The sequence below is a fragment of the Deinococcus sp. Marseille-Q6407 genome, assembly GCF_946848805.1.
Taxonomy (GTDB): Bacteria; Deinococcota; Deinococci; order Deinococcales; family Deinococcaceae; genus Deinococcus.
In genome coordinates this window covers 482501-538172 of record NZ_CAMPFU010000003.1, presented here as the reverse complement: position 1 = coordinate 538172, position 55672 = coordinate 482501, and the positions used below count along the sequence as shown (strand labels likewise).

The 55672-nt window shown below is 66.1% G+C and carries 51 protein-coding genes, 3 tRNA genes, 1 other RNA gene, 1 pseudogene and 1 riboswitch (2 of these 57 cut by a window edge); of the genes and pseudogenes, 27 read left to right on the top strand and 29 right to left on the bottom strand.

What is annotated here, in order from left to right; translation table 11 throughout:
- The 9 genes from OCI36_RS09785 to OCI36_RS09750 all read right to left on the bottom strand — a co-directional run.
- On the bottom strand, positions 1–634 hold the 5' portion of the coding sequence (locus OCI36_RS09785; protein WP_261664879.1) for an SDR family NAD(P)-dependent oxidoreductase. It extends 167 nt beyond the left edge of the window; 634 of the gene's 801 nt are visible here — the first part of the coding sequence; it begins with the start codon at positions 632–634; its stop codon lies beyond the left edge, outside the window.
- Positions 635–670: 36 nt separating this feature from the next.
- Positions 671–1354, bottom strand: a complete 684-nt coding sequence (locus tag OCI36_RS09780) for a DegV family protein (protein ID WP_315941276.1) — start codon at positions 1352–1354, stop codon at positions 671–673.
- 18 nt (positions 1355–1372) lie between these two features.
- Positions 1373–1537 (bottom strand): hypothetical protein, encoded by a 165-nt coding sequence (locus OCI36_RS13360; RefSeq protein WP_315941272.1) that lies wholly within the window; start codon positions 1535–1537, stop codon positions 1373–1375.
- Between the two features lie 284 nt (positions 1538–1821).
- A complete protein-coding gene (locus OCI36_RS09775) occupies positions 1822–4551 on the bottom strand; it encodes a DUF937 domain-containing protein (RefSeq protein ID WP_261664878.1) in 2730 nt (909 codons plus the stop codon).
- A gap of 84 nt (positions 4552–4635) precedes the next feature.
- Positions 4636–5445: a cytochrome c oxidase assembly protein gene (locus OCI36_RS09770; protein WP_261664877.1), complete on the bottom strand. Its 810-nt coding sequence runs from the start codon at positions 5443–5445 to the stop codon at positions 4636–4638.
- Complete coding sequence (locus OCI36_RS09765) at positions 5442–6200, bottom strand: SCO family protein (protein ID WP_261664876.1); 759 nt, start codon at positions 6198–6200, stop codon at positions 5442–5444. Before OCI36_RS09765 ends, OCI36_RS09770 begins: the two co-directional genes overlap by 4 nt.
- Complete coding sequence (locus OCI36_RS09760) at positions 6197–6907, bottom strand: copper chaperone PCu(A)C (RefSeq protein ID WP_261664875.1); 711 nt, start codon at positions 6905–6907, stop codon at positions 6197–6199. Before OCI36_RS09760 ends, OCI36_RS09765 begins: the two co-directional genes overlap by 4 nt.
- A gap of 95 nt (positions 6908–7002) precedes the next feature.
- The gene (locus OCI36_RS09755) at positions 7003–8070 is read right to left on the bottom strand and encodes a methyltransferase domain-containing protein (protein ID WP_261664874.1); all 1068 of its coding nucleotides are present in this window, start codon (positions 8068–8070) and stop codon (positions 7003–7005) included.
- 184 nt (positions 8071–8254) lie between these two features.
- On the bottom strand, positions 8255–8956 hold the full coding sequence (locus tag OCI36_RS09750) for a hypothetical protein (RefSeq protein ID WP_261664873.1): 702 nt from the start codon (positions 8954–8956) through the stop codon (positions 8255–8257).
- A gap of 159 nt (positions 8957–9115) precedes the next feature.
- Between OCI36_RS09750 and OCI36_RS09745 the strand changes: the two genes are divergently transcribed.
- From OCI36_RS09745 to OCI36_RS09735, 3 genes are all read left to right on the top strand, one after another.
- Positions 9116–10108 carry a polyprenyl synthetase family protein gene (locus tag OCI36_RS09745; protein ID WP_261664872.1) on the top strand — a complete coding sequence of 331 codons (993 nt, stop codon included), beginning with the start codon at positions 9116–9118 and terminating at the stop codon, positions 10106–10108.
- A 338-nt stretch (positions 10109–10446) separates the two neighbouring features.
- Positions 10447–11691: a Glu/Leu/Phe/Val family dehydrogenase gene (locus OCI36_RS09740; protein ID WP_261664871.1), complete on the top strand. Its 1245-nt coding sequence runs from the start codon at positions 10447–10449 to the stop codon at positions 11689–11691.
- Positions 11692–11725: 34 nt separating this feature from the next.
- Entirely contained in the window at positions 11726–13045 is a 1320-nt protein-coding gene (locus tag OCI36_RS09735; RefSeq protein ID WP_261664870.1) for a Glu/Leu/Phe/Val family dehydrogenase, read from the top strand.
- A gap of 144 nt (positions 13046–13189) precedes the next feature.
- Here OCI36_RS09735 and pstS read toward each other — a convergent pair whose 3' ends face one another.
- From pstS to OCI36_RS09710, 4 genes and pseudogenes are all read right to left on the bottom strand, one after another.
- Positions 13190–14473 carry a phosphate ABC transporter substrate-binding protein PstS gene (gene pstS / locus OCI36_RS09730; protein ID WP_261664869.1) on the bottom strand — a complete coding sequence of 428 codons (1284 nt, stop codon included), beginning with the start codon at positions 14471–14473 and terminating at the stop codon, positions 13190–13192.
- Positions 14474–14594: 121 nt separating this feature from the next.
- Positions 14595–16156 (bottom strand): annotated as a pseudogene (locus OCI36_RS09725) (acyl-CoA carboxylase subunit beta).
- A gap of 69 nt (positions 16157–16225) precedes the next feature.
- Positions 16226–17089 (bottom strand): tRNA 2-thiocytidine(32) synthetase TtcA, encoded by an 864-nt coding sequence (gene ttcA / locus OCI36_RS09715; protein ID WP_261664868.1) that lies wholly within the window; start codon positions 17087–17089, stop codon positions 16226–16228.
- A gap of 99 nt (positions 17090–17188) precedes the next feature.
- Positions 17189–18412: a vWA domain-containing protein gene (locus tag OCI36_RS09710; RefSeq protein ID WP_261664867.1), complete on the bottom strand. Its 1224-nt coding sequence runs from the start codon at positions 18410–18412 to the stop codon at positions 17189–17191.
- Between the two features lie 301 nt (positions 18413–18713).
- Here OCI36_RS09710 and OCI36_RS09705 point away from each other — a divergent pair, with 301 nt between their 5' ends.
- A complete protein-coding gene (locus OCI36_RS09705; protein ID WP_261664866.1) occupies positions 18714–19259 on the top strand; it encodes a hypothetical protein in 546 nt (181 codons plus the stop codon).
- A gap of 93 nt (positions 19260–19352) precedes the next feature.
- Here OCI36_RS09705 and folE read toward each other — a convergent pair whose 3' ends face one another.
- The 3 genes from folE to OCI36_RS09690 form a co-directional block, all read right to left on the bottom strand.
- A complete protein-coding gene (gene folE, locus OCI36_RS09700; RefSeq protein WP_409996735.1) occupies positions 19353–19919 on the bottom strand; it encodes a GTP cyclohydrolase I FolE in 567 nt (188 codons plus the stop codon).
- A 77-nt stretch (positions 19920–19996) separates the two neighbouring features.
- Entirely contained in the window at positions 19997–21214 is a 1218-nt protein-coding gene (locus OCI36_RS09695; RefSeq protein WP_261664865.1) for an adenylosuccinate synthase, read from the bottom strand.
- Between the two features lie 216 nt (positions 21215–21430).
- Entirely contained in the window at positions 21431–22942 is a 1512-nt protein-coding gene (locus tag OCI36_RS09690; RefSeq protein WP_261664864.1) for an E3 binding domain-containing protein, read from the bottom strand.
- Positions 22943–23237: 295 nt separating this feature from the next.
- On the opposite strand from OCI36_RS09690, the gene dusA reads away from it, so the two are divergent.
- Together dusA and OCI36_RS09680 are read left to right on the top strand one after the other, a co-directional pair.
- Complete coding sequence (gene dusA, locus OCI36_RS09685) at positions 23238–24275, top strand: tRNA dihydrouridine(20/20a) synthase DusA (RefSeq protein ID WP_261664863.1); 1038 nt, start codon at positions 23238–23240, stop codon at positions 24273–24275.
- Positions 24268–25023, top strand: coding sequence for a DUF817 domain-containing protein (locus tag OCI36_RS09680; RefSeq protein ID WP_261664862.1), 756 nt, complete (start codon positions 24268–24270; stop codon positions 25021–25023). The genes dusA and OCI36_RS09680 overlap by 8 nt, the downstream gene beginning before the upstream one ends.
- A gap of 42 nt (positions 25024–25065) precedes the next feature.
- On the opposite strand, the gene OCI36_RS09675 is transcribed toward OCI36_RS09680, so the two are convergent.
- Together OCI36_RS09675 and OCI36_RS09670 are read right to left on the bottom strand one after the other, a co-directional pair.
- A complete protein-coding gene (locus OCI36_RS09675) occupies positions 25066–25896 on the bottom strand; it encodes a DUF72 domain-containing protein (protein ID WP_261664908.1) in 831 nt (276 codons plus the stop codon).
- Positions 25897–26029: 133 nt separating this feature from the next.
- The gene (locus tag OCI36_RS09670) at positions 26030–26485 is read right to left on the bottom strand and encodes a response regulator (protein ID WP_261664861.1); all 456 of its coding nucleotides are present in this window, start codon (positions 26483–26485) and stop codon (positions 26030–26032) included.
- Between the two features lie 157 nt (positions 26486–26642).
- On the opposite strand from OCI36_RS09670, the gene OCI36_RS09665 reads away from it, so the two are divergent.
- The 7 genes from OCI36_RS09665 (at position 26643) to OCI36_RS09635 (ending at position 31813) form a co-directional block, all read left to right on the top strand.
- A complete protein-coding gene (locus OCI36_RS09665) occupies positions 26643–27200 on the top strand; it encodes a 5-formyltetrahydrofolate cyclo-ligase (protein ID WP_261664860.1) in 558 nt (185 codons plus the stop codon).
- A gap of 255 nt (positions 27201–27455) precedes the next feature.
- A complete protein-coding gene (gene rpmH / locus OCI36_RS09660; RefSeq protein ID WP_013613842.1) occupies positions 27456–27602 on the top strand; it encodes a 50S ribosomal protein L34 in 147 nt (48 codons plus the stop codon).
- Between the two features lie 17 nt (positions 27603–27619).
- Positions 27620–28102 (top strand): ribonuclease P protein component, encoded by a 483-nt coding sequence (gene rnpA, locus OCI36_RS09655; protein WP_261664859.1) that lies wholly within the window; start codon positions 27620–27622, stop codon positions 28100–28102.
- Complete coding sequence (gene yidD, locus OCI36_RS09650; protein WP_261664858.1) at positions 28099–28380, top strand: membrane protein insertion efficiency factor YidD; 282 nt, start codon at positions 28099–28101, stop codon at positions 28378–28380. The genes rnpA and yidD overlap by 4 nt, the downstream gene beginning before the upstream one ends.
- A 96-nt stretch (positions 28381–28476) precedes the next feature.
- Entirely contained in the window at positions 28477–29064 is a 588-nt protein-coding gene (locus OCI36_RS09645; protein WP_261664857.1) for a hypothetical protein, read from the top strand.
- A 56-nt stretch (positions 29065–29120) separates the two neighbouring features.
- A riboswitch (ZMP/ZTP riboswitch) is annotated at positions 29121–29210 on the top strand.
- Positions 29211–29319: 109 nt separating this feature from the next.
- The gene (gene purH / locus OCI36_RS09640; protein WP_261664856.1) at positions 29320–30855 is read left to right on the top strand and encodes a bifunctional phosphoribosylaminoimidazolecarboxamide formyltransferase/IMP cyclohydrolase; all 1536 of its coding nucleotides are present in this window, start codon (positions 29320–29322) and stop codon (positions 30853–30855) included.
- Positions 30856–30916: 61 nt separating this feature from the next.
- A complete protein-coding gene (locus tag OCI36_RS09635) occupies positions 30917–31813 on the top strand; it encodes a bifunctional 5,10-methylenetetrahydrofolate dehydrogenase/5,10-methenyltetrahydrofolate cyclohydrolase (RefSeq protein WP_261664855.1) in 897 nt (298 codons plus the stop codon).
- Between the two features lie 112 nt (positions 31814–31925).
- On the opposite strand, the gene OCI36_RS09630 is transcribed toward OCI36_RS09635, so the two are convergent.
- From OCI36_RS09630 to OCI36_RS09620, 3 genes are all read right to left on the bottom strand, one after another.
- Positions 31926–33377, bottom strand: a complete 1452-nt coding sequence (locus OCI36_RS09630; RefSeq protein ID WP_261664854.1) for an alanine/glycine:cation symporter family protein — start codon at positions 33375–33377, stop codon at positions 31926–31928.
- Positions 33378–33802: 425 nt separating this feature from the next.
- Positions 33803–34711 (bottom strand): hypothetical protein, encoded by a 909-nt coding sequence (locus OCI36_RS09625; protein ID WP_261664853.1) that lies wholly within the window; start codon positions 34709–34711, stop codon positions 33803–33805.
- Between the two features lie 143 nt (positions 34712–34854).
- Positions 34855–35058 (bottom strand): hypothetical protein, encoded by a 204-nt coding sequence (locus tag OCI36_RS09620; RefSeq protein WP_261664852.1) that lies wholly within the window; start codon positions 35056–35058, stop codon positions 34855–34857.
- A 194-nt stretch (positions 35059–35252) separates the two neighbouring features.
- Here OCI36_RS09620 and OCI36_RS09615 point away from each other — a divergent pair.
- The 4 genes from OCI36_RS09615 (at position 35253) to moaC (ending at position 37702) form a co-directional block, all read left to right on the top strand.
- Positions 35253–35327, top strand: a tRNA-Glu gene (locus OCI36_RS09615).
- Positions 35328–35428: 101 nt separating this feature from the next.
- The gene (locus OCI36_RS09610) at positions 35429–36487 is read left to right on the top strand and encodes a glucose-1-phosphate thymidylyltransferase (protein WP_261664851.1); all 1059 of its coding nucleotides are present in this window, start codon (positions 35429–35431) and stop codon (positions 36485–36487) included.
- Positions 36488–36617: 130 nt separating this feature from the next.
- On the top strand, positions 36618–37232 hold the full coding sequence (locus OCI36_RS09605) for a YceD family protein (RefSeq protein ID WP_261664907.1): 615 nt from the start codon (positions 36618–36620) through the stop codon (positions 37230–37232).
- Complete coding sequence (moaC, locus tag OCI36_RS09600) at positions 37229–37702, top strand: cyclic pyranopterin monophosphate synthase MoaC (RefSeq protein WP_261664850.1); 474 nt, start codon at positions 37229–37231, stop codon at positions 37700–37702. Before OCI36_RS09605 ends, moaC begins: the two co-directional genes overlap by 4 nt.
- 132 nt (positions 37703–37834) lie before the next feature.
- On the opposite strand, the gene ffs is transcribed toward moaC, so the two are convergent.
- Together ffs and OCI36_RS09590 are read right to left on the bottom strand one after the other, a co-directional pair.
- Positions 37835–37934: signal recognition particle sRNA small type (gene ffs, locus OCI36_RS09595), an RNA gene on the bottom strand.
- A 146-nt stretch (positions 37935–38080) separates the two neighbouring features.
- A tRNA-Leu gene (locus OCI36_RS09590) sits at positions 38081–38165 on the bottom strand.
- Positions 38166–38323: 158 nt separating this feature from the next.
- Between OCI36_RS09590 and rpsO the strand changes: the two genes are divergently transcribed.
- Complete coding sequence (gene rpsO, locus OCI36_RS09585) at positions 38324–38599, top strand: 30S ribosomal protein S15 (protein WP_261664849.1); 276 nt, start codon at positions 38324–38326, stop codon at positions 38597–38599.
- 251 nt (positions 38600–38850) lie between these two features.
- Positions 38851–38935: transfer RNA gene (locus OCI36_RS09580), tRNA-Leu, on the top strand.
- Between the two features lie 68 nt (positions 38936–39003).
- Here OCI36_RS09580 and OCI36_RS09575 read toward each other — a convergent pair.
- From OCI36_RS09575 to OCI36_RS09560, 4 genes are all read right to left on the bottom strand, one after another.
- Positions 39004–40194, bottom strand: coding sequence for a glycosyltransferase (locus tag OCI36_RS09575; protein ID WP_261664848.1), 1191 nt, complete (start codon positions 40192–40194; stop codon positions 39004–39006).
- An 85-nt stretch (positions 40195–40279) separates the two neighbouring features.
- Positions 40280–40960, bottom strand: coding sequence for a YqhA family protein (locus OCI36_RS09570; protein ID WP_261664847.1), 681 nt, complete (start codon positions 40958–40960; stop codon positions 40280–40282).
- 47 nt (positions 40961–41007) lie between these two features.
- Positions 41008–42267 (bottom strand): tetratricopeptide repeat protein, encoded by a 1260-nt coding sequence (locus OCI36_RS09565; protein ID WP_261664846.1) that lies wholly within the window; start codon positions 42265–42267, stop codon positions 41008–41010.
- Between the two features lie 131 nt (positions 42268–42398).
- Positions 42399–43967 carry a Ppx/GppA phosphatase family protein gene (locus tag OCI36_RS09560; protein WP_261664845.1) on the bottom strand — a complete coding sequence of 523 codons (1569 nt, stop codon included), beginning with the start codon at positions 43965–43967 and terminating at the stop codon, positions 42399–42401.
- A 117-nt stretch (positions 43968–44084) separates the two neighbouring features.
- Here OCI36_RS09560 and OCI36_RS09555 point away from each other — a divergent pair, with 117 nt between their 5' ends.
- The 7 genes from OCI36_RS09555 (at position 44085) to OCI36_RS09525 (ending at position 53278) form a co-directional block, all read left to right on the top strand.
- A complete protein-coding gene (locus OCI36_RS09555; protein ID WP_261664844.1) occupies positions 44085–44459 on the top strand; it encodes a hypothetical protein in 375 nt (124 codons plus the stop codon).
- 50 nt (positions 44460–44509) lie between these two features.
- Positions 44510–45649 carry a radical SAM family heme chaperone HemW gene (hemW, locus tag OCI36_RS09550; protein ID WP_261664906.1) on the top strand — a complete coding sequence of 380 codons (1140 nt, stop codon included), beginning with the start codon at positions 44510–44512 and terminating at the stop codon, positions 45647–45649.
- Between the two features lie 107 nt (positions 45650–45756).
- A complete protein-coding gene (locus OCI36_RS09545) occupies positions 45757–47076 on the top strand; it encodes a M16 family metallopeptidase (protein WP_261664843.1) in 1320 nt (439 codons plus the stop codon).
- A complete protein-coding gene (locus OCI36_RS09540; protein ID WP_261664842.1) occupies positions 47073–48374 on the top strand; it encodes a M16 family metallopeptidase in 1302 nt (433 codons plus the stop codon). The genes OCI36_RS09545 and OCI36_RS09540 overlap by 4 nt, the downstream gene beginning before the upstream one ends.
- A 227-nt stretch (positions 48375–48601) precedes the next feature.
- Complete coding sequence (locus OCI36_RS09535) at positions 48602–49105, top strand: PPC domain-containing protein (RefSeq protein ID WP_261664841.1); 504 nt, start codon at positions 48602–48604, stop codon at positions 49103–49105.
- A gap of 17 nt (positions 49106–49122) precedes the next feature.
- Positions 49123–51882 carry a S8 family serine peptidase gene (locus tag OCI36_RS09530; RefSeq protein WP_261664840.1) on the top strand — a complete coding sequence of 920 codons (2760 nt, stop codon included), beginning with the start codon at positions 49123–49125 and terminating at the stop codon, positions 51880–51882.
- A 157-nt stretch (positions 51883–52039) separates the two neighbouring features.
- On the top strand, positions 52040–53278 hold the full coding sequence (locus tag OCI36_RS09525; protein WP_261664839.1) for an MFS transporter: 1239 nt from the start codon (positions 52040–52042) through the stop codon (positions 53276–53278).
- Here the strand turns inward: OCI36_RS09525 and OCI36_RS09520 are convergent.
- Both OCI36_RS09520 and OCI36_RS09515 read right to left on the bottom strand, forming a co-directional pair.
- Positions 53254–54489, bottom strand: coding sequence for a M24 family metallopeptidase (locus tag OCI36_RS09520; RefSeq protein ID WP_261664838.1), 1236 nt, complete (start codon positions 54487–54489; stop codon positions 53254–53256). The genes OCI36_RS09525 and OCI36_RS09520 overlap by 25 nt on opposite strands.
- An 82-nt stretch (positions 54490–54571) precedes the next feature.
- The gene (locus OCI36_RS09515) at positions 54572–54979 is read right to left on the bottom strand and encodes a hypothetical protein (RefSeq protein ID WP_261664837.1); all 408 of its coding nucleotides are present in this window, start codon (positions 54977–54979) and stop codon (positions 54572–54574) included.
- 96 nt (positions 54980–55075) lie between these two features.
- On the opposite strand from OCI36_RS09515, the gene lpdA reads away from it, so the two are divergent.
- Positions 55076–55672, top strand: partial view of a dihydrolipoyl dehydrogenase gene (gene lpdA, locus OCI36_RS09510; RefSeq protein ID WP_261664905.1) — the beginning only. 795 nt of this gene lie beyond the right edge of the window; 597 of the gene's 1392 nt are visible here — the first part of the coding sequence; it begins with the start codon at positions 55076–55078; its stop codon lies beyond the right edge, outside the window.

Below are 55672 nucleotides of genomic sequence, written 5' to 3'. Positions count from 1 at the left end.
CTTTCAGGGCGTCCAGGGTACGGTCCACGAATTCGGCGCTGCTGATGGCGTTAGCCTGCAGCATCGGCGCATCCTTGATCATGGGCGTCTGCACACCTTCGGGGCACAGCACGGCCACGTCAATACCCCGGGGGCCGTAGGTCATCGCCAGCCATTCGGCAAAGCCCACCGCTGCATGTTTGCTGGCAGCGTAGGGCGCACTGTAAAACTCGGTGACCAGCCCGGCGGCCGAAGCCGTGTTGATCAGGGCCCCGCCGCCACGCTCCAGCATATGCGGCAGCACATGGCGGGCCGCCCAGACATGGCTCATCACATTCAGGGCAAAGGCTTTGTCCCAGACGCTCTGGGGCAGTTCGGGGCCACCAAATTCGCCCACGATGCCGGCATTGGAGCAGAAAATGTCGACGTGGCCTTCATGGGCCAGCACATCTGCAATGAGGCCGCGAATTCCCTCTTCGGATGAAGCATCGGTCAGGACAAAACGGGCGCCGAGGCTTTCTGCCAGCATCTGCCCGGCCGGATTGATGTCGGCCGTCACGACCGTTGCCCCTTCTTGCACGAAACGCTCTGCCAATGCAGCGCCAATACCCGAAGCGCTGCCGGTAATTACGAGGACCTTATCTTTAAATTCCATAGCGGCTCCAGAAGCTAGAGGAAGAGAACCAGGGCATCAGGCGAGGTGGCCTTCGATATACGGTTCGGTCACGTAACCGTAGATGCCGGGGCCCGAGTGGGCGCTGATGGTGGCGCCGATCGGTTTCTCGCTCAGATGCTTGACATTCAGGCGGCTGGCTTCCAGCGCCTGGCGCATCCGGCCAATCTGTTCGGGATCTTCACCGGCCAGGCCGATGGTCACGGCGATAGGCTGATCACCGAAGCGCTGTTCCAGATTGGTAATCAGAGAAGAGATGCCGTCGCGGCCACGCACCGTGCGGGCATTGGTCAGCTGACCTTCAGGGGTATAGACCATGACCGGGCATAGCCGCAGCAAAGTGGCGATAATGGCGCGGCTGGCCGAAACCCGCTTGCCCTTGCGGAAGTACTTGATAGAAGGCACGACCGCGTCGGCCACAATCACCTGACGCAGCTGTTCCATCTGCTCTACGGCGTCCCGGACAGTGCCGCCCTGATCTACTACCAGCTTGGCACGCATCAGCAGCCGCCCCAGGGCGATGGTGGTGATTCTTGAATCGTAGACAGTGACGCGGTCAGGCACATTCAGGCGGCGCACTGCTTCCTGGGCGTTTTCTATGTTCTGGCTGAGCAGACTGCTGACCAGGACACACAGCACTTCGTCATGGTCTTTGAGAAGGTCACTAAACACTTGCATGAATTCTTCGGGCGTGGTGGCCACAGTCTGCAACTCACCCCCCTAGCTCAGAAAAAACTCCGCGTCACGGGTGCTGAGGTCAATGCCGTCCTTACGCAGCTCGCCGTTGAGATAAACATTGTTGGGAATGATATGAACGCCCAAGCGGCGAGCTTCTTCCTGGGTGATTTCCGAAGAGGAATCCGAAACAAACGCGACTTTTTTCATGGGTGGCCTCCCTGCAGCAGGGCTGAAAAGGTAGAAAGAAGAGGGCAAAGTCCAGTCCCCGGCGAGGTATCTCTGCCAGGGACGCCCAGGGCCAGCCCCCGGGAAAAATGGATAGGAGTCAGCCGTCTGCCAAAACAGACCGCTCCCCTAAGACAGAAAACAAATTAAGAAAGGGCTTCTTAATCAAACCTTACTTTCCCGATCTCTGAACAGAGCTTCGGCGCCCCAGTAAAAGGGCCTCCCCGCAAAGGGAGGCCGTTCAGTAGCCGGTTGTTTAAGGGCCGTTACTTGAGTGTCAGAGGCAGGTTGGCGACCTCGCTGCCGCTTTCGGTCTGCACGCTGTAGGTGTGCTGGCCGGCGGTGGTGGCAGCCACATCCGCAGTCCAGGTGCCGTCCGGGCCGGAGGTGAAGGTGCCGACCTCGCTGCCGTCTTGCAACAGTCTGTAGTTGGTGCTCGGCTGGGCCGTGCCACTCAGGGCAAAACCGCTGGCCGGCATCTCGGCGCCGTTGGCCGGCTGCGACACCGTGAAAGCTGTGTCGCCGGCCGCCGGGGCCGTCTGAGTCTGAGCCGGCTGAGCCGGGGTCTGGGCGCCATTCTGATTCTGATAGAGGTACCAACCCAAGCCGGCCAGGATGACCAGCGCCAGCAACCACCAGGGAAAGCCACCCTGGCGTTCCGGCTGGGCCGGTGCCGGAGCGGCCGGGCGGGGCGGCTCCGGAGACATCGGCTGCACCGGAGGAGCAGGTTTGTCGTTCACAGCTGCCGTAGGCAAAGGCGCGGCCTTGGCCTGCTTGGTTTCCAGCAGAGTCGCTCGTTCTTTGGGCGCAGCGCCAAACAGCTGCATGCTGAGCAGCGCTTTGAGGGGGCCCATGCCCTGGGGCAGCAGCGTTTCCAGCTGCTGAGGGGTCACGTCGCTCAGGACACGGCTCAGGCCAGCGGCGTCCATGCCGGCGGCGCGGGCGCGGCGGCCCAGCAGACCTAGCACGAAGGGGGCCAGCAGGGCCAGCAGGCGGCCGGCCTGCTCGCCGGAAGTGCCCAGGGCCGTTCCCAGGCGGCCGCCCACCTGGCTGGGGTTGTCCATCAGGCGGTTCAGCACACTCAGGCCACGCACTTCCAGGGCACCCAGTTCGGCGCGGTTGCCCAGCAGGGCAGTGTTCAGGCGGGCATCTTCGGTGGAGACACGGCCGTAATCGCTGCTCATTTCCAGCAACTCGGCGGCGCCGGCCGGATCATGGCCTTTCTGGCTCAGGGCGCTGAGCAGCACAGCGGCCGTGCCTTGCACTGCCCGGGCTGCATCACGCCGGCCGAACCCGACTGCTTCGGCCAGGGCACCCACGCCCTCGCCAGAGAACTGCTCGGCAAACAGGGCCAGCAGGGTCCCAGCATTCAGAGGTCCAGCTGCGGTGGCCTGGGGCTGAGCCGCAGGTGCTGGGCTGGGTGCTGGGGCCGGTGCCGGCTCGGCGCGGGCAGGCGCCTGTGAAGGCTGGCCGCCCACCACCACGGGCGGAGTTGACTTCCAGGGGCTGCCAGCCGGAGCCGCTGGCGCAGACGGACGGACAGCTCCGCCACCGATGCCAGCGGCGGCGGCAGCGGCAGCCAACGCTTCAGGGGTAGGGCCGCTGCTGGGCTGGACCGCCTTCTCTGAATTCTCGGAGGTCGCAGCAGGTGCAGGCTGGACCGGCTCGGGAGCAGCCAGCGCTGGGCTGGGCTTGGTTTCGCTGGGTTTGGTGTCACTGGGCTGAGTTTTGCTGGCCTGTTGCGGCTGGCTCTGCTCCATTTTGGGCCGGGCCTGTTCAGCCTGGGCCGGTTGCGTGGCTTCTTTGGCCGGTTGTGCGGCCGGCTTGGGCTGGGCCGCTTTGGCCGCAGCGGCTGCCGGCGCCGCTTCGGTGCCCTGCAGCAACGCAGAAACCACGCTGTCCTTGGAATAATCCGTGTTCTCGGCCAGTTCCGGTTCCGGCTGGCTTGCCTCCGCCTGCTGAGGTTCCGGCTCACTGCGGTAAGGGTTGTCCTTGACCGGAGCTGCCGGTGCCTGAGGCTGCGGCTCGCTGCGGACGCTGCCCGGCTCCGGCACAGTGGCCCCTGTCAGCAGCGCCGACACCACGCTGTCCTTGGAATAGTCGGTGTCCTGGGCCAGCTCGGGCTGGTGCGGCTGAGTTTCTGGGGCGGGAACAGGCGTTGGGTGGCCGCCCGGTTGGGCCTGCGCCGCAGGCTGCGAAGGCGCCATGCCAGCCGCTGAAGCGCTGGTGGCCGCTGCCGGAGGCTGGGACTGGGGCTCTGAAGGCTGTGGTTTGGGAGCCTCTGGTGTGGAGGACTGGACCGCCGGAGCCTGAGCTATAGAAGGCTGAGCGACAGGGGGCTGAGCCACTTCAGCGCCGGCTGCCCCCACTTCAGCGCCAGCTTGGCGGTCCGCCGGCTCAGCAACAGCCGGCTCAACGGCTTTTTTTGTCTCACCGGCAGCGGCCTGCCCATCGTCCACGAAATGAGGTGCATTCTGAGAAGCGTTGGCTGCCGCACGCGCCACATAGGAGCCACCAGACGAACGCGGACGAACTCCGCTGCCACGGATGGTGGACATGATCTGGGTAATGGTGCCCTCGTTGACGCCGGCCTGACCGATAAAGCTCAGCAGCAGCGGCAGGGTCATGTTCATCAGGCGGAGGATGGCCTCCTGCGGTGCGCCTTCCACCCGCGACAGCTGCCCGGCCTGCTCGGTCTGGTCAGCGTCCAGCAGGTTGGGGGTCAGCAGCTCACCGGCCAGAACCAGTGAGGCCGCGCCGCCCTGCTCGGTCAGTGCCTGCTGCACGTCGCGGAAGCGCGGCAGGTTGGCAATGGCGTCCAGCACCTGCGTGCGGCCGTGGTCGGAACGGGCGTGCTGGGCCAGAGCTTCCAGCTGTGAGCGGGCTGCCCGGTCCAGAAGGCGGGCCGTCTGCTCGGGGTCCAGCCCCAGCTCCTGCGCCAGCTGCCGGGCGGACTCAGGGCCAAACCGACTGCGAAACAGTTCTTCGATATTCATAAGTGCTTCCATCATAGGGAATCCGCGCCGGGCCTGACCAGGCAAGCTAAGAATCCCTATGGAGAGCCTCTGCTCCTCTCAGCGTCAGCTGCGCGGCTGAGGCTGCTCGTTACCGCCGGAAATCTCAATCAGCCAGGCCATCATCTGCAGCACGGCCAGGCCCAGCGCCGGCATCCCGGCCAGCATCATGATCCAGCCGCTGATCTGCTGGTTTTGCAGCGGGGTCAGGTTCCACAGGCACACCGCGCCCACATACGGCTGATACAGCACGTCACGGGCATAGAGCCACCAGGTGGCGATGGACATCATCGGCAGCGCAGCCAGAAAGCCGAACCAGCCGCGCTTGCCGAAAGCCCCCGGCTGAATGCTGGGCAGTGGGCGCAGCATGGCTCCCCAGATCATGGTGCCGCTGATCAGGTACAGCGCCGGCAGCAAGATGGCGGCCGTGTTGGTCACGATGCTGGCGTTGAATCCGGCCGGAATATTCCAGTACAGAATCACGGCGGTCCAGACAGCAAAAGCCACCCAGGGGTCGAACAGCACGCTGAACAGCCGGCCCAGCGGCGACTGCGGCGAAAGCTGAATGCCGCGCGGCACACTCAGCAGCAGCAGCGGCGGCACCAGCTCGGCCAGCACCATCAGCCGCGCCATATACAGCGCCATGGAGTTCAAGGTATAGACCGCTGCGCTGGAATCCAGCGCCCACAGCGCACTGAGCAGCGACAGCACAAACAGCGCCGCTTTCCACACCGGCCAGTTCTGCCGGCCGCCGGGGCCACGGCGGAAACGGGCAAACTGCCAGAAGTAAAACGCGGCGACCAGGGCCAGACCAGCCCAGATCAGCAGATTGAAGTTCAGAGTCAGCAGATCAGCGAACGAGGGATTGAGGTTCATGGGGTCACCACCTGTGTCAGCGGGAGCCGGGCCGCTGCCAGGGCCTGGCCCGAGGGCAAGGGCACCGCCGCGCCCGCCTGCGGCTCACGCGGGTGGTTCATCACATAGCGCACGTCGCGCAGGATGCGGTCCACGTCTGGCAGCTGGGTGTAGTCCCACATCACGCGGGTATACCCGCTGGCATCGATCAGGTAGGTGGCGGTGGTGTGGTTGATCTGATACTTCAGCGGGCCGTCTACCGGCACCTTGCCGTAAGCCACGCCGTAGGCCTGCGCGACCCGGCTCAGCTCCGGCTCGGGAACCCGCACGCCGGTGCCTTCCCCGAAATACTCCACGTACTCGCGAATGCGCTGGGGGGTGTCGCGGTCCGGGTCCACCGACACGAACACCACCTGCACCTGCTGGCGCTCTTCGGGGGTCATGCGGTCACGTAGGGCGTCCAGATATTTCAGGGTCAGCGGGCAGATGTCGGGGCAGTAGGTAAACCCGAAAAACAGTAGGGTCTGCTTGCCCTGCGGCTGCAGGGTCCAGGGCCGACCATTGCCGTCAGTGCCGGAAAAGATATAGGCCGGTTCGCTGCTGTTCACCACAGAGCCATAAAAAGGATAGGGGCTCTGCGAGCGGGCCACCGCCCAGGCCACCCCCAGCACCAGCGCCACGGCCAGCAGCGCCAGCAGCGCCGACTGTTGCCAGGGGCGCGCCGCCGGGGCCTGGGACGAATTCTGGGGTGGGCGGGAGGCCGGAGCCGGGGTCATGGGCGCTGCACCTCCGCGCTGACCTCCAGGGTGCGGCCGTCCTGCGTCTGCAAGGTCAGGTTCAGCCGGCTGCCTTCCTTTAGCGGTTCTTTCAGGCCCATCAGCATCACGTGGTCGCCGCCGGGGCCCATCTTCAGCTCGCCGCCGGCCGGCACGGTCAGCTGGGGCGTTTCTACCATGCCGCTCATGCTGGTGCCGCTGGCATCGGAGGTCATGGTTTGCATCAGCATCACGTGTTCGGCCGCGTCGCTGGCTGCGCCGGTCAGCACGATGTCCTGATCGGTGGGGTTGTGCAGCGTCACGTAGGCGGCGGTGTCACCGATGCTGGGCGGCACAGCCCTCACCGTGGCGGCCTGCACTTCCAGCGGCAGGTCGCCGGTGCTGGCGCTGCTGGCAGTGGCGCTACTGGTACTGGCGCCGCTGGCCGCATGGCCCGCGTGGGCGCTGTGGTCCATCGCCATGCCACCCGAGGCCATGCTGCCCGAAGCCAGAGTGCCGGAAGCCGTATCGTCAGCGGCCGGCGCAGCCGTCTCTGCCGACGAAGTGGTGGTCGTAGCCGTCGTGGTTGTTGTGGCCGAGGCCGCCGTATTTTGCTGCTCCGGCGACTGGCAGGCCACCAGCAGAGCGGGCAGCAGCACCAGAGCCGCGCCCAGGCGGGAGGAGGCGCGGAAAAAGAGCGGTTGACCAGTGCGGGGCCGAGTCATCATGCCTCTCAGTCTAGGCGGCAGGGCAGGCCTGAATTGTCCCAATCCCAATTGTCCCAGGCAGCACGGGGCCGGGCGGCCTGGCGCAAGCAGAGAGGCTAGCGGGTCAGCAGATAAACCTTGGGGTGATGCCCGCCGCTGTAAATCTGCGTCAGCTCACGGCCCTGCCAGGGAGACCCGGCCAGCACCCGCTCGAACAGCCGGATTTCGTGAGTGATGACCAGCAGCCGGCCACCCTTGGAACACAGCCGGTGCATCTCGCGCAGAAAAGCAGGGTACAGCTCGGCGTTGCCGCCGTGGGTGCCGATATCGTCGCCCCAGGGCAGGTCGGCCACGATCAGGTCAAAAGAGCGCGGCGGCAGGCCAGTGTTCAGGGCGTCCACCTGCGCCACTTCTACCCGGCGGCCGGCGGCGCGCAGGTTGGCACGGGCGCAGGCTACTGCTTCCGGGTCAATGTCCACGCCCACCATTGCCTCGTAGGGGCCCATCAGGGCCCGCTCGACCAGCAGGGTGCCGCTGCCGCACATCGGGTTGAAGATCCGGTCGCTGGCCCGCAGCCCCGCCAGAGCCAACGCGCCGTACGCCGCCGCCGCGTTCAGGCCGCCCTCGCGGTTGCAGACCCGCCAGTCACGGGCCGATAGGGGCCGGGGCGTCAGCCGGGCCAGCACCTCCCAGCCGCTGCCGTCTGCCGCCGGGCGCAGCCGCAACCGCAGTTCGCCGTCTTCAGGCTGGTGCGGCAACCCCAGGCCCGCCGCGATTTCGGCGGTCAGGCGCTCCATCACTTCGGTGTCCCGGCCCGCTGCCGACAGGCGCAGCGAGGTATGCCCGCCCTGCGCCGCCACCTCACGCAGCCAGCCGGTCAGCTCGCCCAGCTGCTGATGCCCCAGCAGCCCACGTGGGCGCGGCACGTCCCAGCGGCGCACCGCGTACACCGCCGTGACGCTGCGCAGGCGGCTCAGCCGCGAGAGGTCGCCGGCGTAGCGAAACTGCACCGCCTCGTCGCCGACCGACAGAATGTCCAGCCCACGGACCGTGCCCAGCTCGGTGCGGGCGACCTCTTCCAGGCCGCGCAGCACCTCGGCTTCGTACAGCGGCCATTCGGCGGGGTTGCCGGCTGGCGGGTGGTGGGGACGGCGGGCAGAGCGGGAGGAAGTGCGGCGGGGCATATCCGCCCATCATACGGCACGGGCCTACGCACCCGGCAGCTGACCACATATGACCACACAGAGTCAGGGGCCATAGAGCCTGCCGCTCTCCACAGCAAAAAAGCCGCCTCCTTTGAGGAAGCGGCCCGGAAAGCGCCTGACCGGCCCAGGCGCGGCGGCCTGCTGCCGGCGAGAACGCCGGGAATTAGCGCCGAGTCTGTTCGGCTTCGGAGCTGACAGCTTCGTCGGGGGTAGAACCCACGGCGCCGATGCCTTCATTGGCCTGCCGCTCGGCGCGGGCGCCGCGGCCCTCGCTGCGCAGCGGCACCTCTTCGTTGACGGCCTGTCCGGCAGTGTCCATGCTGTCCAGCGAGCGAGCACCCAGCTGACGCAGCAGGTTGGACGCTTCGCTGGTGCGGCTCTGATCGGCGTCACGGGCAATCACCAAAACGTCACCCTCCTGCATGCGGCCATAGACGCGCTCGGCGTCCGGCATCGGCATTCCGAAGCCGCGCAGCAGACGCACGTAATCGCCGTTGTCCGAACCCGACAGCGCCCCGAACAGGCCACCCAGAGTCACGCCACCGATCAATCCGAACAGCGAGGCGTACATGCCGCCGTCCACATACACCTGGGCGGCGGGAATCAGGGCCAGCAGAATCCAGACCGGTACCGTCAGGGCGAGACCGCCCAGAGCGCCCAGAATTGCGCCCTTGATGACGCCGCCGGAGCCGGCCGGAGCGCCCTCTTCGGGGCTGACGCCGGTCGCGTCGGCCATCTCGCTCTGGGCCACCACGTCGGTGCAGGCAAAGCCCAGGCGGTCACGGTCAAAGCCGCGCGACTCGAGAACCTGCAGGGCCCGGGCGGCCTGCTGGGGAGTTTGAAACAGTGCGACGACGCTTTCCATATGCCTCCTTTTTAGCATGTCCGGGCGCCGCTGGCGCAGGGATCTTTTGCCCACCCGGCCAACTCCCAGCGGTTGTTCAAGGCCTGGAGGCCCCCGGGCCGGCCAAAAGGGGCCAGAATCCCGCTTTGCCGCGCTGCTCATTTCCTATACTGGCCGGGCATGAACCAGCCTTCCGTCTCCCCCCGGCCCGCTGCGTCCGCGGCCGCGTTTGCCGCTGGCCTGCCGCCTGCTTTCGAGCAGCGGCTGCGCGAAGTGCTGCGTTCCGAAGTGGAATTTATCGAACTGATCGGTGAAGACCTGGTCACCGCCGGGGGCAAGCGCCTGCGCCCGCTGGTCACGCTGCTCAGCGCCGAGGCCCTGGGCGGCCCGCACGAGAATCCGCAGAGCCTGGCGCTGGCCGTCTGCGTTGAGCTGCTGCACTCGGCTTCGCTGCTGCACGACGACCTGATCGACGACGCCGACACCCGCCGCGGCAAGGAAGCGGCTTTCCGGCGCTACGGCAACGTGGTCAGCGTGATGAGCGGCGACTTTATGCTGGCGCGGCTGCTGATGCTGCTGGCCGAACTGCCCGGCAGCCCGCGGCTGATTCGCGCCTTTGGCGAGGTCGCCAGCGTGATCTGTGAGGGCGAGGTGCTGCAGTTCCAGGTGGCCGCCTATGGCAACCCCTCCGACGAGCAATACGAGCGAATCATCTACGGCAAGACGGCCGCGCTGCTGGAGCTGGCCGCCGCTGCACCGGCCATGCTGCTGGACGCCCCCGCCGAGCAGGAAGCAGCGCTACGGCAGTACGGCCGCGAGCTGGGCATGGCGTTTCAGGTCCGCGACGACCTGCTGGACCTGCTGGGCCGCGAGGAAGACCTGGGCAAACCGGTCGGCAGCGACCTGCGCGAGGGTAAAGCCACCCTGCCGGTGCTGCGGCTGCTGGACACCCCCGCCGCCGAGGAGGTACGCGCGATTTTGCTGCGCCGCGCCGATCAGAGCGGCGACCTGCCGCGTGTGCAGGCGCTGTGCCGCGAGTACGGCACCGACTGCCAGGGCTGGCAGGAAGTGACCCGGCGGCTGGAACTGGCCCGCTCGGCCCTGCTGCAACTGCCGGCCACGCCCGCCCGACAGGAACTTGAAGCGCTGCTGGACCGCCTCGCGCCGGCCTGAGAGCGAGCCAGCGCGCGCCTGGCGGCTCCAGGAAATGCATAAAATCCTGTATAGATGCTCTAAGACGGTCTTATTTTCTGCCTTGCCGTACACATTTTCTCCGTACAGCTGAGGCAAGAAAATACAGGCGGCAGCGAGAAAATAAACTTGCGCAGGCAAGCACAGCTCACCGGCCCACAAGCGGCGGGTGAGCGTGTATGCTCTTAGCGTCACTATGAATTCGTTTCTCACTGCGCTGCCCTGCTGATGGCGGGGTCAGGGACCCTCCCTGCTGCCGGGGCCGGCCGGGAGACGGTCAGGCGGCATGCCATAACTTTACTTTTCTCAAGGAGGCCCAGATGCGGGTTTCAGGACTCAACTGGCAAGGGCTGATGGAACAGCTTCAAGAAGCCCTGCCTTACTGCGAGGTCACCGACCAGACCCTCGCTTACTTCAAATATCCCCGCCGCAGTGTCAAGGTCAACCTGCCGGTCAAGATGGACGACGGCCATGTGCGGGTCTTTCAGGGCTACCGCGCCGTGCACTCCAACGCCCGTGGCCCCAGCCTGGGCGGGGTGCGCTTCCGCGAGGGGCTCTCACGCCACGAGTGCGAGGTGCTAGCCGCCATCATGACCCTCAAGGCGGCAGTGGCCGACCTGCCGCTGGGCGGCGCCAAGGGCGGGGTGGACGTGGACCCCGAGACCCTCAGCCCGCACGAGCTCGAAGGCCTGACCCGGCGCTACACCTCCGAACTGATCGAGCTGATCGGGCCCAACGAGGACATCCTGTCGCCGGACATCGGCACCGACTCGCAGAACATGGCCTGGATTTTCGACGCTTTCAACGAAGGCCGGGGTACTTCTATCAACGGCATGGTGGTGGGCAAGCCCATCGCGCTGGGCGGATCGTACGGCAGCAAGGACGCCCGTGGCCAAAGCGCCGCGATGGTCACGGCCCGCACTCTGGAGAATGACGGCAGCGGCGTGAAGAATGCCCGCATCGCCGTGTTCGGCTACGGTGACGTGGGGTCCAAAGCGGCCCGGCTGCTGCGCGACCGTGGCGCCCTGATCGTGGCCGTCAGCGACCGCCAGGGCGCCACTTACAGCAGCGGCGGCCTGGACCTGGAGGCGCTGGGCCAATGGCGCGAGGAACAGGGCAGCGTGAGCGGCTTCGGGCTGAGCATCACCCCCGAGGAACTGATCGAGCTGGACGTGGACGCCCTGATTCTGGCCTTCGACTTCGGCACCGTGCATGCCGGTAACGCCCACTCGGTGCGGGCCCGCTACCTGGTGGAAGCCACCAACCGCGCCGTGCTGCCCGAAGCCGAGCGTTATCTGCGCGGCAAGGACATTCACGTGCTGCCCGATCTGGTCGCCTCGGTGGGCGGCGTGGTGGTGAACTACGCCGAGTGGGTGCAGTCACACACCAACTTCTTCTGGACCGAGGGCGAAATTGAAAAGGTCGTGGAGCAGCATATCGACCGCGCCCTGGACAACGTGCTGGCACTGATGGAGCAGCACGGCACCGAGATGCGCACCGCCGCCTACACGCTGGCCCTGAGCCGGATTGCCGGCGCCACCGAGATGCGCGGCGTTTACCCCTGAAGTCCTTTTTCCCTTTCATCCAAGGAGCTCTGCCATGACCACCGATACCCGCCCGGCCCAGCAGCCGGGCAAGACCACCCAGCACGACCTGCCCTCTTACCTGGACCCCAACAACATCGGCCCCTACGAGATTTTCCTGGAGCAGGTGGACCGCGTCACCCCTTACCTGGGCAGCCTGGCCTACTGGGTGGAGACCCTCAAGCGGCCCAAACGCATTCTGGTGGTGGACGTGCCGATTCACCTGGACGACGGCAGCGTGGCCCATTTCGAGGGCTACCGAGTGCAGCACAACACCTCGCGCGGCCCGGCCAAGGGCGGCATCCGTTACCACCAGGACGTGAACCTCAGCGAAGTGATGGCGCTCTCCGCCTGGATGACCATCAAAAACGCCGCTGTGAACGTACCCTACGGCGGCGGTAAAGGCGGCATCCGCATCGACCCGCGCCGCTACTCGCAGGGCGAACTGGAACGGGTCACCCGGCGCTTTACCACCGAAATCGGCCTGATCATCGGTCCGGAAAAGGACATCCCCGCGCCCGACGTGAACACCAACCCGCAGATCATGGCCTGGATGATGGACACCTACTCCATGAACGTGGGCCGCACCGCCACCGGCGTGGTGACGGGCAAACCCATCAGCCTGGGGGGGTCGCTGGGCCGCAGCGACGCCACCGGCCGCGGCGTGTTCGTGACCGGCGCCGAAGCCATGAAGAAACTGGGCATCTCGCTGGAAGGCGCCCGCATCGCTGTGCAGGGCTTCGGGAACGTGGGCAACGCCGCCGCCCGCATCTTCCATGACCACGGCGCCAAGATCGTGGCCATTCAGGACGTGACCGGCACCGTGTACAGCTCGGCCGGTATTGACCCCTACAAGGCGATGGAGCATCTGCACGGCACCGGCAAGATCACCGATCTGGACGGCACCGACGAGCTGAGCCGTGACGAGTTCTGGAGCGTGAACTGTGACGTTTTGATTCCCGCCGCCCTGGAAAAACAGATCACTGAGGCCAACGCCGGCAGCATCAAAGCGCGGCTGATCGTGGAAGGTGCCAACGGCCCCACCATCCCGGCCGCCGACGACATCCTGGCCGAACGCGGCATCACCCTGGTGCCGGACGTGCTGGCGAACGCCGGCGGCGTGACGGTCAGTTATTTCGAGTGGGTGCAGGATTTCAGCTCGTTCTTCTGGACCGAGGACGAGATCAACCAGCGCCTCGACCGCATCATGACCGACGCTTTCTTGAGCCTCTGGGACGTGAAAGAACGCCACGGCGTCACCCTGCGCACCGCTGCCTACATCGTGGCCTGCACCCGGGTGCTGGAAGCGCGCGCCCTGCGCGGCCTGTACCCCTGAGCCTGACTGCGCCTCACAAACTGACTGCCCTCCCCCAGCGGGAGGGTTTTTGCGGCCCCTGCGCACCCCCGCACCCTGCAAAACATAGGCAGGGGGAAGGGGCGCGGCTGGTGCCTCTTCCCCCTGCCCTGTTCCGGCTTCCGCTTACTTCACCGGGTTCATCGGCTGACCGCCGTAAGTCATGTCGTTGACGATCTTCATGGCACGCTCGCGCACGCTGTCCGGCAGGCCGGCGTAGCCGAGATCCTTGTGGTAGCTCTGGCCGGTCGTCAGCATCCACTGCAGCAGGTGCTGGAGCCGTTCGGCCTGGCCCTTTTCGCGGCTGCCGTACTTCTGCTCAGGGTAGATCAGTAGATAGGTGTAAGACGCCATCGGGTAGACGCCGGTGCCTTCCGCATTGGTCACGCTGCCGCGCAGGTCGTCGGGCAGGTCGGAGGCAGCAGCAGCGGCCGAGACACTTTCCAGGCTGGGCTTGACGAATTCGCCGGCCGCGTTCTGAATCGCCATCATGGGCAGGTTGTTCTGCCGGGCGTAGGCTTCTTCGATGTAGCCGATCGAGCCGGGGGTGTTCTGCACCAGGCCAGCCACGCCGTCGTTGCCCTTGGCGGCGCTGCCCACGGTCCAGTTGACCGAGTTGGCGCTGCCGATCTTCTCCTTGAATTCAGGGCTGACCTTGCTGAGGTAGTCGGTAAACACGGCGGTGGTGCCGGAGGAATCCGAGCGGCGCGCCACGGTGATGGGCAGAGAGGGCAGCTGCACGCCCCCGTTGATCTTGGTCAGGGCGGGGTCGTTCCAGGTCTTGATCTTGCCCAGGTAAATGTCGGCCAGCACCGGGCCGGTCATCTTCAGTTCGGTGCCGGCGGCCAGACCAGGGATGTTGTAGGTGGCAGTCACCGCGCCTAGGGCCATCGGGATATGGGCAATCTTGCCCGGCGCGCTGGCGAGCTTCTCGTCATCCATCGCGTTGTCGCTGGCGCCAAAATCCACCGTGCGGGCGATGATCTGCTTCTGGCCGGTGCCCGAGCCCACCGACTGGTAGTTCACGCTGACGCCGGTTGCCTTGGCGTACTCGTCGAACATCTTGGAGTACAGCGGGAAAGGAAAGCTGGCACCCGCGCCGGTCAGGTTGCCGTCCGAGTACGGGGCGGGGGGAGCACTCAGACCCAGAGCGGCGCCGGCGCTGGCCGCTGCCTCACCCGCCTGAGACGCCACGGCGCTGGCCGTTTCGCCCGCCTGCCCGGCCGCCGCGCCGATGGTGGTGGCCACATCGCTGGCCGCTTCACCGGCGCCGGTGGTCGTGGTGGCCGAAGTGGTGGTCGTGTTGCCGTCGGTGGTGGTCTGGCTGGTGGTGGTTTTGGCCGGCTCGCTGCAGGCGAACAGCAGGGCTGTCAGAGGCAGCAGGAACCAGCGCTTGGAAGTGGCGTTCATGCCGGCAGCCTACCCAGGCCATGTCAGCGCTTTGTCAGCCCAGGTGACTCGGCCACGTCCTCCACGCTTTTTACGGGGCCAGGCACCAGAACCGAATGCCCGGTGCCCGCCCCCGCAGGCGTTACAGCGGCATGTTGCCGTGCTTGCGGAAAGGTCGCTGCTCTTCTTTGCCGCGCAGCATCTCGAAGGTCTTGATCAGCTGCTCGCGGGGGGTTTCCATCGGAATTACGTCGTCGATATAGCCCTTGGCCGCCGCCACGTAAGGATTGTCGAAGTTTTCCTTGTAGTCGCGGATTTTCTCGGCGCGGGTGGCCTCCGGGTTTTCACTGTTCTTGATCTCGCGGCGGTACACGATGTTGGCGGCACCCTCGGCGCCCATCACCGCTACGGCGGCGGTGAGCCAGGCGTAGACCACGTCGGCGCCCATGTCGCGGCTGTTCATGGCGAGGTAAGCCCCACCGTAGCTCTTGCGGGTAATCAGGGACGCTGGCCTCGGCGTAGGCATACAGCATCTTGGCGCCATGCCGGATGATGCCGGCGTGTTCCTGCCCCACGCCCGGCAGGAACCCGGTCACGTCCACCAGCGTCAGAATCGGGATGTTGTAGCAGTCACAGGTACGGATAAAGCGGGCGGCCTTGTCGGAAGCGTCTATGTTCAGCGAGCCGGCCATCACCTTGGGGTTGTTGGCGACGATACCCACACTTTCGCCGTTCAGCCGCGCAAAACCCACGATGATGTTCTTGGCCCAGTCCGGCTGGATTTCCAGAAAGCTGCCCTGGTCCACCAGCGTTTCGATCACGCCGTGCATGGCGTAGGGCCGGGTCTGGTCCGGCGTGACCATATCCAGCAGCTCGGGGGTCTGGCGGGTGGGCAGGTCGCTGACCTCGGCGCGGGGGGCCTGCTCACGGGCGTTTTGCGGCAGGTAGGTCAGCAGCTGCTTGATGCCGTCCAGCACCGCCGCGTCGCCTTCCAGCGCCAGATGCGCCACCCCGGACTTGCGGGCGTGCACGCTGCTGCCGCCCAGCTGGTCGAAGGTTACGTCCTCGCGCGTCACCGACTTGATCACCTCGGGGCCGGTAATGAACATGTAGGAGCTGCCCTTGCTCATCAGGATGAAATCGGTCAGCGCCGGGCTGTATACGGCGCCGCCCGCGCAGGGGCCCAGAATGGCGCTGATCTGTGGCACCACCCCCGAGTAGACAGCATTGCGGTAAAAAATCTCGCCGTAGCCGCTGAGACTGTCCACCCCTTCTTGAATCCGTGCCCCGGCCGAATCGTTCAGGCCGATCACCGGGCAGCCGGTTTTGGCGGCCAGGTCCATCCACTTTAACCACCTTGGCAGCGTTCATTTTGCCCAGCGCCCCACCCAGCACGGTGAAATCCTGGCTGAACACGAACACCTGCCGGCCACCAACCGTGCCGCGCCCCGTCACCACGCCTTCACCGGGGGCTTCCACACCGTCCATCAGGCGGTTGCGGCCGTGCTCCACAAAAGTGGACATCTCCAGAAAACTGCCCTCGTCCAGCAGGTACTCGATGCGCTCGCGGGCCGTCATCTTGCCGCCCTGCTTTTGCTTGGCCAGCCGGTCCGGGCCGCCCCCCTGCTCCACGTGGGTGCGCCGCGCCTGCATCTGCGCGACCAGTTCCTTCAGTTCCAGACTGAGGTTTTTGGGTTGTGACATGCTTCAGTGTAACGGCTGCGCGGCGCTCTGCGGCCTTCTGGGAACTCAGTCCCGGCTCTGGGGCAGGGATCAGCCCAGCATGGTCAGTTCGCTCAGCCCGCTCAGGAACTCGCGCTCGGGGTACTCCTCGGCGTCGAAGCCCCTGTCGCCTTTGGCCGGTGCAGCGCTCAGTCCGGCAAAGTCGTACAGCTCGCGGTCCAGCAGGTGGCTGGACGTCACGCGGGTCAGCGACCGCAGGATGTTGTTCAGCCGGCCGGGATGCTCGCGCTCCCAGCCTTCCAGCATTTCGCCCACCACCCGGCGCTGCAGGTTAGGCTGCGAGCCGCACAGGTTGCAGGGAATGATGGGAAAGCCCTTGGCCGCCGCGTAGGCGATGATCTGGCTTTCGGGGACATAGGCCAGCGGGCGAATCACCACGTTGGTGCCGTCATCGGACTGCAGCTTAGGCGACATTGCCTTGAGCCGCGCACCGAAGAACATGTTCATGAACAGCGTCTCCAGAATGTCCTCGCGGTGGTGGCCCAGCGCAACCTTGGTGGCGCCGATCTCGCGGGCGTGCGCGTACAGGATGCCCCGGCGCAGGCGGCTGCAGAGGCTGCAAGTGGTTTTGCCTTCGGGCACCTTTTCTTTCACCACGCTGTAGGTGTCCTCGGTCAGGATGTCAAAGGGCACGCCCAGCTCCGACAGGTAACGCGGCAGCACATCCTTGGGAAAGCCCGGTTGGCCCTGATCAAGGTTCACCGCCACCACCTCGAAACGCACCGGCGCCCGCTTTTGCAGGTGCAGCAGCACGTCCAGCAGGGTGTAGCTGTCCTTGCCGCCCGAGAGACACACCATGACCTTATCGCCGTCCTCGATCATGCCGTAGTCGCCCACGGCCTGCCCGGCGGCTTTGGTGATGGGGGAAAAGAGCTTTTGAAGGGAATCGGTCATGGGTGCGCCCTGCATTCGGGTTAGGAGTCTAAAGGTCCGAGAGGCCAAAAGTCTAAGGCCCTGTCTGCCGGCGGGTCACTGCCCTCCCCGCCCCCCTGCTCAGTTCACCAGTTTGGTCTTGTTCGCCACAAAGTCCATCAGCACGTACTGCCCGATGTTTTCCGGCGTGGTGAAATACGCCTTGCCGCGGGTCATTTCGGCCACCCGGCGCACAAAAGCCAGCAGGTCGGGGTCCTGGGCCAGCATGAAGGTGTTCACCTGAATCCCGCTGCGGCGGCAGTTGGCGACCTCGCGCAGGGTGGCGCCCATCACGTAAGGGTCCAGGCCGTAGGGATTCTTGTAGATGCGGCCGTCGGGCAGGGTCAGCGCCGAAGGCTTGCCGTCGGTGATCATCACGATCTGCTTCATGTCCTTGTTCTCGCGCTTGAGCAGCTGCTGCGCGAGCCGCAGGCCGCCGGCCGTGTTGGTGTGGTAGGGGCCGATCTGCGCCTGCGCCAGCTTGGCAATTGGCACTTCCTCTGCCGAGTCGTGAAACAGGACGAACTTGACGGTGTCGCCCGCGTACTGGGTACGAATCAGGTGCGCCAGCGCCAAGGCCACCTGCTTGGCCGGCGTGAAGCGGTCCTCGCCGTACAGAATCATGGAGTGTGAGCAGTCCAGCATCACCACCGTGGCTGCCGAGGAATGGTACTCGGCCTGCCGGATGACCAGGTCAGATTCTTCCAGGTTGTCCAGGCCTTTCCCAAACACGTTGCCCAGGGTGGCGGTGGTATCGAGGTTCAGGGTGTCGCCGAACTCGTAGTTCTTCAGCTCGCCCGACATCTCGATGCCGCTGGCATAGTCGCGGGTGTCGTGTGAGCCGGCCCCGGAATGACCGATGCCGCCCATCAGGTCGCGCAGTGATTTGTAGCCCAGGAAATCGATGCTCTTGTCGGTCAGCTGGAAGGTCGCCTCACCGGGGTCGCCGGTGCCGCCGGCGCTGCCATCCCCGTCTTCACCGAACTCCTTGCGGATAAAGCCTTCTTCCTGCAACTTGTCCATCAGGCGCTCGATCTGCTGCCCGAGCTGCGTCTGGCGGATATCATCAGCCTGCAGGGCCTCCAGCAGCTGTTCTTCGGGGATCATGTTGCGCTCGGCCAGCGCTTCGAGGATCGCGTCGAACAGATCGTCCATGCTGGGCCGCGCGTCCGGGTCCGGGTCGTAGGGATCGTTGAACCCCTGTCCCAACAGGGCTTCTTGGATCATCTGCATCAGCTCGGAAGCTTCCAGGCTGTCCAGTTCGCCCTCGAAGCGGCTGTAACGGGTCACTTTGTTGGCAGTCATGCTTGGTGGTTTCTCCCTCTTCCGCAGTTTCCCGGCCGGGCCCACGGCAGGCCAGGCTCCACGTTTGCTTGCCTCGCCATCATGACAGCTGCGCTGCCGGGCTTTTGTGATGACTGCCGCGCGCCCGACGGCCAAAGAACAGCCAAGACATTCAAAAGGGTAAAGTTCCGGTCAGGTCAGCTTCTCGTAAGGGCCTCTTTTCTAAACTGGGAGGTCAGAAGTCCGGCATCTTGCTTGCCTGGCTCCCTTTCTCTAATCTCTCGTCTTCTTTCCCTGCTTTGTGCTTTGTAGGAGGCTTTCCATGAAAAATATCCTTCTGATTCCTGCCCTGCTGCTCGGCCTGGGGGTTGCCCCGGTTCTGGCCCAGACCCAGACGGCCGCTCCCGCAGCCACCGCCCAGCAGACCCAGCAGAGCCCGGTACAGCTGCTGCTGAACGATTACCTGGTCACCAGCGTGCGCGGCGCAGACGGCAAAGTCACCGAACGCCTCAACCCCGACGCCAGCCGCGTACGCCCCAGCGACGTGATTCAGTACGAAGTCACCGCCAAGAATGTCTCCCGCGCGCCGCTGAACAACGTGGCCCCCAGCCTGCCCGTGCCGGCCGGCACCGTGTTCGTGGCTTCTTCGGGCGGCCTGGGCAACGTGCGGACCGAATACTCCTTTGACGGCGGCAAGACTTTCGGCCGCGCCCCGCTGTTCCGCACCGTCACCGTTACCGAGAACGGCAAGAGCGTGACCCGCCGGGTGCAGGTTCAGCCCAGCGAATACACCAACGTGCGCTGGAACGTACCGACCCTCACCCCCAATCAGACTTACAAGATGACCCTGCGCGTGCGCGTGCGCTGATTCATCCAGAACCAGATTGAAAGGCAGCCCCGGACATCGACTGTTCCGGGGCTGCTTGCTTTTTACTCTGGGTTAAGTCACCTGAAGAGCCGGTCAGCGGCTCCGTAGGGTGCCCTGCACGGCGCTCATGAACTCGGCGCGGGTGCGTGGGTCGTTGCGAAACAGCCCCCTCATAGCCGACGTCGTGGTGCTGGAGTTCTGCTTCTGCACGCCGCGCATGGACATGCACAGGTGGGTGCCTTCCATCAGCACCGCCACGCCTTTGGGCGTCAGCAGCTCCTCGACCGCTTCGGCCACCTGGGTGGTGATGCGCTCCTGCACCTGCAAGCGGCGCGAATAGAGGTCCACGATGCGGGCAAATTTGCTGAGGCCCAGAATCTTGCCGTCGGGGATATAGGCGACGTGGGCGCGGCCGTAAAAAGGCAGCATGTGGTGCTCGCACATCGAATAAAACTCGATGTCTTTCACGATCACCATTTCACTGCCCTCGGCGGCAAAGACACCCTCGCCCACCACTTCGGCCAAGGTCTGCCCGTAGCCTCCGGTCAGGAAAGCCCAGGCCTTGGCAACCCGGTGAGGGGTGCGCTGCAAGCCCTCGCGGTCCGGGTCTTCCCCGATGGCGGTGAGCCAGTCGCGGGTCAGGGCCGCCAGCCCCGGCACTTCCAGCGCGGCGGCCTCAGCGCCTTGCCCGGGCAGGCCACTGCGCTCATCTGGGAGAGTCAACCTGCTCGCCTCCCTCAGTTCCAGCTCACGGCGCCGTAGGTCTGCTCGCGGGCGGGGCCGCACGAGAAGATCACGACCGGGCAGCCGGTGACTTCTTCGATCAGGTCAAGGTAGGCCTGGGCTTCTTTCGGCAGGTCGTCGCGGCTGTGGGCGTCTTCGGTGCTGGCCCAGCCCTTCATTTCGCGCATGATGGGCTGGCCTTCGCTGCCGTAGCCCACGCAGACCGGCACCTTGTCCAGGCCGCTGAGGATATCCAGCTTGTTGATGACCAGACCGTCCAGGCCATTGACTTCCACGGCGTACTTCAGCAGTTCCAAGTCCAGCCAGCCCACCCGGCGGGGGCGGCCAGTGGTGGTGCCAAATTCGTCCCAGGGGTTGGAGCCATCACCACGCAGACGCAGGATGTTCTCGTCGCTGAAGACTTCGGTGGCAAAAGGACCGTGGCCCACGCGGGTGTTGAAGGCCTTGGCAACCCCGTACACCTGGTGCAGCGCCTTGTGGCTGACGCCGGCGCCCACCAGCACGCCGCCCACGGTGGGGTGGCTGCTGGTCACGAACGGATAGGTGCCGTAGTTCAGGTCCAGCAAAGTGGCCTGTGCACCCTCGAACAACACGTTCTCGCCCTCGCGGATGGCCGCACGCACCAGCGCGCCGGTGTCGTGAACAAACGGCAGCAGCGCATCACGCACCGGCTGTATGGCCTCGAAGGCAGTGTCCACGCTGTCCCAACCGGCTTCACGGGTGGAGTTGGGCTTGGCTTCCAGCAGTCTTTCCAGGCGCTCACGCAGCACGCTGTCGTCGGCCAGGTCGCCAAAGCGCACACCGACCCGCCGGGCGCGGTCGGCATAAGCCGGGCCGATGCCCTTGCCGGTGGTGCCCACAAAATCTTTGCGGCCATCCACGTATTTGTGGTGCGGCAGCACCAGGTGGGCGCGGTCGGAAATCCGCAGGTCCGGGTTGAGCCCGCCGGCAATCAGGTTGCGGCGTTCTTCCAGGAACTTGTCGGGGTCAATCACCATGCCGTCACCCAGCACGCTGACGGTGCCCTCGTGCAGCACGCCGCTGGGCAGCAGGTTCAGCTTGAAAGTCTGGCCCGCCGCCGTCACGGTATGGCCGGCGTTGGCGCCGCCCTGGTAACGAACCACGTAGCTGGCTTCCGGGGCCAGGAAGTCGGTGATCTTCCCTTTTCCCTCGTCGCCCCACTGGGCTCCAATAATTGCAATTCCAGGCATTTCAGCCCTCCTCTTATTTGGGCAGTCGGGTGGAGAAGCCCTGCTGGCTGCCTCCCCTTCTGCGGTCACGCGCTCCTGCGCTGCTGTGCGCGGCCAAAAAAAAGCACGGCGCGTAACACCGTGCCTGAGTATAGGTCAAACCCTGCGGGCGCTGTGGCGGGGGCTGCCGGGCCTGGGCCGGCCAGGCCGGACAGTCCCTACCCCGCCGCCGGCTGCTCAGACGATCAGCGCCACCGGGGTTTCCAGGCTGGCCGCCACGGCCGCCAGGAATTCAGCGGCCTGGGCCGTGTCCACGTCACCGTTGAGGCTCAAGGCGGCGCGGCCGTCTACCATGCGGCCCAGCGAGAGAGTCACGGCGTCCGGGTAGTGCAGTTCGTCCAGCTCGAAGGTGCCGGCATTGACCACCAGCAGGTCGGCTTCGCCCTCGTGGTCGCGGTCCAGGGCGCTCAGGGCGTCGCGCAGGCCGCTGCCGGCCGCGCCCACCGAACGGACACGGTGCGAGTAGGCATCCTGAATCGCCACAGCGTTCAGGTTCAGCAGGCTGGCGTGCTGTTGCGCGGCGCGGGCCAGCAGCAGCGAGAGGGGCACGTCCTGTCCCAGCGCGACGTTCAGCTGGTCGCGCAGCTCGGAAGCCGCCTGGAGGTCGGCGTCGCGGCGCAGGTAGACGCCGAACCACACGGCCTTTTCAGGACGCTCGGCAGCTGCGGACGCCGGCGCGGTGGCAGCCGGGGCAGCAACGGCCGGGCGCTCCTCGGGAGCCGGGGTCTGCTGCTTGGCGGCCGGTGCAGCGGGCTCTGCTGCAGGAGACTCTTCTGTAGGAGCCAGGGCGGCCGGGGCAGGCTCGGCAACGCTGGCTTCGGTTGCAACCGGAGCTTCGGTGGTCGGAGCCGCTTCGTCGGTAAAGGCCGGCGCGCCCGACAGGGTGGGCTGGGTGGCTTCTGCCTGCGCGTAAGCTGGTTCAGTGGGCTCTTCCTCCTTGGCCGGAGTTACCGCAGCGGACTGTGGCTCGGCGCTCTGGTCAACCGGCTGGCCGAAGCCGCTGGGCCGGCCAAAGCTGCCAAAGGAGGAAGCAGATGGAGCGCTGAAGGAGGCCGCAGGCGCCACGCTGGGCTGCACCGATTCAGTCTGGGCCGGCTCGGTCTGGGCAGGTTCAGCCGGGGTGGGCTCAGGCTCGGCCGCCACAGGTTCGCTCTGGTGAGCAGGCGACTGGTACAGCTGCGAGAGCAGGCTGCCCAGGCCGCCAGCGGCCGCGCCAGTCGACTGGGTGTCGGCCACCGGCTGAGCGCTGGCCAGCTGGGCCGGCTGTCCAAATCCGCCCTGGGAGGCAGGCACGGCAGGCTGAACCGGGGTCAGGTCCTCGTCTTCCAGGTCCAGCTCGAACTCGTCTTCTTCCAGTGCGGCGCTGCTCTGGCTGCCCGGCAGGGACTGCCCGGCCGGCGCTTCGGCCACCGGTGCCTGATTGACCAGCGCGGCAATGTCGGATTCCACTCCGGCCTGGCTGAGTATTTCGGCGCTCATGCCGGCCGGCAGCTCGTCGCCGGTCCAGTCGGGCGGCGGCAGGTCCACCGGGGTGGCCGGCGGCTCTTCCTCACCGCTCATCACGCGGGTCAGGTAGTTGATGATGTCCTGCTCGACGACCTGCCCGCCGTTTCCGGTGCCCTGAATGGCGCGCCAGTCGATGCCGTTGGATTCGGCGAGGGTTTTGGCAAGCGGAGAAATATTATCCATGAGTGTCCCTTTCGAAAAAGACCGGGCGGCCCGGTTCCGGTGTGCGCTGGCCGGCTGCGGCCCTGCCTTTCCTGCTGTGGAGTGGCGTCCAGTGTATGCAATTTGAAGCCCGAAACACCCTGAGCGCCGGCCGGCGGTCCCGCCAGCTTGAGCCAGTATCCAGGCTTCTCATTCCGCCCAGACTGGCGCCCCCGCTCTAACAGGCTTCTTTCAGTGCAGCGCTCTTCAGGCCCCGGCCCTCTTTGGGGCGTCCTGACCTTTGGGCGCAGGGGCCGGACAGTACACTGCTGAGCGCATGAGTCAGCCTGCCCCCGCCGCTCCGTCTGTCCCGATTCTGCCTGGTTCCTGGCCCGCTCACCGGCTGTCGGTGGCGCCGATGCTGGACTGGACTGACCGGCACTGCCGCGCTTTTCACCGCTGCCTGACCGGGCGCACCCTGCTGTACACCGAGATGGTCACCACCGGCGCCCTGCTGCACGGCGACCGGGCGCGCCACCTGGATTTCGGGCAGAGCGAGCATCCGCTGGCGCTGCAACTGGGCGGCAGCGACCCCGGCGCGCTGGCCCAGAGTGCTGCCCTGGCGCAGGACTGGGGCTATGACGAGGTGAACCTCAACTGCGGTTGCCCCAGCGACCGGGTGCAGAACGGGGCTTTCGGAGCGGTGCTGATGGGCACGCCGGACGTGGCGGCCCGCGCCGTGACCGCCATGCAGGCCGCCACCAGCCTGCCAGTCACGGTCAAGCACCGCATTGGTATTGACGACCGTGACAGCTACGAGGAACTGCACGCTTTCGTGGATACGGTGGCCGCTGCCGGCTGCCGCACCTTTACGGTGCATGCCCGCAAAGCCTGGCTCAAAGGTCTCAGCCCCAAGGAAAACCGCGAGATTCCGCCGCTGCGCTACGAGGTCGTGCAGCGACTAAAGCAGGACTTTCCGGAGCTGACCATCGTCCTCAACGGCGGCGTGCAGACCCTGGCCGAAGCGCAGGAACACCTCGCCTGGGCCGACGGCGTGATGATAGGCCGCGCCGCCTACCAGACGCCCTATCTGCTGGCCCGGGCCGACCGCGATATCTTCGGCGAGGACGTGACGCCGCCCACCCGCCGCGAGGTGCTGACGCGCTTCCGGCCCTACGTGGTCGCCGGGCTGGCAGCCGGGCAGAGCTTTCACCACCTCACCAAGGCCACCCTGGGCCTGTTTGCCGGGAAGCCGGGCGCCCGGCACTACAAGCGCACCCTCAGCGAACTGGGACACAGGAACGAGGCCGGCATCGAGGTGCTGGATCAGGCCATTGCCGGCGTCCCGGACGATGTGCTGGACGCCCGTGACTGAAGCCCGGCCCCGCCCAGGCGCGGGGGCGCTGCTGCTGGAATTTGTACGCCTTCAGGCGCTGTGCAGCCTCTTCGCCTTTCTGGTGGTGAGCCTGCTGGCCCTGACAGACGCCCTGCCGCCCGGTTTTCCTCTGGCCCGCGCCGACGCCATGCTGCTGGGCGTGCTGCTGGTGCAGGCCGGGCTGCTCTTGACCCGCTTCGAGACGGCGCGCGAGGCGGCGGCCCTGGGGCTGTTTCACCTGCTGGGCTTCGCACTGGAAGTGTTCAAGGTGCAGCGTGGCAGCTGGAGCTACGACGCCGCCGGCCTGAGCGTGGTGGCGGGGGTGCCGCTGTACGCCGGGTTCATGTACGCCAGCGTGGGCAGCTACATGGCGCCGCCAGTGTGGGTGCAGGTGGCACTGGCTGCCGCAGCCTACCTCAACTTCTTCACGCATCATTTCGGCCCTGATCTGCGCTGGGTTATCAGCGGCCTGATCGTCCTGGCCTATGCCCGCACGTGGGTGAGGTTCACCTTGCTGGGGCAGCGCCTGGAAATGCCGCTGCTGATTTCTTTTGGCCTGATCGGTCTGGCGGTGTACGTGGCCGAAAACCTGGGCACCCTGCTGGGCGCCTGGGTCTACCCGCACCAGCAGGGCGGCTGGCAGCCAGTGGACGCCGGCAAATGGCTGGCCTGGACCCTGATGGTCATCGTGGCCTTCCTGATCGTCTCTGCCCTCAAGCGCGCCGAAGCGTGGCTGGACCGTTCCTGAAGCCCGGCAGCGGTCAGACCAGGGGCACGCCAGGGCATAGCTTCAGAGCAGCCGGCCCAGGTCGGCCGGCACCGGCGTCACCACGCTTAGGCCGCGGGCTTCCAGCGCCTCGCGCAGCATCGGAATGTTGTGCAGGGCGTGGCCCTTGGTGGTGTTCTCGAAAAACACGTACAGTTCGCTGAGGTCACCTTCTACCAGCGCGATTTTCTCGGCCCATTCGTCCATCTCGGCCCGGCTGTAGCGGTAGTCGTGGCGCTCGGCGGCGCTCTGGCCTTCCCACCAGCTCCCTTCGTTGCGGCCGTGCAGGCGCAGATAGCCCACCTCGCCGGTCACGTGTACCTGTGGCTCGGGCATGCCGCCCACCGGCGGATAATCCGGGCTCACCCAGATAACACCGTATTCGGCCATCCCTTCACGCACCTCGGGGCGGTCCCAGCTGGCGTGCCGCAGTTCCACTGCCAGCTCGTGCCCGGCGAAGCGCTCGGTCAGCTCGGCCAGATACAGCCGGTTGTCACGGGTACGGTGAAAAGAATAGGGAAACTGCGCCAGATACGGCCCCATCATACCGGCGTCACGCAGCGGCTCGGGGCTTTGCAGCATCCGGTCATAGTCGCTGTCTTGTGGGGCGCGTTCGTGGGTAAAGACCTTATTCAGCTTGACCGCCATCCGGAAATCACGCCGGCCCACCCGCCGCACCATGCCCTCGAACGCCTTGATGCCGGGAATGGCGTAAAAGGAGCTGTTCAGCTCAACCGCCGTGAAGTGCTCAGCATAAGCCTGCAGATAGGCGTCTTTTTTGACCCCTTCGTAAATCAGGCCCTCGGCGGTCCAGTCGTCGTTGGAATACCCGCCGCAGCCCAGCCAGATGTTCATCATTGCCCCACCTGTATCGTCATGGCCCCACTATGCCGCGCTGACCGTGCGCCGGCATGGGCGGCGGATAGAGGCGCATTTATACAGCCTGCTGCGGCTGCCGGCAAAAAAGTGAGGGCAGCAAAGCAGCCAGTCAGGACAGCTGGTGGTTGACCTGATTCTGGCCGGCCCAGAAGTTCATCACACTGGAAATGGTGTGGCGGAAACGGTCGTAATCCAGCGGCTTGACCACGTAGGCGTTGGCTCCCAGCGCGTATGAGCGCTGCACGTCGCTGCGCTCGCGGCTGGTGCTAAGCATCACCACCGGCAGGGTGGCCGTGGCCGGGTTCTGACGAATGCTGCGCAGCACGCTCAGACCGTCCACCTGCGGCATGTTCAGGTCCAGCAGCACCACGTCCGGCAGCTGCTCGGGCTGGGCGGCCAACCGGGTCAGGAAATCCAGCGCTTCTTGGCCGCCCGACATGATCTGCACCTCGGCCGGCGCGCAGCTTTCTTCGCCCAGCTCGGTAAAAACGATCCGCGCCAGCTCACGGTCGTTGGGGTCGTCGTCAACCAGCAGGATGTAGCGTTCGAGGTTGTCTGCCGTCATGTTTTCTCCCCCCACCTATATTCTTTCAGATTTCTACCTCTAAAGCTTCTCTTAAGATAACATTACTCTATAAACTTTATGTAATTGTTGCTGTCCGGGCTGACCAGACTGCGCCGTCCTGACCCGGCTGGCCAGCCCTTTCTGGCATCATGTAGGCATGACTTTTTCTGCGCCCCCGTCGCTCCAAGCTGGCAAATCCGAGTGGCGGCAGTGGGCCCGGCAACAGCGGGCCGCTCAGCCGGATGTGTCGGCCGCCATTACCGGATATACAGCTGAACTGCTGCGGCAGTTGGGCGCAGAAACAGTGCTGGCGTATCACGCGCTGCCCGGCGAGCCGGATCTCAGCGGGCTACGGGGCCACTTCCGGCTGCTGACCACCCGCGCCCGGGTGTGCCCCGAGCGGCACCTCACCCTGCATGAGTGGGACAGCGCCAGCGAGGTCAGCCCGCTGGGGGTGTTGCAGCCTCCCCGGGACACGCCGCAGGTGCCGCCCAGCGAGGTGGACGCCGTGGTACTGCCGGCGCTGGCTTTCGACCGCCGCGGCATCCGTCTGGGCTACGGCGGCGGCTTTTACGACCGCTTTTTGGCCGGCTTTCAGGGCCCTACCATCGGCGTGACAGCTGTGGCGCTGCTGCTGGACGCCGTACCCTGCGAGACCCACGACATTCCCCTGCACTGGATCGTGACCGAGCGGGAAACCTGGCGGGTTCCGTAATGCACAGCTGGCCCCGGCAGGGGCCCCAGTCACGGACGCTCAGGTGTGCGATGTGCTAGCATTTTCCAGTTTGCCCTCATGGGGGACCTTGCCGGCTCTGTCCCGGTAGAAAACCCAGAGGAACAGCTGAAAGGTGCCGCCACCCTTCAGACTGCCCGCGCGGGGACTGGTGCCCCGGCCCGCCTGCGCAAGAAAAAACCCCTCCGGCCCTGAGCGCCGGAAATCTAACCGGGCGAAAGCCCCAGGAGAGAATTCATGAAGCGTACCTACCAACCCAACCGCCGCAAGCGCGCCAAGACCCACGGTTTCCGCGCCCGCATGAAGACCAAAGCCGGCCGCAACATTCTGGCCCGCCGCCGCGCCAAGGGCCGCGCCCGCCTGACCGTCAGCGACGAGCAGTAACCCGCAGAGTCAGCGCTGTGCTTCCTGATCAGGCCAGCCCGTCACCGCAGGGCAGCGCCACCCCCCAGCACGGCGGGGTGGCGCTGCGCTCTTTGAAGGGCGACAAGGAATTCCGCCGGGTGCGCCGTCAGGGCGCGTCCCTGCGGTATGCACTGTTTAGCCTCAAGGTGACCGGTTACCGTCCCCGCCACGGGCAGCCCTGGCGACCGGCCGCCCAGATCGGCATCGTGGTGCCCAAAAAGGTGCTGAAGCATGCCGTGGACCGCAACCGGGTGCGCCGCCGGGTGCGCGAGGCCCTGCGGACACTGCCGCAGCAGGGCCAGCCGCTGCCGGCCTGCCGGGCCATCCTCTTTCCCACTGAAGCCGCGCTACACGCTCCCTTTACCGAGTTGCAGCAGGCACTGGCAGCCGCGCTCTTACAGGTGCCGGAGCAGGTAAAGCGCAGCGGCAAACGCCGGAAAACTCCCGGCCGTCCGGCCCGTCCAGGAGGCGAGCGGTGAGCGGACCTGCCGAAACGGGAACGCCAGCCCCCAGCCCGGCCGCGTCGCTGCTGATCGGTGCGGTGCGCTGGTATCAGCGGGAACTGTCGCCGCGCAAGCCCGCCCCTACCTGCCGCTTTACCCCGACTTGTTCCAGCTACGCGGTGACTGCCCTGCAAAAACACGGCGCCCTCAAGGGCAGCTGGCTGGCCTTCTGGCGCTTTTTCCGTTGTAACCCGCTGTTTAAGGGCGGCTATGATCCGGTGCCCGACGTGTGGCCCCGGCCGCACCAGCATTAAGCGTTGGCGCCGGAGACAGGTACCTAAACGTATATCTAAACACTTTCGCTAGCCTCTCTTACGCGCGGAGCTGGCCGGCCGGATTAGGGTGCGGGCATGACCAATCAGAGCGTCAAGTCCAACTTCAGCAGCGACGAATGGATGAAAGTGATGACCGGGGCCGGCAACGCGGGCGCCGCCGTGGTGGCCGCCAGCCCCAGTGGCGTCACCGGTCTGGTGGCCGAAATGAGCGCCATCGTCAAAGGCGTGCGCGAAGAGGTGAGTAAGAATCCCCGCACTCCTCTGATGGAAGCCATTGCCGCCGACCTGGTGGCCGGACCGCCCGAGGGCCTGCAGCAGGACGAGCAGGGCCGCATCACCAACATGGAAGAAGCGGTGGAGAAGACACTGGAAGGCGTGCGCCAGGCCCTGTGGCTGGTCGACAGCAAAACCAGCCCGGAAGACGCCGCGAGCTACCGGGACATGCTGCGTACCGTGGCCCAGCGGGTGGCCGAAGCAGCCAAGGAAGGTGGCTTTCTGGGCATCGGCGGCGAGCAGATTAATGACAAGGAACGTGACGTGCTGGCCCGGCTAGAAGAACTGATGGGCGGCCAGAGCGCCGGTGCAGCGGCCAACGGCGAAACCGCTGCCAGCACTGACCCGCTGAGCAACCCCAGCCCCGACGGCTCGGGCAACGCCAACTGAGATCTGCCGCAGCGGGCCTGGGCACTGCCCCTGGCAGATGGGGTAGATTGGCTGTCAGAGCTGGCAGTGACTGGCGCCGCGACGTGGGCTGACCACGGGGAAGCTGCACAGCAAAAGCAATGAGGCCGCGCGCCTGGGCCGGATGGTGTCCCCTGCTGGGGGCGCCATCCGCTTTTTCATGCCGGGCGGCTTTGCCAAGGCATTTTTGCCCGCCCATCCTTACCCCACGTCCCAGTTTTAAGGAGGAAACTCATCATGCCCACCAAGCGCGCCCTGCTGTCCGTCAGCGACAAGACCGGCATCACCGAATTCGCCCACCAGCTCAGCGACGCCGGCTGGGAGCTGATCAGCACCGGCGGCACCCTGAAAGTGCTGCAGGCGGCGGGCCTGACCGTGCGGGCCGTCAGCGACCTGACCGGCTTTCCCGAAATGCTGGACGGCCGGGTCAAGACCCTGCACCCGGCCGTCCACGGCGGCATTCTGGCCCGGCGCGAAGCGGGGCACCTGCAGCAGCTGGAACTGCACGGCATCGGCACCATCGACCTGGTGTGCGTGAACCTCTACCCTTTCCGCGAAACGGTGGCGCGCGGCGCACCTGACCCCGAAGTGATCGAGAACATCGACATTGGCGGCCCGGCCATGATTCGCTCGGCGGCCAAGAACCATGACGCCGTATTGGTGCTGGTAGACCCCGCCGACTACTCACTGGCTCTGCAAGACGAGGTGTCGCCCGCCGAGCGCCGCCGCCTGGCAGCCAAGGCCTACCGCCACACCTCCGAGTACGACGCGGCAATTACGGCGTATCTGTCGGGTGAACCGGACGAACTGCCGACGCAGTTGCCCGCACACCTCGGCCTCAACCTGACCCGCACCGCGCAGGTGCGCTACGGCGAAAACCCGCACCAGCCCGGCGCGATTTATCGCTGGGGCGGCGCGCGCGGCCCGGTCATCGACGCGCAGGTGGTGGCCGGCAAGCCGATGAGCTTCAACAACTACGCCGACGCCGACGCAGCCTGGGCGCTGTGCCAGAGCCTGGCCGCCCAGGAGGAAGGCGCCGTGTGCGTGGCGGTCAAGCACGCCAACCCCTGCGGCGTGGCGGTGGCTGCCGACGTGAAAACCGCCTGGGAACGCGCCCGCGACGCCGATACCCTCAGCGTGTTTGGCGGCGTGGTGGCGGTCAGCCGGCCGGTGGACCTGGCAGCGGCCCAGAGCATGCGCGGCACCTTCCTGGAAGTGCTGATTGCGCCTGATGTGACGCCCGACGCGGTGGAATGGTTCGCCCAGAAAAAACCCGACTTGCGGGTGCTGATTGCGGGAGAGACGGAGGGCGTGAGCGTGCTGGACGTGCGCCCGCTGACCGGCGGTTTTGCCGTGCAGGAGAGCGACGCCCGGCCCTGGGACGACCTCTGCCCCGAAGTGGTCACCGAGCGCCAGCCCACCGAGCAGGAATGGGCCGACCTGCGCTTTGCCTGGGCAGTGGTCAAGGGCGCGCGCTCCAATGCCATCGCCCTATGCAAAGGTGGCGTGACAGTGGGCCTCGGCGCGGGCGCGGTCAGCCGCATCTGGGCCGCCGAGCGAGCTGTAACCAACGCCGGCGAAGCAGCCCAGGGCGCGGTGATGGCCTCCGAAGCTTTCTTCCCCTTCGACGATGTGGTGCGGCTGGCGGCCAGCGCGGGCGTCACGGCGGTGCTGCAACCCGGCGGTGCCAAGCGCGACCCGGAAGTGATTGCCGCCTGCAGCGAGCTGGGAATCAGCATGGTGTTTACCGGCTCAAGGCATTTCCGGCACTGAGTGGCCGGCGGAGGCAAGCAACGCGTGCAGAAGACAGAAAGAAGAACAGGACAAGACAGAGATGGCTGATACGGTGCGACTCAAAGGAAAACCGCTGGCAACCCAGGTGCTGGCCCACGTGAGCGAGGCGCTGGCCGGCTGGGCGCAGGAGGGCTTTGCTCCCCGCCTGGTCAGCGTACTGGCTTCCGACGACCCGGCGTCGCAGGTGTACGCACAGGCCAAGGCCCGCCGCGCCAAGAAACTGGGCGTGGAATACGAGGTGCTGGACCTGGGCGCGGCCGTCTCACAGCAGGAGCTGGACCGCAGGCTGGCAGAACTCTCAGCCGACGACCAGATTCACGGCATCATGCTGGAATTGCCGCTGGCCTCACAGCTGGATACGGTGGACAGCTTCTTGCAGCTCAGCCGCCGCAAGGACATCGAGGGGCTGACGCCGGCCAACCTCTCGCGGCTGGCGGCCGGGCAGGAAAACTCGGTGCTGCTTCCGCCCACACCGCGCAGCGTCCGTTATCTGCTGCGGCAGGCTTTCGGCAACGACCTGCAGGGCAAGCGCATTGCCGTGATCGGCCCTGGGCGCACGGTGGGCCGGCCGCTGGTGTGGATGCTGAACAATTTCGGTGCCACGGTTACCCTGATCAACCAGCACAGCCGGGACATGGCCGAGCTGCTGCGCCCGCAAGACGCCGTGGTGGTCGCCGTCGGCCACCGTGGGCTGCTGAAGGCCGAGCAGGTGCAGCCTCACCACGTGGTGATCGACGCCGGCATCAACGTGACCGATGAAGGCGTGGTCGGTGACGCCGAGCCGGCCGTGGCGGAAGTGGTGCGCGCCATCACACCAGTGCCGGGCGGCGTGGGGCCGCTGACCAGCGCCCTGATGTACCAGAACATGGTGCGGGCCGTGCAGCTTCAGCGCGGCGAAACACCCGAGGAATACGTGCTGGACCTGTCTCTGGACTGACCACAGCGCCAGGCGCCTTTCAGCAAGACACCGGGAAACCGGCTTTGCTTTAGCAGAAAGAAGCCCCCGCCGTTGCTGGCGGGGAGCTTGATTATTGTGGAGCGGCCAGGGTTCAGCCAGTGCGCTGAATCCGGCCAGCCCGCAGGTCGGCGCGGTAAGCGTTCAACTCACGCTTGACCACCGGCATCAGCAGATACAGCCCGATGATGTTGGGAATGGACATCGTGAAGATCATCGAATCGGAAAAATCGATGATGGAGTTCAGGTCCATGGTGGCTCCGATCACGGTGGCCAGCAGGAAAAAGACCTGATAGGCCAAAATGGCGCCGCGGTTCTCATTGGTCAGGTAGGCAATCGCCTTGCTGCCGTAATACGACCAGGTGATGATGGTGCTGACCGCAAAAAGAATCACGGCCAGGGTCACCAGCCAGGAGAAACCGGGCACCACACTGTCGAACGCAGCGCTGGTCATGGTGACACCCGAGAGGTCCTTGTTGGTGTATACCCCAGTGACCACCAGGGTCAGGGCCGTCATAGTGCAGATCACCACGGTGTCAATAAAAGGCTCCAGCAGCGAGGCATAGCCTTCGGTCACGGGGCGGTCGGTCTTGACCGCCGAGTGGGCAATGGCCGCCGAACCGATGCCGGCCTCGTTGGAGAAAGTGGCGCGGCGCATGCCCTGAATCAGCACGCCGATCACACCGCCGGTAATGCCCTGCGGCGAAAAAGCGCCCGAAAAGATTGAGCTGATGGCTTCGGGAATATGCCCGGCGTTGGCGATCAGTACGGCCAGGGCACCGAAGATATACAGGCCGGCCATAAACGGCACCAGCTTGTCGGTTACGCGCGCAATACTCTTGATCCCACCGATAATCACCGCGCCCACCACCAGGGCGATGACCACACTCAGCAGCCACTTATAGGACGCCAACGGGCCAGCGGCACCGCCAGTCATAGAAACCAGCTGCGAGACGGTCTGGTTGCTCTGGAACATGCTGCCGGCACCCAGGCTGCCGAAGATGGTCGCTATGGCGAAGATGGCCGCCAGCACCGTCCCCAGCCCGCCCAGGCCACGCTCGGCCAGGCCACGCGACAGGTAAAACATCGGCCCACCCGAAACTGTGCCGTCGGGGTTCTCACGGCGGTATTTCACGCCCAGAGTGCATTCCACGAACTTGGTACTCATGCCCAGCAGGCCAGCCAGAATCATCCAGAAGGTGGCGCCCGGCCCACCCACGCTGACGGCGGCGGTCAGCGCCTGAAAATGGCTGACCTCGCCGGGGCCATTGGAGTGGCTGTCGTACTTGCCGCGGACAATATCAATGGCGTGGCCAAACCCGCTGATGTTCACGAAGCCCATAGACATCGTGAAAATAAGAGCCGCTGCAATCAGCCACACCACGATCAAGGGGAGGTCAGCTCCCGCCACCGGCACTGTGTAAAACACCACTCTGGCGATGGCACTACTGATAGGAGACACAGCGTTATTGATCCGCTCGTCCAGACCCAGCTGCCCCGGAGCAGCGGCAACTGCTATGCCAGAGAGCGAAACCGATAACAACATTAAAAAGGAAAACAGCCTGTTCATGATCTTTTGTTGCCTCTTGCCACCAGTGACTTTGCTCTTGTAAAGGGAATTAAGATCATCATGAATAAAGATTCGCTTTGATGTGAGTCAAATGAGGCAGGCCGGCAAACTTAGATCTAAAGATCAAGGTTTTGCCTGCACCAGAACACGTAAAAAGAGTACACTAGGCCAGTAAAAGAACATTTAGAAAGAGTCTGACTATACAGGGAATGCATAGGATTTCAGACAGACGGATGACCTTTTCTCTAGCCAACTCAGGCAGGGAAAACAAAAGGCAGGCAAGAGACCGCCTGACCCAGTAACGACAGTATCGGGGGAGCTTAAGGTCTCAGCCCTCTTTCAGAGACAGCAACAAAAAAGGCGACCTTATAGGCCACCCTTTCAGTTCAAGCTAAGGAGTTTTAGGACTCGTCGCCGCCGCGGTTGCCCCAGCCACGATCTGCGCGGGCGCGGGGGCGGAAAGCGGTATCTCCACCATTATCACGGCCACCGAAGTCACGGCCACCGCGCTCGTTGCGGTCTTCACGGGGACGGAAGCCACCGTCGCGGCTACCGAAGTCACGGCCGCCACGGTCTTCGCGGGGACGGAAACCACCATCACGCCCGCCGAAATCGCGGGGGCCACGGTCGCTGCGGTCTTCACGGGGGCGGAAACCACCGTCGCGGCCACCGAAGTCACGGCCGCCACGGTCATTGCGGTCGCCACGCGGGCGGAAGCCGCCGTCACGGCCACCGAAATCACGGGGGCCACGGTCGCTGCGGTCTTCACGGGGGCGGAAACCACCGTCGCGGCCACCGAAGTCACGGCCGCCACGGTCATTGCGGTCGCCACGCGGGCGGAAGCCGCCATCACGGCCACCGAAATCACGGGGGCCACGGTCGCTGCGGGGGCCACCGGAACGGCCCGAGCCCACGGCGTCGCGCAGATCGCGCATTTCGCGGCGCAGGCCACGGATTTCCTTGGACTGTGCTTCCAGCATTTCGCGCAGATCACCCATCACGGCCAGCAGGTCATCCACATCAACAAATTCGACGTCTTCGTCGTCATCAGTTTCATCACCAGCGGCCCACTCGGTCGCCGGAGTTTCGCTGTCATCCTGATCTAGCTCATCCATATCGCTGTCGCCTTCCTGGGCGTCCAGCACCTGGTCTTCGTCAATTTCGCCCTGCAGTTCGGGCAGTACGTCGCGTACTTCTTTGGGCATATTCTGTGTGCCAGCGTCGCTCGGCTGGTCCGTGTTCTGGCCTGCGGTGGTCTGGGGCTCAGCCTGGGTCTCGGTTTCAGGCTGGCGTTGATCTTGATCGGTCATGCTGATTTTCCTTTCCTGCGCTCTTGGGCCTGAAGACCCCGTCAGGGTTCAGGGGGACGCAGTGGATGACAGTCTATCACTGCGTCCCCGCGCTTTACCGCGAGGTAAACGCCAATAAATCGCTCAAATCCTGGGGCCAGCCCTCAGCGGCGCATCACCTGGCGCAGAATCAGGAAAAGCGGCCAATAGAGCACGAAGGCAATCGCTGCACCGGCCAGCAAGCCCATCCAGATCGTCTGCTCATAGGCCAGCCAGACCGCCAGCCAGGCAAAAGAGCCCACGCTGGTCGCGAACATAATCGCCAGCCGGCGGGCCGTATCTTCAGGTTCCCAGGAGTTGAAGTCCATACCAGACATTATGGCTGAGGCCCGCCATCACGCTGTGGGTTACGCTGCGCTTTCTACTTAGGGAGACGTCCCAGACGGCAAACTTCCCTTTCCCAGCCACCTGTTGACGGCTTGCCAAAGCCGTGTTACTATTTTCCGGTGCCTGCATGGCACCCCCTTGAAAGGCAGTCTGACGCAATATCAGCTGCGCGTGTGGCCCCATCGTCTAACGGTTAGGACACCACCCTTTCAAGGTGGCGATACGGGTTCGAATCCCGTTGGGGTCACCAAATACCTCCGCTTCGGCGGGGGTTTTTTATTGTCTTAACATAAATTTGGGCCTGGGTTGCCTTCACCAGGTCACTCTTAAGCGCGTTTTAGACTGCCAAGGATGAAAGCGATTATTCCTGCAGCTGGCCTGGGCACACGTATGCGCCCCCTGACCTTTACGCGGCCCAAACCCGTGCTGCGGGTGGCCGGTGAACCGATCATTCAGCACGCTATCAATACGCTGCGTGCCGCCGGCATCGAGAGCGTCGGTGTGGTTGTTTCCGATATTACCCGCGACGAGATTGAGCATGTCACGGAGCAGATCACCGATATGGAGATCGTGCTGATTGACCAGCATGACCAGCTGGGCCTGGGTCACGCCGTCCTGACTGCCCGAGATTGGGTAGGCCAGGACGATTTCTGTGTCTATCTGGGCGACAACCTGTTTGAGGGCGGCGTCGCCCCCTATGTGCAGCACTTTCAGGAACTGCGCCCTGAAGCCCTGATTGCCCTGGTTGAAGTGGCAGATCCCAGTGCTTTCGGCGTAGCCGAAATGGACGGCGAACGTATTGTCCGGCTGGTGGAAAAGCCCAAAAACCCACCCAGCAATCTGGCGGTGGCCGGCTTTTACTGCTTCACGCCGGCTGTTTTTGACCGCTTGGAAACCCTGCAGCCCTCGGCGCGCGGCGAGTACGAAATTACCGACGCCATCCAGGCCTTGATCGAAGCGGGGCAGCCGGTGATCGGGCAAAAGGTGGCCGGCTGGTGGAAAGACACCGGCCGCCCCGAGGACCTGCTGGACGCCAACCGTCTGCTGCTGGAAAACCTGGAAACGGTAAATGAGGGCTTGGTAGAAGACAGCCGGATCACCGGCCGGGTGCATATTCCGGCCAGCAGCCGGGTGGTCCGCAGCAAGATCGTGGGGCCAGTACTGCTGGGCGAAAACGTGGTGATTGAAGACGCCTACATCGGACCTTTTACCAGCGTGGGCAGCGGTACCCAGATTCGCGGCGCCGAGGTTGAGCATTCGGTCATTGACGCCGAGGTCAAGATTCTCAACCTGCCCACCCGCCTGCAGGACTGTCTGATTGGCCTGCGGGCCGAGGTGCGCGGTGGCCGCACAGTCCCCCGGACCCACAAGCTGACCATCTCGGACGCCAGCGTGGTGCAGCTGGCCTGAGATACTTTTACCCTATCTAAGCCGCGCGCCGACAGCCTAAGACTGAGGCTGCTGGCACGCGGCTTAGCTTTAGTTGAGTCCGGCTCAGTTGACCGCTGCCCCTACGACCTATCATGCGGCTATGACTGATATGACTCCTCTTCCTGAAATTCATCTTGGCCAGCTGCTGCGCACCGGCCAGGACGCCCATGCCGAGGGCGAAGTGACCGAGCTGCGCTACGGACAGGGCGGCGAGCAGTTGCTGTCCTTCGCCGAGCCGGCGCCCTACCGGGTGGACATCAACAGCGTGGGCGGCGACGACTTTTACTTGCAGGGGTATTTTCGCCCTACCCTCCAGAGCGAGTGCGCCCGTTGCCTGCGCGACGTGGAAGTGCCGCTGGACCTGAAACTGGGCATGTTGATGCGCTTCGACCCGAATGTGGAAGTGCCGTATATCGAAGAAGCCGAAAGCGGCGAGGAACTGCTGATGTTCGGAGAGACGCGGCTGGACCTGAGCGCCTTTCTGGCCGAAACGGCGCTGGTCAGCCTGCCACTGGTGGTGCTGCACGACCCGGACTGCAAAGGTCTGTGCCAGGTGTGTGGTCAGGACCTCAACGAAGGTACCTGCGAGCACATGGCCGCCGTGCCGGTCGAGAACGAACATGACCTGCCGCACCCGGCCCAGGCCGACAGCCCTTTCGCGGCCCTGCGCGACCTGGACCTGCCGGATGATGACAGCGACCCGGACAGCAGCGTGAAGTCTTGAGCAGCGAACTGACCCATTTTCAGGATGGCCGGCCGCGCATGGTGGACGTCTCGGACAAGGCCGTGACCCAGCGTGAGGCCAGCGCCGAGGGCTGGGTCCGCCTGCCGCCCGAGGCCCGCGCCGCGCTGGAAGCTGGCCGCACCCCCAAGGGTGACCCCCTGGTGGTGGCTCAGCTGGCCGGCATCCAGGGCGCCAAGCGCACCGCCGAGCTGGTGCTGCTGTGCCACCCGCTGCCTATCAGCGGCAGCCGGGTTGAGCTGAGCCTGGAGCCTGGGGGGGTTCGTATTGTGGCCACTGTGCGGACCACCGGACAGACCGGCGTGGAGATGGAAGCACTGACAGCCGTCAGTGTGGCGGCCCTCAACCTCTACGACATGCTCAAGGCTGTCAGCAAGGCGGTAGAGATTGATGGCATCCGGCTGCTGAGCAAGTCGGGCGGCAAGAGTGGGAATTACCAGGCCGCTGAATAAAGCCCAGTCCCCAAACAGCATTCAGGGCGTGGCGCCACATAGGCGGGCCGCGCCTCTTTTATTGTTTACATCTTGCAGTCTCAAAAGCCCACAGACCTGTGCGGCGATGGCCGGCGAACAGGCACAAAAAAAGCATTGCCAGTAAGCAACGGCACCCGAATGATAACCCTTATGGCTGCTGCCTTCCGACTCTGACCAGGTTCAGATCTCACTCGCCGCGTTGCGCCAGCAATGCAGGGAAAAGAGTAGCACAGAGCCCCGCTAGCTGACAAATCTGGGCCCGCTCAAATTCTTACCTGACCGGGGCCTATGCTCAGCGGCGGCCGCTGGAAAAGGCAACAAAAAAGCCCACCGAGGGGGTGGGCCGGACAAAAAACCTGGTGCTGAGGATGGGACTTGAACCCACACGGTGTGAACCACACGCCCCTCAAGCGTGCGCGTCTACCAATTCCGCCACCCCAGCAGGGGCCTTAAAATGATAGGGGCCAACCCCCTGAGAAGTCAAGGAGAATGCCTTGCTCAGGCGCGGCGGCACATGCTACCCTGGCGTTTGCCGCTGGCGCGGTGGGGGCCTTCCCTGGCTGCTCCACGCGGGACTTCATAACACAGGAGGAATAATTCGTGATTGACAAACAGCAAGTAATTACCGACAACCAGCGCGGCGCGTCCGACACCGGCAGCACCGAAGTGCAGGTGGCCCTACTTACCGCCCGGATCAACAACCTGAGCGCTCACCTGCAGGCCAACAAGAAGGACAAGCATAGCCAGCGTGGCCTGCAGCTGATGAACGGCCAGCGCCGCCGCCTGCTGAAGTACCTGGAACGCACCGACTACGACGGCTACATCGCCCTGACCGACAAGCTGGGCATCCGCCGCGGTCAGCGCATCGTCAAGTAAGTCTTTCCAGAGTTCAGATTTACAGACCAGCCTAAGGGCTGGTTTTTTTATGGCCGCCGCACAGCTGCCAAGAGCAGACTCGCAGGGTGCATTCTGTGCTGGAAGCGGCCTGAAGCCGTGTCTGGCAGGCTGAAGGTTCCCCTTTGCCTGTGCCCACCTGCGGCCCCACTTGACAGAATCCGGCGCGGCTTGTAAATTAAGCAAGCCTGATTCACGGAAGCGCTCAAGAGCGCCGAAGGAGTTTCCAAGATGCCGAGGTGGCGGAATTGGTAGACGCGCTAGTTTCAGGGACTAGTGCCGCAAGGCGTGTGGGTTCAAGTCCCATCCTCGGCACCAGAAGAAAGACCCGTTCTCTATGAGCGGGTCTTTTTTTATGGCCTCTGCTTTTGCTTTCTGCTGGCCGGCTACAGCCGACGGCGGGTCAGCAGTTCGCTGTACAGGTCAGCCAGAGCCTGGGCGCGCTGGGGCAGATCATAGCGGCGAGCAGTGTCCCAGGCGCCGGCCTGCAGGCGGGGCAGCGCCTGAGGTGCCAGTGCCGACAGCAAGCCCTCAGCCAGCGCCTCTGCGTCCGGCTCGGTCACGTGGCCGTTGACGCCCGGTTGCACCAGATCCAGCGCGGCGGGGCTACGGGCGGCCACCAGCGGCGTGCGGGCGGCCAGTGCCTCGATCATGCTCATGGGGAGCACCTCGGAGGTGCTGGCGGTGATAAAAACGTCGGCGGCCGACAGGGCGGCCGGCACCTCGCTGTAGGGCAGGCCGCCGGTCATCACGGCGCCCTCTGGCAGGCGCTGGGCCAGCTCGGCGTGACTGGGGCCGTCGCCTACCAGGGCCAGCTGTAGCCCGGGGCGACGCTGGCGGGCCAGCTCGAAAGCGGTCAGCAGTGTGTCCAGATTCTTTTCGGGCGCCAGGCGGCCCAGATACATCGCCAGCGGCGCCTGAGTGTCCAGGCCGGAGCGCTGGCGAAAAGGCGTGCCGTCCAGCGGCTCCCCATCCGGGCCGGTAAAGGCGCTCAGGTTCACCGGGTTCGGGAACAGCCGGACCTCGCCGGCGTACCCGTAGCGGCGCAGCATCTCCTGCATGGCCTGGCCCGGCGCCAGCACCGCGTCCACCTGTGCGGCAAACTCCACCACGTGCCGGCGCATGGCGGGAGCGGCCAGCCGCGGCGGGACCGGCGAGTAGTGCAGGTACTGATCGTACTGGGTGTGGGCGGTGTAGACCACCGGCGCCCGCCGGCCCCCGGTGCGGCCCGAGCGGCGCGACCAGTCCAGCGCCAGCCGGCCGGCCAAAAAGGGATGCATGGTGTGCAGAATGTCCAGATCGTCCAGCGGCAGCTGACGGGTCTGCGAGCGTGGGTGCAGCAGCACCGGATAGTCGGCCGGAGCGCCCAGAAAACGGGCGGCGCGGAACGAGGTGGGCAGCCGGTAGACCGGGCCTTCCTCGACCCAGTCCGGCTGGCGGTACTGAGCCGGATGACGCGGGGCAAAGACGCGGACCTCATGGCCCAGGGCGCGCAGACCGCGCACGAACAGGGCCGTCGACGTCGCCACGCCGTTTCTGGAAGGCGGGTAGGTGGCAGTGACGATCCCGATACGCACAGCTTCAGTCTAGAGGCTGGCCGGGGAGGCATGTGCCGCAGGAAGAACACTGGAAGAGGGCAGCGCCGCCCGCCGGGAGTTTGCCTCAGGCTTCCTCTGCCCCACTCTGGCCCCGGCTGGCCCCGCTCTGCTCGGCCTGGGTGGCCCGCTCGGCGCGGCACACGTCCTCGGCGCCGATCTCACGCTGCTCGGCTTCATTCTCGAACAGCTCACGCCGGGCCTTGAGTTTGGTCTCCGGCTGCTGCAGGTCACCCTTGCCATGGTGGACTTTCTGAAACAGGACGATGACTCCGCCGGCCAGCGCGAAGGAGAGGGCAAACAGCAGGGTTTCCTGGGGATTTTCCCAGTTCACGTAGTGCTGCAAAAAAGTGACCCCCAGAATCACCATGATGACCGATACGATTTTCTGCTCCAGGTCACCCAGGCTTTCGATGCCCAGCGCGCTGGTGATGTTCAGCGGCCGGATAAACAGCGAGTACATGCCCAGGCCGATGATGTAAAACACCACCGCCTTGAGCATGGTAGAGACCACTTCCAGGAATTCCACCGCCAGATCGGTCTTCTGGCTGAGAACGCCCTCGGTGAGCATGGCATGCCAGGTTTCGTAGATGGACCACAGCGCTACCAAAGTGCCCTGAATAAAGAGGCTGAGGGCCACCAGCAACACCGCGAGGACCGCCAGCACCACGACGAAGCGCGTGCGGCCGATCAGCTCGCTCATGGTGTCGTCGTGTTTGGAGGCCGGCGGTTCGCGGTGCTGAGACATAAAAAGAGGCTATGCCAGCCGCCCTGGCCTGAGGAGGGGCCCGGCCCTTAGGCTCCCTTGAGCTGGGCCCGTGCCAGCCGCAGGAAATAGGCGGCGGCGCGGTCAGACGGGTCCAGCTGCACGGCGCGCTCATAGCTGGCGGCGGCCTCGGCGTAACGGCCGGCCTCGTAAGCGACGCGGCCCAGCCAGGACCAGGCCTTGGCGTACTGCGGGCTCTGAACGGTGGCCTGCCGGAAGGCGGCCTCGGCCCCGGCACGGTCGCTACTGGTGTAGAGGCTATAGCCCTGACGGAACTGCCGGGTGGCTTCCAGGCCGTACTGCTCTGCCTCGGTGGCCAGGCCGAGGTTGTAACGGTCGGCGTCGGTGGCGCCGGGCAAGGCGCTCAGCGCCGCGTAAGCAGCGCGGGCAGCGGCGGCGTCGCCCAGGTCCAGCGCCAGGCGGCCGGCCTCACGCTGCGCGGCGGCAAAGCTGGGGGCCAGGCGGGCAGCTTGCTGAAAGCCCCGCAGGGCCTCGGCACGGCGCCCGGCGTCCAGGTCGGCATAAGCTTGGCTGAAAGCGCGGGTGGCGTCTGCACCGTACTGCCCGGCCTGCACCGCCACCTGACTGAAGTAGGCGGCGGTGCAGGCCTGAGGCCGCAGCTGCACGGCGCGGCCATACAAGGTCTGGGCAGCGGCAAAATCGCCCTGTTCCAGCGCCACCCGGCCGGCCCACAGCGCGCACTGGGCATCGTCTGGGGCGGCCCGCAGGCATTCGGCCAGCAACTGGGCCGCCTGGGGCAGGTCCTGGCGGGTGTAGGCGGCGTAGGCCAGGTTGTAATACACCTGCCCTGCTGCCGCCCGGGCCTGGGGGGTGGCCTGATCGCCGGCCACCGCAAAATAGGCCTGCCAGCTGCTCAGCGCCCGCGCCCAGAAGCCGGTGGCCGTGTAAATTTCGGCGCGCAGAGCCAGGAAACTGGGGTTGGCCGGCTCCAGGGCGACCGCCGCTTCGGCCGCCTCGGCCGCCTGCTTCCAGAGCGTCTGGTCAATGGAGGCGCTGCCGGCCGGGTAGCGGGTGCGGGCCTGGGCGCTCAGGGCACGGGCCTGAGCCGCCGCCTCGGCAGCGCTGCTGAAGGCCAGGGCCGGCTGAGCAGCCTGAGTCAGGGCAGCTGCGGGGGCCGAGACAGCTGCAGCTGGAGCCGCCGGTGCCGTCTGAGCGGTTTGCGTTGGAGCGGTCTGAGCCTGGGCCGCCGGAGCCAGCAGAGCGGCGCTGAGCAGAGCAACCGGGAAAAGAGCGGAGCGCCGGGTCAGGCGGGGAGTGGAACGCGTCATAGGACATCCTCCTGGGGGGAAAGGGAAGAAAAGGAACGTGGACTGACATTCATTCCAGCCGCCCGGCCCATGAGTCTGGTGGGAAAAGCTTGACGCGGCACTCAGGTAAAGGGCACTCAGGCAAGGGGTGCTTAGGCAGGGTGGTCCGCGGCCGGGACAGCGTCTCTGGCCTCGCCCACACTCTCTTCCTCGTCCAGCCACTCGAAACTGAGGGGGCCGAACTCGCGCGCCCACAGGTCGGCCTTTTCCCCGGCGCCCTGGCGGTCCAGAGCGTTGGGCACACAGGCGGTCAGGCGCCAGCCCTTGCCACTGCGCTCCAGCCCTGTGATCTGGGTATGGCCCCCGTAAGAGCGGTCCAGGCCGTCGGCGACCCGCAGGATGGCAGCCATCTGCGAGACCAGGCGCTGGTCCTCGCGGCTCAGGGCGCGCCATTCCTCGTGCGAGTCCTTGGGCATGCTGCGGCGGTGATAGCGGGCAATCTGGGCCACCAGTTCCACCCCGCGGGCATCGAAGCCCAGCAGGCCGCCGTGGCGAATCAGGTAGGCCGAGTGCTTATGGTGGCTGCTCTGCGCGACCAGCTGCCCCACCTCGTGCAGGGTGGCGGCCGCCCGCAGCAGGCCGCGGCCCTCTTCCGGCAAGGGCTGGCCCTGCTCACGCAGCCGGTTGTACAGCTCCTTGCTCAGCGCCGTCACCTGCCGGGCGTGCGGCAGGTCCGCGCGGAACCGCTCGGCCAGGGCCAGGGCGCTGCGGTGCCGCGGGCTGAGGTCCGCCACGTAAGCCTCGTGGCACTGCAACTCCTCAATCAGCATGCCTTCGCGCAGCGCGCCCTCGCTGATCACCATTTCGCGGGCGCCCAGCACCGTCAGGGCCGTATGCAGCACCGCCGCCGCCGCCACGATGATGCGGGCCCGCTTGGCAAAGGCAGGAATGCGGGCCCGCTCTTCCTCGTTCAGCCGGCGCAGGTCGCCGAGCAGGCCGCCCAGTTCGTCCAGCGTCAGGCGCAGGCCGTTGATGCCGGCCGGGTCCTGCCCCCCTCCCTTGGCCTGCGCCACCGCTGTTGCCAGGTCGCCGGCCGTGCCGCTGGACAGGAACACCCGCGTCTGCGGCCCGGCGCCAAAGCGCTCCCGGTAAGGCTCCAGCGCGCCCTGCAGGTAAGCCACCAGCGCCCGGTATTCCGACTTGCTGGGAGGGTCGCGGTGCAGGAAGCGGTCCTGCATCCGGATGCCGCCCAGCGGCAGGCTGACCACGTCCTGCACCTCGGCTGGGCCGCCGCGGATGATCTCCAGGCTGCCGCCACCCAGGTCCAGCAGCAGGTTGTCGGCGCCAAATTCCACCGAGTGGGCCGCGCCCAGATAGGTGAGCCGGCCTTCGCGCTCGCCGCTGATGATCACCGGATACACCCCGGTCTGCTGCCGCATCCGCTCGGCCACCTCGGGGCCGTTGGGGGCTTCACGCAGCGCCGAGGTGGCATAGACGCGCACGCTGGGCACTTCCAAGGAAACCGCCAGCTCGCGGAAGCGCAGCAGGGCGTCACGCAGCCGCTCCTCGCCTTCCAGCGTCATATTGCCGCTTTCGTCCAGGCATTCGCCCAGCCGGGTACGCACCTTCAGGGCGTCCAGCACCCGGTAGTGCCCCCCCTGGGCCTCGGCAATCAGGAGGTGGGTGGAGTTGGTTCCGACGTCGGCCACGGCAACGCGCATGGGTTCAGGCTACCCCATCCGGCCTGTCCGGGCGGGCCGGCCAGTCTGCCGCGCTGGACGCCCTTTTCCGGGCCGGGCACGCGGCGGCGAGCAGGCGGGTCGGGTATGCTGGGCCCCATGCAACACACCACCAACTGGACGGACCTGTATGGCGCCGTGCATGCCTGCTTCGAGGGCCGCTGCGGCGGGCACCGCTGGCTGCTGGCACTCCCCGCCGCGGCAGACGAGGCCGCCCTGGACGCAGCGCTGGCGGCCCTGGAGGCTCTGGATGGCAAGGGCCGGACCGACCTGGTGGTGTTCAGCGACCCGGCCGCCGTGGACGCAGCCGCCCAAGAGCTGAACCCGCGCGGCATCCTGCTGCTGGAAACTGGGCCGGAGCCCGGCTGGACCTCCGGCGACGAGTGGGCCGGGCGGCCGCTGCGGCGGAGTTCCGCCGCCGGCGCTCAGGCAGCGCTGGAAAGCTGGATGGACACCGTTCCGCACGGCCGCTGAACCGAAGAGCCGGCGCCAGCTCGCTTTTGCGCGGCCGGGAGCGCGGCATACTGCGGCGTGTGAGTACGCCCGCCCCGGTCCGCCACCTGTATGTCCATGTGCCGTTTTGCCCCAGTATCTGTCCCTACTGTGATTTTCATGTGCTGACCCGCCAAAACGGGCTGGTTGATGCGTATCTGGCGCAGCTGGACCGCGAGGCCGAGCAGCTGGCCGCCCGTTACCCGGTGGACCTGGACACGGTGTATCTGGGCGGCGGCACCCCCAGTTTCCTGCGGGACGCCGAGCTGGCGGCACTGGTGGGGAGTGTGCAGCGGCACCTCGGCTGGGGCCGCAAAGAAAACACCCTGGAAATCAACCCCGGCACCGTCAGTGCGGCGCGGGCGGCCCACTGGCGCGCGCTGGGCTTTGACCGGGCCAGCGTGGGCGTGCAGAGCCTGGACGACCCCACCCTGCTGTTTCTGGGCCGGCGGCACTCGGCGGCGCAGGCCCGCTCCGCCGTGGAGCAGCTGCTGGCGCAGGACTTCCGGGTCAGCGGTGACCTGATCACGGCGGTGGCCGGGCAGCCGCTGGAGGCCGATATCCGCGGGCTGCACGAGCTGGGGGTGGGACACATCAGCGCCTATACCCTCACCATCGAACCCGGCACCGAATTTGCCCGCCGGGGCGTGACCGTCAGCGAGGGCGACGAGCGGCGCGGCTTTGAGGTCACGGCCGCCCTGCTGGCCGACCTGGGCTATGAACGCTACGAGATCAGCAACTATGCCCGCCCCGGGCAGCAGTCACAGCACAACCTCTCCTACTGGCACACCCAGCACTACCTGGGCCTGGGCCCGGGAGCGGCGGGGCACTATCCGGCGGCGGCGCCGGCCGTGTCCATGCGGCGCACCAATCCCCATCTCCACGAGTGGCTGGCCGGAGAGACCGGCGAGGCCGAAGCGGTGCTGCCCTTCGACTGGGTGACGGACGCCCTGTTCATGGGACTGCGGCTGCGGGAAGGGGTGGACCTGAGCGACCTCTCGCGGCGCAGCGGGGTAGACGTGGCCCGTGCCTACGCCCCGGCCATCCGCAGCAACCTGGCCCGTGGACTGCTGGAACAGCGGGGCGAACGGCTGCGGGCCACCGAGGCGGGCTGGTGGATTCTGAACAGTGTCATCACCGATTTTCTGGAACTGGACCTGGCGCGGGCCTGAGGCGAGGCTGCCCCGGCCCGCCTGACCCGGTCTGCCCAGAGCCAGCGCCTGCCGGGTTCCGCCACCAGCACAGTTGCCCCGGCCACCGGCGCGTTACACTCGCCCCTGTGACGTCCACGCCGCCTTCCGCCCGCCCTGAAGCTGCCAGCGCCGAACTGTTTGATCTGCCCGGCGGCCTGACCCTGGCGGCCCAGCCCCGGGCCGGCGCCGCGTTTACCGTTAGCCTGCGTCTGCCCTGGGGCAGCGCCCACGACCCGCTGGGCCTGGAAGGCACCGCCGGCATCCTGGAAGAATGGCTGGGCAAAGGGGCCGGAGGCCGGGACGCCCGCGCGCTGGCCGACGCGTTCGACGCATTAGGCCTGCGGCGCGGAGGCGGCGTGGGCGCCGAGGCCACCCGCCTGAGCGTCAGCGGCCTGAAAGCCGACCTGCCAGCCGCACTGGCCCTGCTGGCCGACGTGGTGCAGCGCCCCAGCCTGCAGGACGCCGAGGTGCCGGTGCTGGCCGACCTGGCCCGGCAGGACCTCGAAAGCCTGCAGGACACCCCCGAAGAGCGCCTGGCACTGGTGCAGCGCGCCCGGGTGTTCGGCGGGGCGAGCCGGTCGCGGGCCGGCGGCCTGCTGGCCGGCTACGGTCATCCGGTCAGCGGCACCCGCGCCGGCCTGAGCGCCGTGACCGCCCAGACGCTGCGGGCCGCGCACGCCCGCTGGGGCGCCCAGGGCAGCCTGCTGGCCGTGGTGGCCGACCTCAGCCCCGCCGAAATCCGCGCGCAGGTCGAGGACACTTTTGGCGGCTGGGGCCCCGGCGCCGCGCCCGAAACGGTCGAGCCGCACTTTCACGCCGGCGTGCGGGTGCACCTGCCGCATCCCGGCAGCGAACAGACCCACCTCAGCCTCAGCTGGCCGGCGCCGGCGGCGGGGCACCCCGACTATCTGCCCAGCCAGCTGGCCCTGACGGCTTTCTCGGGCGGCAGCGCCAGCCGGCTGTTTCATGCGGTACGTGAGGAGCGGGGGCTGGCCTACGCCGCTTTTGCCTCAGCGCTGCTGCTGGGCTCGCAGGGCTTCTGGAAACTGGGGGCGGCCAGCACACCGGCCCGCGCCCAGGAAACGCTGGACGTGCTGCTGGACGAAACCGAGCGGCTGCGCGCCGGCATCAGCGAGCGGGAGTTCGAGCGGGCCCGCCGCGGCCTGCTGACCGGTCTGGCCTTCTCGGAAGAGAGCCTGCGGGCGCGGGCGGGCGCCATGCTGCGCGACCTGGTGCTGCTGGGCCGGCTGCGCGAACCCGGCGAACTGCAGGCCCAGCTGCGGGCGCTGACGCTGGAACAGGTCAACAGTTTCCTGGCCGTCATGCCCAGCCCGCTGCCACAGGCGGCCCTGGTCACACTGGGCAGCGCCGAGGTGCAGCCCGGCCGTCAGGAGCTGAGCGCATGAGCGGGCAAAGAAGGCCGGCCCACACACAAACATTGCCCCCGCACCAGTCACCGGGGGCGGGGGGCCGCCGGCTGCGGCTGGGTCAGCTGCCGAATGGACTGCGCCTGCTGACCGAGAGTGACCCGCAGGCCTCCACGGTGGCAGCCGGCTTTTTCATCGCCAGTGGGGCGCGCCATGACCGCCCGGAGGGGCAGGGCGCTGCGCACTTTCTGGAACATCTGCTGTTCAAAGGCTCGGAGCGGGTAAGCGCCGACGAGCTGAACGAGCGGCTCGACTGGCTGGGCGGCGCCCACAACGCTTTTACCGCTCAGGAACAGACCGTCTACCACATTGCCGGGCTGCCGGAAGACCTGCCGCAGCTGCTGGATACCCTGCGCGAACTGCTGGACCCGGCCCTGCGCGAGGCCGACATCGAAGCCGAACGCGGCGTGATTCTGGAAGAAATCGCCATGTACGCCTCGCAACCGGGCGTGCGGGTGCAGGAAGCCATGCAGGCCGAGTTCTGGGGCACGCATCCGCTGGGCCAGAGCATCCTGGGCACTCCCGGCAGCGTGGGTGCGCTGGACCGGGCCGCGCTGCGGGCACAGTTGCAGCGGGCCTATACCCCGCAGTCGGTGCTGCTGGTGGTCACCGGCGCGCTGGATGAAACCGAAGTCTGGGCCTGGGCCGAGCGCGAGCTGGCCCGCTGGCCCTGGCAGGGGAAGCCCCTTCCCGCCGCGCCGCACCCTGTCACGCCCAGCCGGCAGGTGCGGCAGCTCAGCTGGGCCGGGCTGGAGCGGGCGCAGGGCGTCTTTGCCTGGCCGGGGCTGCCGGCCGGACACCCCCTGCGGAACGCCGCCACCGTGCTGGCCGAACTGGCCGGCGGCGAGAACAGCCGGCTGTACTGGGCCCTGCTGGACCGTGGCCTGGCCGACGGCGCCGACCTGAGCCACCTGGAATTTCAGGAGTGCGGCAGCTTCGAGGGTGGCTTCTCCTGTGACCCCGACCGGGTAGAGACGGTCTCGCGGCTGTTTCTGGACACCGTCTCGGGCCTGCACCGCTCGCCGCCGACCCCGGCCGAAGTTCAGGGTGCCGCACGGCGTCTGGCCGCCGAAACGGGTCTGGACGCCGATACCCCGGCCGAGCGGCTGTTCGTGCTGGGCCTGGAAAATCTCTACGCGGCGCCGGGCCAGCTGCCCGTGACCCCCGAGACCATCAGCGCCGACTTCCGGGCGGTGACGCCGGAGCAGGTTAGCGCGGTTCTCAGGGCCTGCTCATTGCGCGAGCCGACCGGTGCCCTACTCCTGCCGGCACCCTGACGCCTTTTTACGCTGGAGGGCGCTCCTGAGCTGACAGCTGACTGACAGGCACTTGTGGTGCTTGTGAGATTGATGTAAGGTTAAGGCGCCTAAATCACCAGGGTCTATCTAGCCCATGCGCAGTTTTTCCGAACAACTGCTCAGGGGGACTCTTTCTCTGTGGCTGTTTGGCAGCCCGTGCCGTTTATCCGGCCCGGCTGCCCTGCCCACCCACCAAGGAGCCTTCCATGAAACGTACTTTGCCTGCTCTTCTTGGCCTCAGCCTGCTGCTGGCCTCATGCAATCAGCCCAGTGCCCCCCAGACCGGCGGCAACAACTCGCTGAGCCCCGACCTGAAGTCCGACACCACCCGCCAGGCCCCCGCTGCGGTCACGCTGGGCCAGACCTACAGCGGCGTGATTGCCGGCCAGGACCGCGACTCCGACTATTACGCGTTCGACGCCGCCGCAGGCGACCAGCTGCGCGTCAGTGTCAAGGCATCGGCCGGCAGCACCCTGGACCCGTATATCCGGCTGTACTGGGTAAACAAAGACGGCTGGAAGATGCTGGAGAAGGATGACGACAACAGCTACGCTCCTGGCAACAAAGCCAAAGACGCCCAGATCCTCTTCAACGCCGATCAGGCCGGCCGCTACGTGGTGGAAGTGACCAGCTTCAAGCTGGCCAACGACCACAAAGCCACCGACAACGATCCCCGTAACCAGTACACCTTCACGCTGAGCCGGCGCTGAACCTCCAAGGAGCTGACATGAACCGAATCAAAGCCATTACCCTGTTGTCCGGCGCCCTGTTTCTGGGTGCCTGTGGTCAGAACCCGGCGGCGCCGGCCACTCCTGGCGGCCAGCCTGCCCAGAGCAGCGGCGGGCAGACGGCCACCTCGCTGGGCATTTTGCCCAAGTCCAGCCCCTCGGGCCGCTGGTTTATCGAGCTGCAAGGCGAGCCCGGCGGCCTGAGTGCCCAGAGCCTGAGCGCCCAGCAGCAGAGCGTGCGATTGGAAGCCCAGCGGGCCGGCATCCAGTACCAGGAAGTCGCCAGCTTCCAGACCCTCTTTAACGGGTTCTCGGTAGAAGTCGCCGACCAGGAAGTGGGCAAGTTCAGCCGTCTGCGCGGCGTGAAGGCCATTTACCCGGTGGACATCATCGAGCAGCCGAAACTGGAAAACGCCAGCGCCTCGCCTGAAATGTTCAGCGCAGTGGGCATGACCGGCGCCGACATTGCCCAGAATGAACTGGGCCTGACCGGTAAGGGCATCAAGGTCGGCGTGATTGACACCGGCATTGACAACGAGCACCCTGCTTTCGCCGGCCGCATCGTGGCGCAGTACGACTTCGTGGGCGACGATTACGACGCTTCTACCGCCAAGGGTCACCCCATTCCCCAGCCTGACCCCATTGCCGACGACTGCGGCGGGCACGGCTCGCACGTGGCCGGCATCATCGGCGGCAACGACCCGGCCAAGGGCTTCAAGGGCGTGGCGCCGGAAGTCTCGTTCGGCTCCTACCGGGTGTTCGGCTGCAACGGCTCCACCACCGGCGACATCATGCTGCAGGCCATGGAACGCGCCGCGCAGGACGGCATGAACGTGGTGAACATGAGCATCGGCTCCTCGTTCCAGTGGGCCGAGTACCCCACCGCCAAGGCCGCCGACCGCCTGGTCAAGCGCGGCGTCGTGGTGACTGTCTCGGCCGGCAACAGCGGCACCGACGGCCAGTTCGCCACCGGCGCGCCCTCGCTGGGCGAAAAGGTCATCTCGGTGGCCGCAGTAGACAACGCTCAGATCAGCCTCAAGAGCTTTACCGTCAGCACCGACGGCCAGACCCGCAGCGTCGGCTATATGGCCGGCAGCCCCAGCGCCGACCCGGAAACCGGCAAGGCCCTGCCGGTGGTGGTGGCCGACCCCCTTCTCGCCTGCAACGTGAACGGCGGCAGCCCCTTTGTCAAGAACCAGTTCAGCGGCAAGGCAGTGCTGATTCAGCGCGGCAGCTGCAACTTTGCCGAGAAGGCCAAGAACGTGGCCGAAGCTGGGGCCAGCGCGGTCCTGATGTTCAACAACGCTCCGGGCTACATCTCGCCCAGCCTGGGTGACGCCAAGATCAACGTGCCGTTCGCTTCTTTCCTGCAGGAAGAAGGCGAAGCCATCAAGGCCGCGGTGGCGGCAGGCAAGCCCGTGACCGTCAGCTTCAATGCCGGCGAACAGCGCTTCAAGAACCCCACCGGCGGCAGCATCTCCAGCTTCTCCTCCTACGGCATGGGCCCCGACCTGGACCTCAAGCCCGAAATCTCGGCGCCCGGCGGCAACATCTACTCGGCGGTGCCGCTGGACCCCAGCAACACCGGCTATGAACCCGGCGGCTACGGCGTCAAGAGCGGCACCTCGATGGCGGCCCCGCACGTGGCCGGCGCCGCTGCCCTGCTGCTGCAAGGCCACCGCGACTGGACCCCCGAAGACATCAAGACCCGCATGATGAACACCGCCAGCACCCGCTGGTTCTTCAAGGACAGCAAACCGGTCGAAGGCACCCCGGTCTACACCCAGCTGCAGGGCGCCGGCATGGTGGATATTCCTGCCGCCTACGCCAGCACCGTGGTCGCCACTCCCGCCAAGCTGTCGCTGGGCGAGAGCGAAGGCATGCCCACCCACAGCAAAGTGGTGCTGCTGACCAACCACGGCGACAAGGCCCAGACCTTTACCGTGCAGCACGTGCCGGCGCTGAGCATCACCGGCAGCACCTACTCGCCCAAGCCCGACGCCGCTGGCCGCGCCAGCATGAGCGTGAACGGTCAGAGCGTGGACCTGGACGCCCAGGGACAGGGTGGCCTGCAGGTGACGGTGCCGGCCGGCGGTCAGGTGGAGCTGAACGTGAAGATCACCGCGCCCACCGCTCTGGCGGCCAAGGCCGACTACGCGCAGTACGGCGGTTATCTGGTGGCCCGCGGCCAGAGCGAAACGGTGTCGGTGCCTTACGGCGGCTTCCAGGGTGATTACCAGAAGCTGGACGCCATGGGCCCGGTGTACTTCGTCTCGGGCGGCAAGGCCACCGAACATGAATTCCCCGCGCTGTACGACCCGGCCCGCGACATGGTGTATTTCGGCGGTGACAAACCCGAGCAGATGCCCGATTACACCTTCCTCACCTTTGACCGCACGGTGGGACAGCGCGGCCTGAAGGTGCTGGACGCCCCCACCCTGTGGGTGCACTTCAACCACCAGGCGCAGAAAGTCATCATGGAAGCGGTGGACGCCAGCGGCGCCGCGCACGAGGTGGAAACCTTCCCCTTCGTGGGCCGCGACAAGTCCAACATCTATCAGGTCGGCACCGATGACCGCCCCTGGAGCGATTATGTCTGGGACGGCACCTACGCCGACGGCAGCCAGGCTCCGGCCGGACAGTACCAGCTGCGCCTGCGGGTGCTCAAAGCCCTGGGCGACGAAAACAACTCGGCCCACTGGGAGAACTACACCTCGCCCGCCTTCAAGATCGTGCGTGGCACGCCCTCTATCGACTGAGCCAGTTTCTCCAGCTTTCCGCAAACCGGGAAAGCTGGAGCCACACAGCAACGTCGGTCCCCTTCCCCGCGCCCGGAAGGGGGCTTTTTCGTTGGGGGCATTGCCTGGAGCGCTGTACCCCCGCGCCTTAACCCCGCGCCGGTACAATTGAGGCTGCATGTTGTGGAATAGCCCCCTCCTGATGCTGCGCCTGCTGACGCTGCTGGTCCTAAGTGAAGCAGCGCACTTCGGGTTTTTCGTGACTACGCTGCCGCTGCGCGCCGGCGAACTGGGGCTGAACGCCGCCCTAATCGGCACCCTGATGGGCGGGCACTACCTGGCCGACGCTGTCAGCAAGGGGCCGATGGGGTATCTGGCCGGTCACTGGGGCGCTGGCCGGCTGGTCACACTGGCAGCGCTGGCCGGGCTGCTGACCATGACCGCGACCCAGCTGGCTGCTCAGGGCATTCTCGGCGCACTGACCTATCCGGCGCTGTTCGCGCTGGCCACCCTCTGGGGGGTGCTGTACGGGTCGCTCTGGCCGGTGGTGATGGGTTATTCACAGCTGCTGGCCCAGCCTGGCCATACCTCTCAGGCGCTGGCCCTGACCTCGCTGGCAGTGGCGCCGGGGTTGGCGGTCGGCGTGGGCGTGCTGGGCCCGCTGATGCAGCGCAGCCCTGAGCTGGGCATGAATGTGCTGCTGGGATTGCAGGGGCTGGCGCTGCTGCTGGCGCTGTCGCTGGTAGGCCTGAAACCGGCCCCGCAGACCGGCACCCGCGCCGCTTCGCTGGGTGAACTGCGGCAGCAGTGGGGCGGGGTGGCGCTGCTGCTGCCGGCCGCCCTGGCCCAGACGCTGGCACCGGGACTGCTGGTAACGCTGCTGTTTCCGCTGCTGCATCAGATGGGCCTCGGCATCATGGACCTGGCCTGGCCGGCGCTGGGGCTGCTGGCCGGGCTGGGCCTGTCCCTGTGGCTGGCCGGCCGACTGGCCGAGCGCTCCTCACCGCGCCGCGCGCTGTTGCCGGGGCTGCTGGCACTGGCCGTCACCTACGCGGTCATGGCCTGGCCGCATCCCGAGCAGCGCCTGTGGCTGGGGTTGCCACTGCTGGGACTGGGCTACGGCTCTTTCCTGACCGGCTGGAACGGCCTGGTGGGCCGGGTGCTGCCGCAGGGTCAGCGGATGGTCGGCTGGGGCGCCATCATGACGGTCGAAGCCCTGGGATACGCGGCCGGCCCGGTGCTGGGCGGGCTAATGTGGACCCATTTCGGCCACACCGGCGTATTTGCGACCGGTACCGCCGTCTTTGTGCTGGCCTTGCTGTACTACCTCTTTGCGGCCGGCCCGGAGCAACTGGCCCGGGCTGCAGCGGCCGTCACAGCCGCTGGCCGCGATCAGGCCGAGTCTGCCGCGCCGTAAGCCCGGGCGCGCACTTCCTCCCAGCTTTCCGGACCACCCAGCCGGAACGGTTCACGCTGCAGGTCAGTGGTGATTTCCGGGCCGTTCGCCGCCAGATACAGGTTGATCTCGCTGCGAATACCGAATCCCCGCTCACGCGGGTAGACGCCCGGTTCGACCGTCACGCCCAGACCTGGTGTCAGGCGGCGGGTGTCGTGCGTTTCGTAGTCGTCCAGGTTGGCCCCGGCGCCGTGCAGATCGGTCCCGAGGTCATGGCCCAGGCGGTGCAGCAGATACGGCGCCCAGGTCTCGCCCATCGCTTCACGGGCGCGGCGGTCGGCTTCCCAGCCCTGCACCTGCGGCCAGCGGCTTTGTAGCAGTTCCACGGCAGCGTCGCGTCCCGAACGCACCGCTGCCCAGGCGTCCAGATACTCGGCGGTGGGTTCACCGGCGTAGCCCACCCAGGTCACGTCGCTGTAGGGCCGGCCCTCTTCGGCGCACCACAGGTCAATCAGCACGCACTGGCCCAGTTGCAGCGCCGCATTCACCTCGCCTTCCGGCTGGTAGTGCGGGTCGGCCGCATTGGCCCCGAAGGACACGTTCACCTCGTGCCCCCAGTGCATCCCGGCAGCTGCAATGTGCTGATGAATCACCGCCTGCGCGTCCAGCTCGGTGACCGTTTTTCCTGCCTGCAAGCGTTCATGCAGCAGCCGGAAAGCCGCGTCCTTGGCTTCCATCAGCACGGCGGCGGCGCGGCGGTGGGCACTGAGATCGTCTTCCGACCAGCGCAGAAAAGTCTGCAACAGGTCGGCGCTACTCTGCACCTCGGCGCCGGCCAACCGCACCCGCTCCAGCGTGCCGGCGTCCACCCGGCTCACATATGGCACCGCGCCCTGCGGGCTGTACTCCATCGCAATGACCTTGCCGCCTACCACGGCGGCCAGCAGGTCTTCCAGCTCAGTGTAGGACCCAAAAGCCCGGTAGTCAGTGTCCCAGTCAGCCGTAATTCGCCGCCAGGTGCCTTCCTCGATGTGATTATGCAGCACCAGCGCGCGGCCCTCGCGCGGCACCCACACGAAAAAGCGCCGCGTCAGGTGCGCGGCGGCCGGCAGGTTCAGCACCCGCCACGCCTGCGGGTTGAGGCCCTGAAAGTCGTAAAGCAGCCAGCCGTCCAGGCCAGCGCCGGCGTCGGAATGAAGGGCAGCGCGAATCTCAGCAAGAGGATCGGTCATCCTCCAAGTCTAATTCCCTCCAAGTTTAATTCCCGGCCACCCCGCTCCCTTCTCTACCCTGCCTACTGCCCTGCTCTTTGCCTCAGCGCCGCTGCCGGCCCGCTCGCCACACGCCCCAGCCGATCACCGGCTGAAGCGGCAGTCGGGCCCAGCTGACCCACTCAGGCAGCGGCCGGTAATCCTTGGCATTGAGCGCCATATGGATGTTGGCGGGATACACCGCCGCCAGCAGCGCCAGCAGGCCGCTCCGGGCCGCCGGGCGGGTAGCGGGGTGCAGCATGCCCAGGCCGCCGGCAATTTCTGCGGCGCCGCTGATTAGGGTGGCCTGCCGGGGCGTCATACCGACGACCGGCAGATCCTGCAACCCCGGCGGTACGATCCGGTCAAAAGGTTCGGGGTGGGTGAAATGCCGAATGCCGATGGCGATAAAAGCGCCCGCCACCAGCAAGGTGGCCGCGTCGGGCCGGCGAAGTTCCTGAGACTGGGTCATGCCTCAGTCTAGACCTGCGGGACAGGGCAGAGGCGAATCTTTCCCGACTGACGGAAGCTCAGACAGGCAACCGCTACACTACGCAGCATGGCAAATATGGATTTTGATCTGATCGTGATCGGTGCCGGTCCTGGTGGCTATCACGCGGCTATTCGGGCGGGGCAGCTGGGCCTGAAGACCGCCATCGTGGAGCGGGACAAGGTCGGGGGCGTGTGCCTCAACATCGGCTGCATTCCCACCAAGGCGCTGCTGCACGCCGCCGAGGTCAAGGCTGAGAGCCGGCATGCCAGCGACTTTGGGCTGAATTTTGGCGAGCCTACCCTGGACATCTCCAAGCTGAACGGCTGGAAAGACGGCATCGTCAACCGCCTGACCGGCGGCGTCGGCAGCCTGCTCAAGGCCAACAAGGTCACGGTGCTAAACGGGCAGGCCAGCTTCGTGGACGACCATACCGTGGATGTGGGCGGCCAGAAGTACACCGCCGGCCACTTCATCATTGCCACCGGCTCGGAGCCGGCCCGGCTGCCGGGCATCGAGGTGGACCAGGAAGTGATCGTGGATTCCACTGGCGCCCTGGTGATGCCTGACCCCGTTCCAGCGCGGATGCTGTGCATTGGCGGCGGCGTGATCGGCTTCGAATTCGCGCAGGTCTACAATAACCTGGGCAGCCAGGTGAAGATCATCGAATTCATG

Coding starts and splice junctions, on each gene's coding strand:
- OCI36_RS13360 (WP_315941272.1), bottom strand. CDS start 1,537: ATGAAAAAAGTCGCGTTTGTTTCGGATTCCTCTTCGGAAATCACCCAG.
- OCI36_RS09775 (WP_261664878.1), bottom strand. CDS start 4,551: ATGAATATCGAAGAACTGTTTCGCAGTCGGTTTGGCCCTGAGTCCGCC.
- OCI36_RS09770 (WP_261664877.1), bottom strand. CDS start 5,445: ATGAACCTCAATCCCTCGTTCGCTGATCTGCTGACTCTGAACTTCAAT.
- OCI36_RS09765 (WP_261664876.1), bottom strand. CDS start 6,200: ATGACCCCGGCTCCGGCCTCCCGCCCACCCCAGAATTCGTCCCAGGCC.
- OCI36_RS09760 (WP_261664875.1), bottom strand. CDS start 6,907: ATGATGACTCGGCCCCGCACTGGTCAACCGCTCTTTTTCCGCGCCTCC.
- OCI36_RS09755 (WP_261664874.1), bottom strand. CDS start 8,070: ATGCCCCGCCGCACTTCCTCCCGCTCTGCCCGCCGTCCCCACCACCCG.
- OCI36_RS09750 (WP_261664873.1), bottom strand. CDS start 8,956: ATGGAAAGCGTCGTCGCACTGTTTCAAACTCCCCAGCAGGCCGCCCGG.
- OCI36_RS09745 (WP_261664872.1), top strand. CDS start 9,116: ATGAACCAGCCTTCCGTCTCCCCCCGGCCCGCTGCGTCCGCGGCCGCG.
- OCI36_RS09740 (WP_261664871.1), top strand. CDS start 10,447: ATGCGGGTTTCAGGACTCAACTGGCAAGGGCTGATGGAACAGCTTCAA.
- OCI36_RS09735 (WP_261664870.1), top strand. CDS start 11,726: ATGACCACCGATACCCGCCCGGCCCAGCAGCCGGGCAAGACCACCCAG.
- pstS (WP_261664869.1), bottom strand. CDS start 14,473: ATGAACGCCACTTCCAAGCGCTGGTTCCTGCTGCCTCTGACAGCCCTG.
- ttcA (WP_261664868.1), bottom strand. CDS start 17,089: ATGACCGATTCCCTTCAAAAGCTCTTTTCCCCCATCACCAAAGCCGCC.
- OCI36_RS09710 (WP_261664867.1), bottom strand. CDS start 18,412: ATGACTGCCAACAAAGTGACCCGTTACAGCCGCTTCGAGGGCGAACTG.
- OCI36_RS09705 (WP_261664866.1), top strand. CDS start 18,714: ATGAAAAATATCCTTCTGATTCCTGCCCTGCTGCTCGGCCTGGGGGTT.
- OCI36_RS09695 (WP_261664865.1), bottom strand. CDS start 21,214: ATGCCTGGAATTGCAATTATTGGAGCCCAGTGGGGCGACGAGGGAAAA.
- OCI36_RS09690 (WP_261664864.1), bottom strand. CDS start 22,942: ATGGATAATATTTCTCCGCTTGCCAAAACCCTCGCCGAATCCAACGGC.
- dusA (WP_261664863.1), top strand. CDS start 23,238: ATGAGTCAGCCTGCCCCCGCCGCTCCGTCTGTCCCGATTCTGCCTGGT.
- OCI36_RS09675 (WP_261664908.1), bottom strand. CDS start 25,896: ATGAACATCTGGCTGGGCTGCGGCGGGTATTCCAACGACGACTGGACC.
- OCI36_RS09670 (WP_261664861.1), bottom strand. CDS start 26,485: ATGACGGCAGACAACCTCGAACGCTACATCCTGCTGGTTGACGACGAC.
- OCI36_RS09665 (WP_261664860.1), top strand. CDS start 26,643: ATGACTTTTTCTGCGCCCCCGTCGCTCCAAGCTGGCAAATCCGAGTGG.
- rpmH (WP_013613842.1), top strand. CDS start 27,456: ATGAAGCGTACCTACCAACCCAACCGCCGCAAGCGCGCCAAGACCCAC.
- OCI36_RS09645 (WP_261664857.1), top strand. CDS start 28,477: ATGACCAATCAGAGCGTCAAGTCCAACTTCAGCAGCGACGAATGGATG.
- purH (WP_261664856.1), top strand. CDS start 29,320: ATGCCCACCAAGCGCGCCCTGCTGTCCGTCAGCGACAAGACCGGCATC.
- OCI36_RS09635 (WP_261664855.1), top strand. CDS start 30,917: ATGGCTGATACGGTGCGACTCAAAGGAAAACCGCTGGCAACCCAGGTG.
- OCI36_RS09630 (WP_261664854.1), bottom strand. CDS start 33,377: ATGTTGTTATCGGTTTCGCTCTCTGGCATAGCAGTTGCCGCTGCTCCG.
- OCI36_RS09625 (WP_261664853.1), bottom strand. CDS start 34,711: ATGACCGATCAAGATCAACGCCAGCCTGAAACCGAGACCCAGGCTGAG.
- OCI36_RS09620 (WP_261664852.1), bottom strand. CDS start 35,058: ATGGACTTCAACTCCTGGGAACCTGAAGATACGGCCCGCCGGCTGGCG.
- OCI36_RS09610 (WP_261664851.1), top strand. CDS start 35,429: ATGAAAGCGATTATTCCTGCAGCTGGCCTGGGCACACGTATGCGCCCC.
- OCI36_RS09605 (WP_261664907.1), top strand. CDS start 36,618: ATGACTCCTCTTCCTGAAATTCATCTTGGCCAGCTGCTGCGCACCGGC.
- OCI36_RS09570 (WP_261664847.1), bottom strand. CDS start 40,960: ATGTCTCAGCACCGCGAACCGCCGGCCTCCAAACACGACGACACCATG.
- OCI36_RS09565 (WP_261664846.1), bottom strand. CDS start 42,267: ATGACGCGTTCCACTCCCCGCCTGACCCGGCGCTCCGCTCTTTTCCCG.
- OCI36_RS09560 (WP_261664845.1), bottom strand. CDS start 43,967: ATGCGCGTTGCCGTGGCCGACGTCGGAACCAACTCCACCCACCTCCTG.
- OCI36_RS09555 (WP_261664844.1), top strand. CDS start 44,085: ATGCAACACACCACCAACTGGACGGACCTGTATGGCGCCGTGCATGCC.
- OCI36_RS09540 (WP_261664842.1), top strand. CDS start 47,073: ATGAGCGGGCAAAGAAGGCCGGCCCACACACAAACATTGCCCCCGCAC.
- OCI36_RS09535 (WP_261664841.1), top strand. CDS start 48,602: ATGAAACGTACTTTGCCTGCTCTTCTTGGCCTCAGCCTGCTGCTGGCC.
- OCI36_RS09530 (WP_261664840.1), top strand. CDS start 49,123: ATGAACCGAATCAAAGCCATTACCCTGTTGTCCGGCGCCCTGTTTCTG.
- OCI36_RS09525 (WP_261664839.1), top strand. CDS start 52,040: ATGTTGTGGAATAGCCCCCTCCTGATGCTGCGCCTGCTGACGCTGCTG.
- OCI36_RS09520 (WP_261664838.1), bottom strand. CDS start 54,489: ATGACCGATCCTCTTGCTGAGATTCGCGCTGCCCTTCATTCCGACGCC.
- OCI36_RS09515 (WP_261664837.1), bottom strand. CDS start 54,979: ATGACCCAGTCTCAGGAACTTCGCCGGCCCGACGCGGCCACCTTGCTG.